This window comes from Spirochaetota bacterium (genome assembly GCA_034190085.1).
Taxonomy (GTDB): domain Bacteria; phylum Spirochaetota; class UBA4802; order UBA4802; family JAFGDQ01; genus JAXHTS01.
Map to the genome: position 1 here is coordinate 1 of JAXHTS010000015.1, position 57,671 is coordinate 57,671.

A 57,671-nucleotide genomic window follows, 5' to 3' on the forward strand; every position below is an offset into this window, starting at 1 on the left:
CTACTCAACGGGCAAAAAAGCTCCAATTTACATTCGGTTTTAACTGCATTGATTTATCTTAATCATCAATTACATAACAAAAATAAGTGTCTATAAAAAAGTTTCTCTTATATTTATTCCCTGCCAGCGGGGTGAGAGACTACTCAGCTATAGTCATTCCCCTGTATTCACAGGGGCAGGCTCTGCGAATGCAGGAATCTTATATGGTTACAAAACCCTACTAATAATTGCTTTAGATTTTGACATTCTACAACGCTATAGCCGGAATGACATAATTTAGACAATTCCAACTCATCTCCTTTATACATTTTTTATCTAATAGTGTATATGAAAAAATATTTGAGTAGTTATGATATTGTTTATTATAAAAAAGTAATGAAAATATAAAAAAAATAATAAATGGAGGTAGCATAATGAAACGGGGGAGATTTGTTTTACATTATCTTGCGTTAGGTGCTATTTGGATGTGCGCAGGCAATTATTTAGGATGCTCCTGCTCGGATTCATCTAGCGATCCTGCCTTTTTCCCGCCGTCCGTAGTCGATACCATCGCTCCTACGCCAGGTAGTGCGGTGTCATTCAGCGCCTTTGGCGCCGCAATCAGGGTAAGCTGGGGAGAAGTGAGTGATGATTCCGGAAGCGATGGCCTAACCAATAAGCTCGTCAGGTCATCATCAGAGATCAGCATCATTGAAGAGGGGGAATGTGTGGATACGGTGCAGGACTATGCTTCATACAGTGGCGTTCCGGTAGAGGAGACAATATTTATCGCAGGGACATATTTTTACAATGTATTAGTGAAGGATGCTGCCGGCAACAGGGCTATATATACGGGCGATTCCTGCGCAATAGTAGATTTGATATATGTTAACATTGACAATGTCAGCGGAATAGAGGATGGTACAAGGGATCATCCTTTTAACACAATTCAGGAGGGTGTTGACGCGGCCACTGAGGGCATGGTGGTTATTCGAGTGATTTTTTCGAGAGGAATAGATATGAGCATGAGACTATCATTGTTGATACGAGCAGCCTTGGCGGTGATTTTGGAGCCCCGAATCGGGACGTGTATGGGAATAATAGCGTTATTGCTATAACAAATGTTACTGTTGTCGATGGTTTTATTATTAGGGGAGGAGGAGAAGCTTCCTCCGCTATCTTTAATCTATACGATTCCTCCCCAACTATAAAAAATAACATAATTGATGGGGGAGAATGTACCGGTTTGTCAGTTTGTGTATACAACGATGGTTCATCTCCAAGTATTTCTGGCAACTAAATAAATAGCGGAAGTGGAGGCAAATCTTCTGCCGGCATCTTCAATGCTGATTCATCCCCAGGTATTGCTGATAACGAAATAAATGGCGGAATTGGTGGTTTCTTATCTGCTGGTATTGTCAACGATGATTCTTCGCCAAGTATTGATAGTAATGAGATTAATGGTGGAAGAGGCGTAGGATCTACGGGCATCTACAATACTAATGGTTCATCCCCAAGTATCGCTGGCAACGAAATAGATGGCGGAAGCGGAGGTGAAGCTTCTATTGGTATTGGTAACGAAAGATCGAATTCAACAATACAGAACAATACTATTTTCGGTGGTAATGGAGGTGGGGAATCATGTGGTATTGCAAATTACGATAATCTCTCATTAACGATACGGAACAATACAATTGATGGAGGCAATGGGGGTAATGAATGCCGAGCTATTCAAATCACTGATTCAGCTTCCATTGTAGAAAACAATATCATATTCACATCCGGCGGCGATTCAAGAATTGGCATACATGAAGACACTGATGGTGGCGTTTTTCCAGATTCCGACCCATCGTCCCTGCGGAACAACAATATCTTCAATTGCCCAACAGCGCTTTATTGTGACGAAGATGCGACATTCATTATCGGTATTGATGAAGTCAATGTCTTAGTCGATATTCCATCGAGCGGAAACATCAGCATTGATCCTGTTTTTGCGGATCGTCCGGGCGGTGATTGGCATCTAACCGGGAGTTCGCCTGTGGAAGCGCGTCAGGGCGGTCTTGATGGAGCGGCTGAGGGCTGGGGCTTCAGCGTTGATATGGATGGAAATACGCGGACTAACCTTACTGAAGGGCCGGATGACTCACCTGTCAACGACGGGGCGGCGGGTTGGTCAATGGGCGCGTATGAGTTTGATTGATGGCGCGCTGAGATTTCTATAAATCCACAGCAGCTTAGTTACATGAATTACAGAGCAAAGCTAAAGAGGGGCGCTTGGCCCCTCTTTTTTCATTAGTTGGATGGTCATTGATGACAATTTCGTTTAAGTGTGACAAAGGCTTGGTTGTCAATTCTTAACAGAAGCAGATTCCTGCATCCGTAGGAATGACATAGGGATTGCTTCTTTTCATTATCTTTCACTGATTTTAGCCATGCTTATTTCGTGTAAAAGAAGCGGTTTAATATTTTTATGGAAATGACTCTGTTCCTGGATTGATTGTTATTTCTGCTACAATTTGAAGGGATATGGATGAAATATCCGATCATTAGGGAGATTAACAACATAAAACGAGAGGACCTAAGATCGTGTAAATAATTATCTATTTTTTCACCTCTATTACTTTAATCTCGACTCTTCTGTTTAATTTCCTTCCCTCTTCGGTCAGGTTTGAGGCTGCCTGATTAGCATAACCAAATCCCTTGACATGAGTCCTTTCTCTGGATATGCCTTTTCCCTTTAGATAATTTGCGATTGCATTAGCCCTCTGTTCAGATAGCCTTAGGTTAAATTCATAAGATCCTGTGCTATCAGTATAACCGGAAATTTGAATTACAACCTTTGGATTTCTCTTGAGAAAGTTGTAGATATTATGAATCTCATCATAGGAATTCTCTTTCAGTTTTGCTGATCCAATGTCAAAATATATATTATTCGCAACAAACGAAAAGCCCTTTGTGACCCTCCCCTTTTTAAGATAGAAGTTTCTTTTCAGGTATTTCTGACCTGCTTTTACATTTACATTTTTCCTGTAATAGAGATAATCCATAACGCTTATGGATACTATATACCTTGAGTTCTGCCTCAATGTCGCTCCAAGAAAGCCGTCCGCATAGGTACGCGTCCTTATTGTCCCCCTCAATTCCTGACCGCCAATCCTCATTATCCTGATTTCGGCCCCCTTTACAGGCTCCTTTGTCTCCTTATCATAGACATGACCTTCCAATAAGGAAACTGGTCTTGGTTTTACAATAAGATTTTTCACCCTGTATATATAGTTCTTATTGGCAACAGAAAGATTGTGAAATCCCATTTTCCCATTCCTCGCTATAAGAAGAGGGATATGCTCATTGCGGTATGTGTTTAAGGATTTTATGCTTATGGATTTAGTAGTAAGATATTCATTTTCCTTCCTGATTAGTCTGGTGCCGTAAATATCAAAGCCGCCCATCCCCTTCATACCATTTGATGAATAATATAGAGTTTCGCCGTCAGGATGTAGAAATAGTGAATACTCATCAATAGGCGTGTTAATATTAGCAAGCTTCCTCGGTCTGCTCCACTGGCCGTCATCGCCTCTTGTAGTGGAGTAAATATCCAGACCGTTGTTCTTGTCCGCATCGGATGAAAAAATTACAGAACTCGCGTCGGAGGTAAAATTGCCATAGCTATTCCAGTCTCCGGGATTCATAGAGCTTATGAAGAGCCACTGAGACCACGTCTTTTTATGAACACTATATTGTCTCATAAGTACTTTAGCGTGATTCTCCCCTCTTTTTATGCTTGCAAGAGCCTCTCTTCCGTCTATTGAAATTGAAAAGAAGAGCAGTTCCTTCGCGTTTATTCCTGTCAAAAAGTCGGGTTCTTTATCCATAAGTTTGATTTTGCCCCTTGAAAATGAGTAGGAAAAATACCTCCCCATTTTCCTGTCATACCCGAGGATTTCCTTCCCATTATGATAAAAAGAGATTAGGATTTTTTCTTCGCTTAGGTTTATCATTTTTGCGTTAATTGGAAGCGGTTTTGTCTCTTTTAGCTTATCATATAACGCCATTTTGAGCATTATGAGTCTTTGCTCCCTGTTGCTGATTTTGTAGTTGTTAAGAAATTCATCGATCTCCTTTAACGCTTTTTTGTACATCTTGTTGTTGGCAAGGGATATTATTCTAATATAGGCAACCTCCTTATCCTTTTTTATGGATAGGTATTTTGATGCAATTCTTCTACTCGAACGGAAGTCCTCTTCCACAAAGTGGATCTTCAATAGCCTTTTCAGTGAGACCAGATCCTTTGGATCCTCCTTTAGCATTCGTTTTAAAATCTTCACATCATCAGTAAAATCCTCTGACTTGTGATATTCCGTTTCATTTACAGCAGCCTCTGCTGTAATGGAGAATATAATTATTAGCGATAATAGTCTTAAAAGCATAACTCTATTCCCAACCAGACGAATACAGGCGGATAATCGGATTGAGATTCAGGATTATCCGGTCCATAAGGTTTATCCTCGTCAAACTTCTGGAATAGACGATTCCCCTGATTATAGTAAAAGTTCCACACCTCAATATAGAACCTGCTGTTATTTTTATTTGTATATGTTAATTTCAGATCAAGCCTGTGATGCGCTGGAAATCTTTTGGCGTTATACACTCCATAGACTGCCTCATGCTCTCCGTTATCCTCTGTTGAACCGATAATGGGCGTGTAGGGAAGGGCGGAATAATAATGAAAGATCATTGAGGGAGTCCAGTGGCCGAATGTTGATGCCAGCGTTAGTGTAAGGAGATGAGTCTGGTCGAAGTCGGAAAAATAATCATACTTATTGTATCTTTCACTGCTTCTCTTGGAAATGGAATAAGCATAGCTGATCCATCCATAGTAATGTTTATGGCTCCCCTTTATTAGGAACTCAACTCCCTGTGATTTTCCTTCCCCCTCAATAGAAAAGGGATTTATCTGTGTTATCTTCTTATATTCGCTGTCATTGATTATATCTGTATTTGCTGAAGATAGATTCTTGTAATCATAATGGTACAACTCAACCTGCCCCGTTATTCCTGAGAATAGTCTCGATTTTATCCCCACAATTCCATTAAATGCCTGAGAGTCTGTAAATTTCGGTTCCGATTCTCCTATATAGTAGTACATATCCGGATGAGCGTGATAGACGCCTCCTCCAGTGTATACCGTGTTCCTTTTATTAATATCCAGTCCACACATACCCCTATATGAAAAGGATTTATTTGACAGGGGTCCATAGCGCTTATATTTAACTCCCAGGTTTATCCATAGAGGTTTATATTCCGCATAAAACTCAGAGAAAAGAGAATAGGATGCCCCCTCTATAGGGTATTCTTCTGTGATATTCATGCTGGTATTATCAAATATATCCAGATCTGGAATATCATTTAGGCTGACATTCCCCTCAATGCCGTCTTTATGAGCAATAATCTCAAAACCCGTTTTAATGTGATAATTCTTCAATTTCGCGTGAAGCGTATGAAATATTCTATATTGAGTTGGATTGAACCTCAAAAGTACACCAACCATATCACGATAAACGTCCTCATTTTCAATATAATGTTCCATCTGGTGTATTGAAAGTAGGGTCTTTAAAAATATTTTTTTGTTTATTAGGTATTCCCATTTTAGGGCCTCAATATTATATCGACTCCTGGTAGTGTAGTCATCGATTGACAGATAATCATCAACGCCAAAGGCAATGAAAAATAATCTATGCCTTGAAAAGAGGTTGTATGTTAACTTCAGATAATGATCCTGGAAATAGAGGTCAGTCTCTTCATAATCCGTTATCATATCAACATAAGACCTCCTCCCGGAGAACATGACACTGAGGTTGCTTGTTGGGACAATTGTTACGGATAGAGTGGGGAAAACCGGAATAGCAGGATCAAATATCGCCCTGCCATGAATGTTCATTTGTTGAGGATCTTTTGTCTTTATTTGAATGATGTTGCCAAGGTTGTCATCATAGAACATGGGGGAGAGCCCCTTAATAACAGATGCCCTATCAATGATCTCTTCGTTGACTGATGATATCAGAGGAACGATTGAAGCTAAATAGTGATATGGAAAATCGACGGGCAGATCGTCTATATATAACCTATCATGGAGCGGGTTGCCGCCCCTTATTATGGGCACTGTTGCAAGAGCAAATCCTCCACCAATGCCTGGGAGTGTCTGCAGAAGATGAAGGCTGTCACCCGCTCCTCTCATGGGAAGGTCCTTTATGTTCTTCCCCATAATATGCTGCTCTCCGAATCTGTCTTCACGCCTGCTATAGTAGTTTTCTATTTTGTTCAATGCATACGATGCCCCTTTTAGTTCAATATTGATATGGAAATTCCTCTTCAATCTTATAGGAATTATCTCTTCTTCATAAGTCGGATGTGAAAAACGCAGATGGTATTTCCCCGGTCTAATGCTCTTGAAGACAAATCTGCCCTTTTTGTCTGAATAAGCGATTATCTTCAGTTCTTCTATGCCTACAGTTATCCCCTGCAGGGCCTTGCCAGATGCTTTATTAACTATGATGCCGGATATATTATAGGTGATATTCTCAGACATGCCTTTATTCCTATTCTCGCTTTCCTGGGATGCATAAAGCTGAATCGAAAAGAGTAGACCTATCATGAGTACAATGATCTGCCTCATAATCTTTTTTTTCCGACAAAGGTGATTCGCACGTAGACTTCAGTCTTATGGCTATATCCGGCGATATATCCGGGCTTCAATTTAATGCCTTTAAAAATCCTTTCTGCTATTTCGTCTAAACCCAATCCGGCCCTCTTAACTATTTTATGTGAGTTGATCCTCCCTCTTTTGTCTAATTGAGCATGGATGATTGTCGTGCCCTCAATATTCGAGATAATATAGATATCGTCAATGTCATGAGTAACGGATTCGATAATATGCGGTTTTTCAATCTCAATATGCAATCTGTAATGGGCATTTATGTTATCAATGGTATATTTTTTTGATGCATCCTCATAATTAAACATTGTGTTAACTGAGGTTCTATATGGGCGTTCTATTATTTCATCCTCTAATATAATGCTTTGCAGGGCGCAATTTCCGATAAATAATAATACCAATAGAATTCTCATCTACGCTATTCCTCCCATTCAATTATCCCTTAGGTTGTATTTAAAATTTGGCGGGTTATAAATAAACTCCAGTCCAATATAGGCGGCCCTGGTGGATGCGCTGAGGTCTACATTGGCCCCTGCATAGTCGCCCTTATAGGTAATCTGATTAACTTCAGGGGCGAATTTTAAGAGACAGGATGCATTATATGGCTCATACTGAATCCCGATCCCTACAGAAAAACCTGCGCTTATGGAATTATCCCTTTCCTTGTCAATTATTATGTCAGATGATAGATCGGTTATCTTATACATTCCCAGGAATAGGTCGTAATTAAAGGCAAATTCGAAATCGCTCCTTAAACGATAGCTATGAAATCCGTAATATCCAATAAGATAGCCTATTCCCCTTGCTTCCGTGCCGCTTATATCAAAATTGAGGCTCATCATCTTTCCGCCAATATAGAGCCAGCTAAAGGATGTGTCTCCTGATGAGCTAAATCTTTTGCCAATTTTTAGATCAAGGAATGTTGAATCACCGGATATTATAGTCCTTGAATATTGATTTGGCTCTTCAATCGTCTGATTTTTGATTGATGCTTTAAAGTAGCTGAATTCACTTTGAATGGACTTGTAAAAGTATCCAAGGGTGACTCTGTTTCCAGAATATGATTTCAGTGAATTATTATCCCCCTCATTGCTAGAGATGGATCCTATCGCTCTTGAGCTATATGGAGCCTTTAGGTTTCCGAAGCCAAAGGGCGCATAGAAAAGTTTTAAAATTGGTCCGTGTTGACAAACAGGGCGTGCTGATAAATCCAGCGTAGCTGCATGATAAATAATTATTATTGAATAGAATAATTTGTATTTTGAAATATGAATAGTCATAGGTTGGTAGTATGAGGGGCGAGCATTGTGTTAAATAAATTGAGGGGTATTATGCTAAATAGGTATCTGTTATTTGCCACCACAGTTGATGTTTATCAAATATATTTGATTGCGACTAAAATATCTATATTCCTTGTAAGAAGATAAGCAGGGTGGAAATTATCAAAGTAAGAAAATATAGGGATTATACTATGATAATAATATTTGAGAAACTCCTTTTTGAGCGTGTAGCCATTGAACACAAAAGCCTGTTATTTCCGTCCTATAATGAGTTGCCATGTGGAATCTGATAGGTTCTCGACCCTTAAATCTCTAAATCCCGTCCCTTTAAGCCATTCATAATACTCTTCCCTTGAATATACATCTCCCTTAGGACTCTGTGTTATCATATGAAGAGCCAGGGTTGCTCCCCTATAACTCTCTCCCCTGAGATTGTCAAATATTACGATCAATCCTTTATCGTGAAGATGCTTATAACACATTTCAATTATTCTAACATTATCCTCAGGAGATTGACCATGGCATAGGTTGCCCAAAAAGGCAATATCATAGGGCCCTTTAGGTAATTCCTTAGTGGCATCACCGGTTTGCACTTCAATATTTGTGATCCGGGAAAGTTCATCGGCCATTACCTGCATGGATTCCGGTAGATCATAAACTATTGTATTAATTCCTCTTTGAGCAAAGACCTTTGCGATCGTTCCAGGAGCCCCGCCAATATCCGCAACTATTTTTGCTTCAGGCAGATTCTCAAGACAAATGTTCACCACTTCAGGAGCAATTCTCTTCTTCCAGGGTGAATCCATTCCTTTAATGAAGTCGCTTATTGAAAAGTTTTTATAGCTGGACTTATCAGGCTCCCCATGCTTTAAGACATATGGAAGAGTCTTCCATGGATTTATGAGATAAAGCAAAAAAAGCCAGAAATCCCCCTCATAATCCTGGCCCCCTTCATCAACTAATCGTTCATATATCTCATGTGGTACTGAATATACTCCATTATCTATTGTCAGATAACTCATCTCAGCAAGGGCCTCTAATAATACCCAGGTAGATCTTGCATCAAAATTCATCCTTTTTGCAATGCCCTCATAAGTGTCGGGTCTCTGGTGTAACTCTTTTATTATGCCGATCCTATGCGCTTGGCCTACAAATATGAGTTCTTCAAGATGTTTTTGGAGTTCTCTTATTCTCACGATTCTCCTTTTATGCTCTTTTGGTAGGATTTAACAGACTACTTTTTATAGGCATACACAACCATGCTCTTTGGGAAAAAAAAATCAAAAAAACTCTCTATTTTTTTCATTAAATTTGATTGCATGGTTAGGACTAAAAAATTTTTATATGTCTTGGTAATAACATGATCTTCTAAATGAAGCCCCACAACACATCTGATCAGCCAATATATGGCATGAAAGGAATGTTTAAATCTGATGTTGTATATCTCCAGATTATTATTCTTCATTATTTTTATAAGCTTTCCAGGAAGATACTTTCGTATATGCCCTCCTGGAGAGGTAAAATATTCATCAGTTATTAGGCCATATAAGTATTCACTAAAGGTAGTAGGAACAGTTATGACAATTTTACCCCCATTCTTGAGGGTTCTAACGAGTTCCTTGCAAGCCAGATCGTCGTCAGTTACATGCTCCATTACCTCAGAACATATTATTCTATCAAATGTTTTTTCTTTAAATGGTAGATCTAATGCATTTCCAATATGGACCTGAAATCTACCACCATCTGATTTTCGATCTTTTTCATTTATATGGGTTAATGTATAGCGGGCTTTTCTCAAAGAGGCTAAATCTAGATCCATGCTGTAAACATTTGCTCCCTGTAACACGCATTCAATGGAGTGACGACCTTCACCACATCCGGCATCAAGGATAACATCGCCTACATTGACATCGAATATGTCAAAATCCACCGTTAGCACCTATTACCTCCTCATAGACGTTAACCATCTCCTTTGCCGCATTCTCCCATGTAAATTTTTTTAACACTCTCTTGCGGGCTATTTTGCCCATCTTTTTTCTAAATTGTGGATTCTCAATTAAGAAATCGATTGCCTTTGCTATTGCTCCAGCATCCCGTGGGGGAACAAGATATGCTGTCTCAAGGTGTTCTCCTATTACCTCTGGAAGGGCTCCTCCAGTTGTCGCTATTACTGGCAACTCACATGCCATTGCCTCAACAGCAGGAAAACCAAATCCCTCATAAAGGGATGGACATACCGCAATTTCTGTCTGAGAATACAGCTCTACAAGTTTATCTATAGGGATCTTCCCAGTAAATTTCACTCTATCCTCAATGCCAAACTTTTTTATCCAACGGGGCACGCTACTCCTGCTTGGTGTTCCGCCGTCAACTATTGTAAGATTCATCTTATGCTTTGTAAGGGTGAGCGCCTTTAAGAGATATATTATTCCCTTTTTCCTATCTTCAACATTCCCGACAAAAATGAGGCTATTCTTCTTCTTCTTAATTCCCTTTATGGGGTAAAAGATGCTTGCGTCCATTCCATTATAGATAATGCTCTGCTTGCTTAAAGGCACGCCAAATGCCTTGTTTATTTCAATCGAGGAGTCATGAGATACGGTTATTATTTTATTCATCCTATTAGATACTATCTTCTGCATAAGAAGCGGGTAGTATAGTATCCTTTTTACTTTCAAACCAAAATTTGATGGATACTCAAACCAAATGCTCCTGTCTATTGATAGAGGATGGTGAAGTGTGGAAATAAAGGGGATGCCAAATCTTTTCATTAGTAATAAGCCATACCCTAAACACTGATTGTCGTGTATTATATCAAAACTATTTTCTTTTAATAATTCCCGCAATTTAAGGTATGCCCTTAAGGAAAAAGTCTCCATCTCGGGAAATACGCCAAATTTGGAAGAAATAAATTCATAAAAGTTGAATGGCTGAAATGTAGAGAATGGTTTATGATTCTTAATGTAATTCTTCTTAACATTGAAATAATTATGATTACTCACCCTATGCAGGGTTACTCCCTCCATCTCAAAGGGATATGGAGGTCCAACTATTGCATGAACCTCATGTCCAAGCTTAACCAACTCACGAGCTACATACATTAAGTAAATTCCCTGCCCGCCACAATATGGATTCCCTCTATAACTCAATAAACATATCTTCATTTTCTCTTCCCTATTTTCTTTGCTTTTGTAAAGCTTTGTGCTTTTATATAAAATAATCTATCCTTGGATTATTTTATGTTGATATATGTATATTTAAAAGATTATTAATTTATAATTATTATATGAAATTTTGTAGTGAGTACATTCTCTTTATGGATATATAATAATCACTTACCACTCGCTCCCCTAACATCGAATAGAATAATCCTTGATTCCCTTTATTGCTTATTATCAGGTAATGTAGATCTGGTTAATATTATTGCAGTCCCTACCCAAAAGACCATGCCAAGGATAACCAGGGTCACTGTTGCGGCTGGTATAGCTAAGGACCAATAACTCTTTATATAAACCCCATATAGAAATAAAATTGCAAGCAATAGAGTAAAAAGACATAGGAAAAAGGCCTTTATTCTAGCGTAATCTTTCTTCTCTCCTAACTCTGGCATTGGCGGCACCACCTTGATCGATAAGATTGTCCATCCTATCCAAAAACCGAGACCCAATATAGAGAGTGTCACTAAAACAATTGGGACAGAGATGGAATAATATGAATAATTGTTTAAATTCTCAATTTCTTTGACTGAAGAGTTTAATACACAAAAGAATGCATAATAAAAAAACAACAAACCAATAACTATTGATATTATACATGCAAGAAAGCCATATATTTTCGCTCTCGACATACTATTTTCCTTGTTAAAACGTTAAAACCACCTTAATGACATTATCTAATCTATTTGTAGCTATTTCAAAGCCCTTCTGTATCTCTTCAAATGGCAGTTCATGAGTTATTAAGGGGGTAACATCTATTGAATTTTTGAGGATCATATTAAGAGCATAGGGATAATCAACCATCACTTCAGGACCTACAGAGGCGATCATCCTTAATTCCTTTCTGAAAAATATGTTGAAGTTTAATCTTGGAGATTCCTCAAGACAAATACCAAAAAATGCAATCTGTCCATTATGACAGGATATGTCAAAGCATTGATTTATTGCTTCAACATCCTGCCCATATGCATCAATTACAATGTCAGCCATCTCTCCATTCGTAATTTCTGATATTGAGTCTACAGCATTTCCCTCTTTTGGATTGATTATAAAATCCGCTCCCATCCTTTTAGCAACCTCAAGCCTATATTCAAGTGGGTCAATTACTATAATGGCATTTGCCCCAAGATTTTTCATCAGTGAGGTAAATAGCAATCCAACAGGCCCCTGACCCATTATAGCAACGCATTTCTTATAAGGTCGGTCGATTCTAAAGGCGCTATGCGCTACTGATCCGAGAATCTGGGTCATGGATAGTTTATTTAAATCACCTTCCTTTGGCAACATCTGTAGTCTTGAGGCATCTGTCAGATGATATTCCTTAAATCCCTCTAAAGAGGTAGGGTAATACATTACTCTATCGCCAATCTTAAATTCATTATTTCGCGTCTCTTCTACTATTCCAAGGCATTCATGACCAGGATAGCCAAGTGGGAAGGGATACGATTCCTTTTTGTAACTTACGCTGAAATATGGAATATCTGATCCGCAAATAACAGTCCTTAAAAGTCTTACAAGGACTTTATCATCTTCCAAAGCCGGAATATCATCATCAACGATCTCATATCTTTTTGGAGAAATTATTCTCGCTGCTTTCAAGGTAGGTAATCCTTATCAATTAAGATAATCAAAAGTATTTCCACTATGTTAATTGTCAATATTTTTTTTCCAAAATCATAACAGTTGATATAACTTCTTTCCATAGAGCAAGCATAATTTAATTCCCACCTCTGTTAGTATGATAATGAAACATATTAATCCTGAAGATATCAGCATTTATGGAATTCACGCCCGTAATTAAAGGGATGGTGATGATGAGATAGAGGGGATTGAACAAATCATCGAGTCTCGTAAAAACACTCTTGACTTACGAGAAGAATATTATTAATCATAATATAAATAGTAAGGAAAGCGTGCATATAAAAGAATGGTTATTGTCGCATGTTTAGGGAATCCAGGTAGCAGATATATAAAGAACAGGCATAATGCTGGCTTTATAATTGGAGATTATATCGCACGTAAATATAATATCCCCATAACATTGAAGACATTCTCCTCCCTATGTGGTAAGGGAAGAATTGAAGATAGAAATGTTCTTTTACTTCTACCACAAACCTATATGAATAAGAGCGGCATTGCCGTTCAGGCTGCTATTCAATATTATAGGGAGGATCCGATGAATCTTATCGTGATACATGATGAGATTGAGATCCCCTTTGGGGAATTTGGAACCAAGTTTGGTGGAGGTCATAAGGGTCACAATGGATTAAGATCCATTATCCAGCATATTCAAACACCCGACTTCCATCGGATACGCTTTGGAGTTGGTAGACCAGCAGATCCTGGAGTATCAGTAGCCGATTATCTGCTCTCCGACTTCAACAATAATGAGCTAACAAGGATTGAGGAGATTGCTCCAACAATACTAAAAGAAGCGTATCATATTATTACATCAGGGGAGATGCCTTTTCAATAAGAGAGGCGTATTATGACTTATAATATAGATATTACAAAATGAGGTATTAATGAGATATAAAAGGATGATCTGTTTTATTCTATTGCTCTCTATAATAGACGTTAGGGATGCGATGTCAATTAATGGAGATGAAGCCCTTGAATTATTTAAGACAAGGCTCTCCAGCATAAAAACAATAAAAGGGAAAGTAACATTATCATATAATATCGGAGAGGTATATATTGGGAGTTTAAAGTATATGTCTCCAGATAAGATACATGTAGAATTCCAGAAACCAAAGGGCAAGATTATTGTATGCAATGGAAAGAAACTTTGGGTATATGATTATTCAAGCAATGTCTGTGGCGTGCAGGATCTCGATAGAGAGAAATATAGCAATATAACCGAACTTCTTAGTTCATATATTGCAATTTTACTCTCCAAGGATAAATCAGGATATAGGATTAGATTGACAAATTATATGCAGGAGTATTACGAGATAACACTCAGCATGGACACAACATTCTTCTTAAGGGAGGCTGTTTTTAAGAGCAGTCAGGTTGATGGTTTTACCCTTTCCCTAGCTGATGTAATAATCGATGAAAAAATGACACCTGGCATATTCGATTATGATGTTCCAGCTACAGCACTGGTGGGGAAAAACCCCCTTGATGTGAGATAGGGATGCATCAATATCTTTTACACATATTCTGGAAGTAAGAATGCGAAAGAAATTACTGTTATTATCATTTCTTCTGATCACTCCTTCTGCCTCGAATTATGCTGATGAGCCTTTCTTCACCTATATTGGACCCACAATTGGAGGGGGTTTCAATAAAATTGAATACACCGATTGGTTGATTGACCGAAGATCGACCAAGGATGTAACAGGTAATTATTTATGTGGGGGATTTATCATTGATATTATTATTAAAAGGGTGATAGGAGAATTCTCGATCCAGTATATTTATAACAATAATAGCAGCACTCCGGATATATCAGTTCAGCATTTCATCTATACAGCATTAGGGAAGTATTCATATTCGCTAAGGGATGACCTTTCCCTTACCTCAGGATTGGGCCTGTATTTAGAGACTCCTCCAGCAAACAGAGGCTATGATGGGGGGGGTGGTTATATAATATCTATTGGCACAATATACCGCATGAGTTGGGACTGGAACATTATCATCGATCTCATTGGAACATATGGACACTTTGGGATCGGTGAGGTGGGTACAAATACCAAGTTATCATCTGGAATCAGGTTTGGACTGGTATACAAAATTGGACGAATATAGAAAAATTGGTCAGAATATCTTTATCCCATCTTTTTTAATACTACTCCTCTCTTCATCAGCAATAATACTAACCTATGCCATAATTCAAGAGTCTACCCCTGAAATTATCACAGGAATAATCCTCTATTTATTTTCATTTTTTATTATAATTCCAATAATAAGATGTTCAGACTATAGAGAAGAGAATCTTGAGAGCGACTCACATGTTGTCAAAGGTTTGATAAATAAGAAACAAGGTTATTCATACATTAAAAAGATAATACTCCCTTCTATGCTCATTTCACTCTTCATACCAATAAGGATTATCTCAATAATGAAATCATATCCGGTCAATGACGAGTCCACGGTATTCTACGGCCAGGTTGAGAGTGTAAAATTGCTAAGATACACCAGGGAGGCTGTAATAATATTTTCAGATGGTTCAGGCAATGGTTCTTCTCATAGTAAAGAATATAATAGGGCTGTCAGTTATATTCCAGAAAGATTTCCCATTGATCGCGGCGATATAATAGAGATACATACAAGACCGAAAGAGATTGATATAAATAAATCCAATAATTCCTCCTTTTTGAAGAAACAGTTGAGAAGGGGTTTTAGCTTTATATTCTATCTTAATGAGAATAACTTCACTATTGTAAAGGAGGTTCCCATCTCTTTTAAAGAGAGTATTCGAAGGGGAATAGATGAGAATGTATCCACTCTCTTTAACGGAAAGACTGCTTCAATAATAAAGGCTCTATACTTTGGCAATAAAAAATATATTGATAAGGCAACTATCCTTGATTTTAAGAGGGCCGGCGTGCTGCATATCCTTGCCGCAAGCGGACTGCATGTTGGAATACTATCCACAATACCGATCTTTATCCTTGGCACTCTCAGGATCAATCGAAAGATAATATTGCTAGCCACTGTCGCTGTTGTCTATTTTTATCTTTATATAACCGATATTCCTGTCTCTCTATTGCGAGCATTTATTATGTTATCCCTCTATTCTGTTCAGTATATCTTTGATCTGGAAAGGAACATATTGAATACGCTCTTTCTTACAGCTATTATAATACTAATGATTTATCCTAATGATCTCTACAGTTTAGGTTTCCAATTATCCTTTGGCGCAACCCTTGGAATAATCCTATTCCTCAATTTTTACAGCAATGCTCTCTCAACCCTTCCATCTCCTATAGCGAAATCATTATCCCTAACACTTTCAGCCCAAATCCTGGTGATTCCCGTCATCTTTCTTCACCTAAGGGAGATTAACCTTATAGGCGTAATCTCAAATATAATGATTGTTCCGGGAATGGCCTTAACCCTAATCTTCTCCTTAATAGCAAATGTTGTCTTCCCAATATCAAATCATATAGGAATGTTCTTTGCTCTCATTACAGAATTCATATTCAGCCTTAATCTCCAGATTGTAGAGTTGTTTTCTGGAATAGATGGACACTTCATTGTTGAGGAAATAAGCTATATTCTGGTGATATCTACTATTCTCCTATTTTTACCTGTACTCCTTTGCAATAAAAATCAGAAGGTATTGGCAATATCAATCCTTTTAGCCCTTGTTTCAGCTTGGTTTTATCTCTCCGATAATCGGGTTTTTAATGAGAATCAAATAGCTGTACTAAATCATGACAATACAGATGTTATTATCCTTACAAGGGGAAGGGAAACGATTGTATTTGGCAAAATAGGAAACATTGTGCATGCTAGGACTATTGCTCGATATATGGATGTGAATGGAATCAAGAATATAACACTCTGTATCCCTGTTGCGGATTATAGAAACATTAAGAACTATACACATATAGTCAAGAATTCAATTGTATCGAGGTGTTATCTGTCATCCAATTTTTCATTTTCACCCGTTCTTAAAAGATTATGTGAAATCCTTGATGCCGATAGAGTTGAGTTGAAGATAAGAGAATTCAGAGGATCATCAGAGAACATTGACATGGCATTAAGAAAGCCCTTTGCGAATATATCCTATATCCATAATTATATATTGAACAATCCAAAACCGGATATCGCTGTAATTCATAATAAATACTCGATTATAGACTTATAGTAGTCTCAGTACAATTTTATTCAAATTATCGTAAAATTTGAATATTGAAAAACGCTTTACATTTTTAATAATCTTAGACGATAATTAAAGACATAGATTATGACACCATTGACAAACTAAAGGAAACCTTATGCCCAGACAGATTAATACAAAAGAACTCTACTCTCAGATTGAAAAAGAGAATAAGCTTAATATTTCATTCCATTTCCATACTGATACAGTAATTAAACTGTTGAACGCAATTTACGCCAAGCTGTTGTCAAGTATGGACAACCTCTACCTGCTAGATGCTGTAGTCACCATTATTAAGGAGCTTATTGCGAATGCGGTTAAAGCCAATGCCAAAAGGTTATATTTCCAAAAGTTGAATCTCGATATCAATGATCTCGATAGCTACCAAAAGGGGATGGATCGCTTTAAAGAGGAGCTGACAGGCAACATCTTCAGCCTTGAGCAGGAATTGAAGGAGAGTGAATACAGGATAAGTGTAATAATGACAAAGACTAAAGATGGGCTTAAGACTGTTATTACTAATAATGCACCAATACTACCAGAAGAATTAAATAGAATAAATACCAGAATAGAGAAGGCAAAGACATATAATGATTTTTCAGATGCCTATGAAGATATATATGATGATACAGAAGGCGCGGGGCTAGGTATAGTTCTAACGACTCTTCTTTTAAGGAATTCCGGTATAGGAGAAAATTCATATACAATAGATTCTGATGGGAAGGTTACTACATCTCAATTTTGCATCCCCTATAAAACGAAACCCTCCAGCCTGACAACAGATCTAAAGCAACAGATTGTTAATGAGGTCAGCGGTCTTCCCTCATTTCCAGATCACATTATAGAACTGCAAAGGCTATGCAAGGAGCCCGATGTCACTATAGATGAGATTGTCAAAAAAATAATGTTAGATCCGGCCCTTACTTCAGATATTCTTAAGCTTTCCAATTCAGCAGGTTTTATTAGAGCAAAGCGCGTGGAGAATATAAGTGATGCGGTTATGGTTATTGGTTTTAAAAACCTCAATGATATACTCACAGTTAATGCCACTAGAATGATACTGGATAAGAGATATAAAAAATTTCAAGAGATATGGGATCACTGTAAAAAGGTCGCCTTCTATGCTACAAATATTGCATCTAAATATGGGCTAAAGAAATATATTGAAAAGGCGTATTTAGCCGGATTATTGCACGATATCGGGAAGATTGTTCTCCTCTCTGCTGATGTAAAGCTCGTTAATCGGATTTCCGAAATTATTAAGAACAGGAAAATGAGAACATCAACAATAATGGAAGAGATATCAATTGGAATAAGTCACTCAAGCATAGGAGAGTTGATGGCAAACAAATGGCATTTCCCTGAATATCTAATCGATACAATTAAATATCACCATTCTCCTCTCTCTTTAAACAATGATTCAAAAGAACTCTGCTATATCACTTATCTGGCAAACATGCTCTGTGGAATTGAGAATAGAAAATATCAATTCTACTATATTGAAGAGGACGTTCTTGAGAGATTTAAAATTTTTAATGAATCACAATTTGAACAACTTCACAACGAATTGAAAGAGATGTACAATTAATTCATCTACCTGCCCCTTACAGGAATGGCTTTTGCCAATCGCGTCACTGAAAAATGATAATGGGTAAATATAAACTAAAGGATACGCCATCTGGGTTGAAGACCCTTATCTATACTAATTCAAGAGAGATTAAACTCCATTCCGCATACAATCCAATGGGGGAAGCTCAAAGATCAGTCGATTCCTTTCAAATTGGAAGGGCCAATTTGATACTGGTCTGCGGTCTTGGGCTGGGATTTCATATTCAACAATTGAGACAGCGATTCTCTGATTGCACAATAGTCGTTGTAGAGAGAGATAAGAGGGTAATTGATATTGTCCTTTCAACCTATCCTGAATTTATTGAAAATCTGTTAATTATAAACACAAACCTCGACATGGAAGTTGTTTTTGAAGTAATTGATGTTACATCAATCAGGGGCGTCACTACATATTATCATAGACCATCATATATGATTCATAAGGATTATTATGATACATTTTTAGTTGATATAAATAAGTATATATCGTCAAAGCTTAGCGATCTTTTAACCAGATTCGAATTTGAAGAGAAATGGATACATAACATTCTGGAAAATATTACAAAGATATTGAACTCAATCCCAGTCAAAAGCCTCTTTAATAAATTCAGGAACTATCCCGGAGTTATAGTGTCAGGTGGTCCAACCCTAAGAAAGAACCTTCATGTGCTCAGATGCATGAGAGATAGAGCCCTCATCGTCTGTGTGGATACAGCCTTTAAGGTTTTACAAAAGAATCAGATCAGCCCTCATCTTGTGATGACTATTGACTCTCAGAAGCATAGTCTTAAGCACTTCCTTGGAATAAGGGATGAGAGTGCCATACTCATTGCTGATGTTGTAAGTTTCCCAAGGGTAATTGATTATTATGGTGGTAATAAAATCTTTAGCTCCACATCAAAATACTATAGCGATGAAGAAGGAAACATAAAGAGGGAGACTACGCCTCTAATGGATTGGGTTGAGGATTTTATTCCTCCAATTGGTGATATTCAATCAGGTGGTTCTGTTGCTACCAGCGCCTTTGATCTTCTCCTAAATCTCGGCTGCAATCCCATTATTCTGGTTGGACAGGATTTAGCATATACTGGAAGAGAGATCCATTGTAGCGGGACCTGTCATAATGACGAATGGCTTCCTAAAACAACGAGATTCATGAATCTTGAAACATTCAATCAGAATATCATTAGAAAAAGAAAGATAAAATATGTAGAAGCATATGGAGGGGAAGGGGAGGTCATCTCTGATTTTGTGTTTGATCTATACAGGCGCTGGTTTGAAGACTCTTCAAATAAGGTAGGAATCCCTGTAATTAATGCCACTGAGGGTGGAGCTAGAATTATAAACACTGATGAGTGCTCCCTTGAGTCGCTTTTAGATAGGATTCCAATACGAGAGAGAAGGCCAGATGAAATACTGAAAGGTTTAATATCCCAGAATGTAGTCAATAATCCTGAGTCCCTCTACAAGGGGGTGTTATCTGCCATTAAAGGGATCAGCGAGATTAAACATCTATCGGAGGATTTCATAAATGAAAAGGCGAAGTTGAATGATAAAATATTTCAGATAATCAATGAGGAGAACATCTCTAAGGTTATTACGCCTTTTCTAAAAAAGACCTATGTTTATCTATCAAGACATCCTGAGATATGTGAAAAAAGGGCAACGAAAATGTTTATTACAGATATCGCTGCCGCTTCTAATAAGGTATTAAAATTACTCAATGAGAGTAAAAGAAGGCTTGAAATAATCCGATAATCAATTGAGGGTATAAGAATAAAGACTGTTACAGCTTAACTTAATAATAGAGCAATTGAGTATCACTCAATTTATGTGGCAATCCACAATCATCAGGACCCCAGAGTGTGTTTTGGTCTCATAACAGATAGTTAGAAGAAGCATGGAGCACAGATTAAAGGAAATATGAGAGATAAGATATCTTTACCAATTTTAGCATTATTGTTTCTGATTATACTTCTCCAACCGCTTTTTGCAGACTATATAACCCGAACAAGGAAGGTCTCTATAAACTGGTCAAAGGGGCGTATCATCTCTAGGGGAAGCTCTTCGATAAAAATTGAACCCCATGGTTCTCCAATTGATTATCACAATAATAGCTCAACATCCATTAACAGAGCGAGAGCGGATGCTTATACCCTGGCCAGAGAGGAAGCAATTGTGAATATCTATGAGGCAATTAAAGAGATTAGAATTGATGTTGGGAATACTGTTCGTGATCTTATTAAGGATAATAAGTATATTCAAACAAGACTATCTGCTCTAATAGAATACTCAATCTCAGAGAATGAATATCCAGTCGATTTCTTCACTACTCAATGTGAGATTAAATTAAGAATGTCCGACATCATTGCCTCAATACCCTTTGATTTTCCTTTCCAAAATTTTCCCTTGAGGGATGATACGCCTATTTCGACCTATTATAGCGGATTGATTGTTGATGGAAGGGGCCTGAATATAAAACCCATGCTCTTCCCATCGATATATAATGACAATGGACTTGAAATTTATGGAAGATACTACATCAAAAGTCAATTTGCCTGTAATTTCGGTATGGTTTCCTATTGCTATTCAGAGGAGGAGGCTTTTAACGATAAAAGGGCGGGAAAGAATCCCTACTTTACTGTAGCATTAAAGGAGATAAAGGGATGCCCTGTCCTCTCTGATAAGGATGCTAGAAGGATATTTAGCGATAAAGAAACAATCAATAATCTGGCTGAATGCAGGGTAATATTTATCCTTGATCGAGGATGATCGTTTATACAATTAATTAACTTTTGGGGATTAATAACTATAAGAATGCGATATGAATCCGATTGTTAATATTCTTACAAAGATCATAATTCAAATTAATAAGATTATCGATAGCATAAATATTAAGACTATTGAGACTATAAAGCAGGTATTCTATTTATCTGTCTTTATCTTTGTGATCCTTGGAATAATTATCGGTTATTATTATGGGAAAGACTCTGCTGAAATTCATGGTACTCCTATTGCCGGTTCCACAAATGAGGTTTTTCAGATTGATATAAAAAGAGAACGTAAGGATGGGAATTTTCGTACTATGCTTGAAACTGAGATACTAGGCAAAAACAAACTATCGAAGCAGGATAAGATCAGATTTCCATCAAATGAGAAGCTTGAACTATATCTCAACAATAGAATCGCTGAACCTGATGATATGATTAATAAGATAAAACCGCCACCCTTAATTGATTCGAGGGATCGATTATCCAAGGTACAGAGAATAGATGAGGTAGGTACTAGGGCTGAGATTGAAGAGTTGAAGAGGCGAGGACATTATACTGATGAGAGGAATAGGGGTGAGATCCTTCGAGAGAAAAGGGAAGGGATGATATTGGAGGGTGATAAACCTGAGGTTAAACCGAGTTTAAACTCGGATTCAGGAATTGTTATTAGAAAAAAAACCAGACAAAAGGGAATAAATGATAAAATGAAAGAGGGGAGTGTTCCACAATTAATAAAGAGGGGTAGAGGTATCATCGATAGATGAAAAGGATTTCGGCCATATTATTATTTTGTATAATATTCAGCACGCCCTCTTACTCCCGAGATATGAGGGGTCTTGAAGATATCATTAAGAGTATCTTGGATAGCGAAATAGAGGGGAGTATAGAAGAAAAAGAAGAGGAAACCAAGAAGCCTTTAGGAGAAGAATCTTCTTCTCAATATATGACAAACAGGGCTGATAATGAAAAGATGGAAGAGAAGAAGGAGCAGATATCTATCCCATCACTTGATAGGACTCTTCTAGAGACAGGATTGGAACTCTTTAATGCCCATAATTATGATCATGCCTTGAGCAAATTCAAGGAATTGAAAATGAAATATCCACAAAGTCCATTGATGGATAGCTCAACAATCTGGATTGCTAAGATATACATTGATACAAATAAATGGGATGATGCTAGGGATGAACTCCTTTCCATTAGTGAGAATTCAGGGGAGTATCCGACAGCAGTTTTCCAGATGGGAGAGATAGAAATGAAGAGGGGTTATCCTTCAGCAGCTATTGAATTCTACTATCGAGTATCATCTCAATTCCCTAATCATCATCTTGCAGATGATGCTCTACTAGTTCTTGGGAATATTTATATAAATGAAAAGAAGGGCAATAAGGCGCTGCAAACTCTAATGAGATTGATCAAATACTACAGAGATCGTGAAACGATTGATGATGCCTACTTTTATCTTGGAAAGTTATTTGAAAGGGATTTAATGTTAAGGGATTTTGAGATTGCTATAAAACTTTATAAACTCTTTCTCAAGAAATCAAATGAGGAAAGGGCCTTACATTTTCGATATTCCCCTTTAAAAGAGAGGGTTGAAGGGAATTTGAAACAATTAGAGGCTATTTTAATGCCACATTCATCTCAAGCGAGCCAACAGTACTATAGAGATTGATAGCAAGGGTTGTCTGTTGAATTGCTGTAATAGTGAAATCCTTGCCGTGAATCACTGTAGGGGTTGTAACTTCAACGCCTTTGTCGATATTTGAAAAGAGGTTCATTGCGTTTCCAGTTATCATATTAGCAAGCTCCCCAATAATATCTTTATATTCCACATCAATTTGCTCTTTGCTCAAACCAGGGGCAAGTATATCAGCAATCTTATAGACCATACTGTATCCCAAACTATAAATAACTACTCCATGAATGTCTCCAGTTATACCGATCATTATAGCCACATCATGAGATGGTTCAGGATATTGTTTAATTGTTAGCTTTCCTCTTTTTAAATCGATACCAACTACAGTTTTAAATATTGAACTTGCAGATTCCAAAAAGGGATTAACGTACTCAGCATTGATATGCATATTGTATCCTCTATTGAATTATTAGATAATAATCAACTATTAAAATATTGAGTCAGGGTTGTTTATTAATTGATAAAAAAAGTATAACATAGTTATGTTATATATCAATCAAATTTCATGTTTTTTGTTATTTTTGATTTTTCTTTGTAAGAGGAGATCATTGATATTAACATAGCCCGCTCTCTCTCCCTTATTAATTTTTGATGAATGGAAGTAAATTTAGATGAGGAGGGTTTTGTGAAGCCTATATCCTTTTTTACAGGTGTAAAGACATAAAGACCTTCAAAGGAACTAATTACTCTGGATGTTTTACCTACACCTAAAGCTAAACAATCATTCCTGAAGATTGTTGAATTATTGATTGAATGAATTGTCTTTCCCTTCTTGCCACTTCCCTTAATTGGACTGCCAATTTTAAACTGATTCGAATAAAATATTTTTCCGCCAAGTTTTTTCGCCGCCATATTAAAGGACTTGTCATTTTTTGCTAACTCATTTATTTCTCTTGTTAGCTCTCGCTTAACGCTCTCAAATTTTTTATTCACAAGTTTATTCTTTAATCTGTTACGATCAGTCTTGGGGTCTTTCACCTCTTTTCGATTCTTTTTTAATTCTTCATCGATTTCATTTTCGCTAACTTTAATTTTATTGCCAAATCTCTTCTTCAGTTCCTTATTGGATGCGAAGCAATATTTGATCTGAATTTTAGAGTTATCAATTATATGTTGAGTATTAACCTCATCTTCTGTGATCCCTATTCCCATATTTATCATATTCATCATTTTTATGTTTATCAAATCCTCTTTTACCATCAGCATGAAATCAGATAAACTATAGTGAAAATAATTAAGATAATTTTGAAAATATTCATTATTAAAATTCCCGGATTTATCCTTAAATATCTGCATTTTCTTTATGGAACTCTTAACATTTTCCTCTGAGACCTTTATTCCCATCTCATCGGCCATTTGAAGTTGCAGTCTATATCTAATTAATGCATCCAGAATATATTTCTGCATATCCTTATCGTTTGCATTCTTCATGTAACGAGCAAAATTGTCCCTATAGTGCAAAAAATCTAAATAACTTATCTCCTCGCCATTTACAGTTGCAACAACGTTCTGGTTCATTCCAAGCCTGGATAAAAAATCAGGCATTCCAAAGGATATAATAATGATTATTGTAAAAAAACCAATTATAATATATCCTATAACCTTTACTGCTTTTGACCTCGAATCGAACATATTACATCCTTTATTATAAAAAGATATCGAACTGCCTATCTAAAACGGAACTGAGGATAAAAAGGGTTTCACATTGCCTCAGCTGCATCCACTTGTTGCTTCGTACTCTGAGAAAAAAGGCAAATGGCTATTCCAAATAGAATATCATGTATTGAACCTACGATAATATGTTGATAAATTACTGATATTGAAATTCACTCAATCTATTTCAGCTTCATCAACAAGCATAATCGGAATGCCATCATTTATCGGATATTTCCTTCTGCACTCAGTGCAAATGAGTTTTTCGTTTTTTGTATCATATTTCACATCTCCCTTACAAGCGGGACATGCGAGTATATCCAATAACTTAGTATCAATCATAGATCTTCCTTCAACATTAATATATATGATAGTGCAAAAAGCGCTATTTATTTTCTGGTTTGTTTAATTGCATGATCTTTAATTAAGATAGGTGTTCTCTCGAATATAAATTATTTACATTCTCCTATAATCCGAGATAGATAAGCGATCATTATTCCTTTTGTATCGAAACCTTGATTTTATAGACTGTTATGAAACTTAATTATCTATCAAGCTGAACTGTGTCAATTACATTTCCTGATATTAGTACCTTAACAATAAGGTCCTTATTCTTAAGGCAAGACTTTTTAAAGGATTAGAAGTGATTACAGGATAAACCGGGTAAAGAATTTTGTAAATCCAAATTCCTCATTTCTTAAGAAAAAGCTTGAATAATATAGAATTTCTTTAATTTTAGACCTGCAGGAATAATTTCAATGCCATATTTTGTTGAACAAAATTTATAACTGTTATACACTTTATTAATAAGTCCCTGCACATTGAATTTAATTCAGCAAGCTTACAATTTAAATCTCAAAAAATCCATAACATTGAATTACAATAACACAATCGTTGGTGAATTATCTCCTATGCATAGGAAAACCTGTTGGATTGATAGAAAAATTTTGAGAACTAATTGTTGATGCAGAAAGGAAATCAAAGGCTTTAGAAATATGGATTTATAGAAAAAAATAATCTAACCCTGTATAATTCTTTTCTTTACTTCATCAGGCCTAGTATATATTTGGTTTCTACTTTGCCGAGTTAGGGATTTAGTGTATAATTTGTTTTAAAGCTTCATTTACATCAGTAACTGGAAATCTGCAAACCCTGTTTTGGCATATATAAATGGTGGTTTGTCCTTCTATAAGTCTATTGTCAAGCAGCGGCAATGTCCCTTCACCAATTCCGCCAGAGAGAAATGTATTAGGTAAATAATGCTTGTCAAAGTCTTTTCGCATAGCATCACACTCTACGCCTAAAATAGACACTTCATAAGGATCATCAGCAAACCAAGTCATTAATATGTCCCAATTTGCATAGTAAGCTCCGCCATTAAACGCATTTTTCTTTACATTGTTTATCATTCTCTTTGAGTGATGGATATAATCATCGTTATAAAAATATTGTCCAAGTATAAATAAATTTTTCCCCATCTGTGAATTTGCCGATGGAATAACATTATCAGTCACATCGATTTTTCGGGCTATTAATGCTGGATCAATATCAGAAGTATAGAAAAACATTCCGCTGTTATTATCATAAAAATGAGCAATCGAATAATCAGTTAATTGCAGCGCCTTTAGTAACCATTTTTCATCAAAAGTGGCTTGATATAAGGAGATAAATGCATCAATAGTAAAGGAATAATCATCTATAAATGCGTTAATTGAAGCCCTTCCATTATTATAGCATCTATATAATCTATTTTCAGGTGTAATAATATTTGTATTCAAAAATTCAGCATTTTTCAGGGCAGCATCTAAATATTCTTTGTAGTCAAAAATCCTATAGGCATCAACATATGCCTTTAGCATAAGCGCATTCCATGATGTAATAATTTTATTATCAAGTCCCGGTTGAACTCGTTTGACTCTTTCTCTCAATAAAATCTGTTTTGCCTCTAATACTCGTTTTGTCAATTCATCCTCAGTGATTTTATATTTATCCGCTATTTGTTTATCGCTTAACGTCTTGAATAAAATATTCTGCTCCCTTAGCCAGTTTCCATTTTCAGTTACACTGTAATAATCAATAATTACATCTGCTTCATTGCCTAATGTTTTAAGTAATTCGCTTTTTGTCCATAGGTAATACTTTCCCTCTTCTCCTTCACTATCAGCATCTAGTGAAGAATAGAAGCCACCCTCTTGTGATGTTAATTCTCTTTGTATAAAATTTAGGGTTTCGCTCACAATTAGTTTATATTTTGAATCTTTGGTTAGTTGGTAGCCAGCAGAGTACAAACTAACAAGTTGTGCATTATCATACAGCATTTTTTCAAAATGGGGCACTTTCCAATAGGAATCTGTGGAATATCGAGCAAAACCACCGCCGATTTGGTCGTAAATGCCTCCATCAGCCATTTTATTTAAAGTTGTTGTAACGCTTTGCAATGCATCTGCATTTCCAGTTAAATAATAATAGTGCAGTAAAAATTGATAACCTATGGGCAATGGAAATTTAGGAGCTCCCTTTTGCCCGCCATTAGTGTAATCTATATTGTTTTCCCAAATAGTAAAAATACGATTCAATTCGTTTAATGTAAATTCTGGCTTTTCAGTATTCTCATAAATCATTTCACTGGATTGCACACCCTGCGTGAGTAATTGTGCTTGATGTTCTGCCCTATTTGGATTTTCCATAACAAAATTAGACACATGTTTAAGCATTTCAATCCATTGTGATTTTGGGAAATAGGTGCCGCCATATATGGGTCGGCCATCGGGTAAGGCTATACAGTTTAATGGCCAACCTCCTGATCCTGTAATCAATAGCACAGCATTCATATACACTTGGTCAATGTCTGGCCTTTCCTCTCTATCAACTTTAATGGCCACGAAATTATCGTTCATCAATTGCGCGACCTTTTCGTCTTCAAAGCTCTCCTGTTCCATAACATGACACCAATGACAAGCCGCATAACCAATGCTCACAATGATAAGTTTGTTTTCATTCTGGGCTTTATCCAAAGCCTCTTCTCCCCAGGGATACCAATCTACTGGATTGTGAGCATGCTGCAACAGATAAGGACTGGTCTCATGAATAAGGTTGTTTGTATATTTGTGTTCCGGATGACTCATAGCTCCCCCTTATAATACATTATCATAACATTTCATATTCTAATCTCTCGGTAGTATCTGAATAATCCATTATGTCACTACTCAAGTTGTCGATTTCCCACCGTATAACATACTCTCCTAACACAGCGGATAAAGCTATCTAAAAATTACTACTAATTATTTTTTGGAGTATTCATCAACACAACTTGACTATGTTTTATTTATAATGCTGGAAAAAGACAAATAAAAAAAGCAAAACTCCTCATGAAATAGGTGATCAAATCTTCCTTAGGGTAATTTTTACATGTATGTTTAGAATCATGTGCTTCCCTCTGCAATAGATAGCATTTTGTTCTTTGATATTGGATTAAGCTAACCTAAATCCAACAAAGATAACTGAATTCCATAGAAATCCTGATGATAATGATAAGCTTATCGGCCAATATTGGTATGATGATCAAGGGTTCCGGGTACGCAAGCTTGCTAACAGGCAGATTGTGGGTGAAACCCGTCAGGTTGAGATTCTTTATCCTTCTATGTACTTTGGCATCGAAAAACATAGGGACGAACAGGGTATGCTTATTGATGATACTACCTATGCTGTTAACAATATCTACCTGAACGGCGTGCGTGTTGCTGCTGTTATTCCATCCGGCGATGCCAGATATTATTTGACTGATCAGGTTGACTCCGTTAAGGTTATTGTTGATGACAACGGTTTGCCTGTAACACGCATGGAGTACCTGCCTTACGGCGAGACTTGGTTCCAGGAAGGGGATGAGAATAATGCGCCAAAGTACAATTCGCAGGAGCTGGATAAAGAAACCGGGTATTATTTCTACAATGCAAGGCACTATGATCCGGAGATCGTGCGGTTTGTTACGTCGGATACGGCGATTGATGGAGTGTTTGATACGCAGGGGTGGAATAGATTTTCTTACACTAAAGGCAATCCTATCCTATACAAAGATCCTACCGGACATTTTTCAATACTTGCAGTGCTTGTGATAGGTGATTCGATTTCTAAAGGAGTCTCAAAAGACATTTATGCTGCTAATGCAGGCAGTGACAGCGGAGATCCTGCAAAAGCAAATGTTGAGAATGATTTACAAAAAGCAAAGGGCAGTGGTGATAGAACAACTGGAAATTCTGCGGGGAAGGAACCTGATGTAACTGTAACAAGTACGATTGAAGGGAATTTGTATGATGATAGCGGTAATGTGGTTGGAATGTATGGGAAGCAGGAAATATTTTATCGCAACAGAGCGGGTGAAATTGAAACTGATGTAGTTGATTATGTTGAATGGAGAGAGGACAATCCTAATGCAATTGAAGAAGAAAAACAGCAAAAACCTTATGAGCATCCGGCAGCACCCGGAATATATAAAATGAAAGAAGCAAAATATGGAAATAAAATTGAAATTGAACATCCAGAGGATCCTGGAGATGATCCAAAACTAAAAGTAAAATGGCATAGATATGGTAGATCAGAAGGTTGCATAATAAGTTCTGATACAGACGCGGGAGATCAAATACGAGAAGATGTTAAAAATAGGGTTAAAGAAGGTGAAAATTTGACAATTCAATTAGAGGTTATTGATAAAAGAAATGAATTTATTGAAAAGTTGGAGGCTCCGTTGCCTTATTAAAATTAATCGAACTAAGTGGAGAGGTAGATAGATGAGAAAATTATTAATTGTATTATCACTATTTATAACATATATGATATATATTGACTGTCAAATATTAAGTTCGGTGGAAAAAATAATTTGGAAACATGGCATAGCTATAATTAATGATAAAGCAAAATATATTGATGCAATAAGATTAGACCAACGAACTATGGTATTAACAAAAGACTATATCAATAAAGGTAATAAGACTTTCACAAAAAATATATTAAAGTTTGGTCAACTTTGTTGGCGTTCAAGTAATAAGCTTATAGTATATGATACAGAAAAAGATAATCCTTTTGATTCAATAACAGGTGATAAATATAGCTATAAAATTAAAAACAATACAATGTATATAACAAAAAATAATAAGGAATGGGATAAATTAGAGATTAAAATTATTAATGAAAAACCTCAACAAGTACCGAAATGGGGAGTTCCTATATATATGACAATACATCTAAAATGTAAATGGTTTGAAGGTGAATATGCAATAATAGGAACTACTGGATAAATATAATTTACTCCCACATCTCCGTTGAAGCTGAAGTACTTTTAGGCATTTGCGTGTAGCAGTTAACGTAGGTTGGTTTTTAGCGTCTCAACAGCACAAACAATCATAATTCGTCTAGCATTGATAAACATGCAGATAATGAAGCGTAACCCAACAATCATTGAAACATCGAGCCAGCCAAAACACCCTCTGCTCCCTGACCCCCGAAGGGGGGACAAGAGGCTGTCTGGTGTTTGTTTATAGGGGTTGGGGATAAATTTTAAGAAGAAGATAAGAAATGGTTAATATTGAATTGTTAATTTTTTGTAGTAAACATAGGTTGGGTTATAGCGTCTTAACATCACATACAATCATTATTCATTTACCATTGATGGAGGCATAGATTATTTGAGAAATAAAATCAAGCATAATCCAACATATATTGTAATATCATAACCATGCGATACATACGCGCACAAATAAAAGGAGGAACTTTTTACTTTCATTGGGAGTCATGCAGAGTAGAACAAAGTCGGAATCGCATAATCAAGGGAAGAATCTATAGATTTTTTTACGATGCAGGAATCTTACAATAAAGGAAACTACTCAGATATTTTTTTCATATACACTATAAAATAAAAAATGTATTAAGGAGATGAGTTGGGATTCTCTAAAGTATGTCATTCCGGCTGTAGCGTAGCGGAATGCCGGAATCTAATGTAAATATTAAGAGGGTTTTGTAAACATTAAAGATTCCTGCATTCGCAGGAATGACATTTTCACCAACCTTAACTCTTTCTACCTGTATTTTTAGTAAAATAAATATTATTGTATCCATTAAGTAGTTACCAATAAAGACTGTATTATTGTTGAAAAACAAACCCAATCGATAGTTTCCAATTATTATACGATAGTGTTTCTTGGTCCTTTCCATTTTATGAATATGTATTATTTCTCTAGTAAACTTAGCTCGTTGAATGTTTTCGATAGTATCATAAACAGATTTAAGGATTTATTATTATATATTTTTTCAATATCGTTACTGAAATTTTTCTTAATATCAATATTCATGGGGTTATTGAATTCGGTATCTGAGTTTTTTAAAAAGCCATTTTCATTGATCGAGTCTCTCTATGGTCTAAAAATATTCCTTCAATTTCATTGATTCCCAGAAATCATGCCATCTATCTTCAAAATATTTACATCTCAGCCATGTCATTGAATTTGCATGAGACAGTGTCCATCTCATTCCAGCCTCTTTTCATCTATTGGCAACAATATATGTATTTGCACTTTCAATAGTTCCACTTCCAATATAATAATCATTTTCTCTAAACTTATCATATCGCATAGAATTTTTATTGTTAAAAAAAATATCCCCTCAATTCCCATATTGCTGTCTGATTACGTTTTCTTGACATCCCTTCTTTATCCAGAAATTTTATCACTTCAACTACTTTGCCATCCCATAATTGTTCTTTATAGGGAACCTCTATTAATTAAAAATATTTTGTTGCCAGCCTGTGCAAACACCTGATTCCACAGGGTTTGTGAATAAGGGTATTGTTAGAAATTTAATTAATAGAGGTTCCCTATAGTTATTTACCTACTTCTTCGCATTTCAAGGTATTCTTTTCTCTGAAAAGAGCATTCGTCGTTTTACAGAGGTAATCAACCATCATGTACCAATCAAGTATATGAATCGCCTTTGAGAAATATTCTTCTTTAATTTTACTGATCCAGGTTGCTCTATCTGTTAAAAGAATAACCTTTTTGGCTGAATGATATTCCTTCTTTTTAGCCTGGGCATAAAACATCTTTTTAAAATTTTCCACTCCTTCTCCTATTGAAGCAGTAAATCGTTTATTCTTTAATTCTATTTTTTCTTTTCCATTTTTCGATATTTTCTGTACAATATCATCCCTTGTGTGCACTAAACTAGACTTCATCTCTTTGAAATCACGCTCGCCATCCCCCTTTATTGGAACCATTGAGCTAACAACATGCAGATATAATCTTTCTATATCTCTTTTTTCTTTCTCAACTGATTCAGATCTCCTTTCTTTTTTTGCTGCTTTTTATACTATTTTGTCCCAATTCGATGAGTCATATCATTTAAACAGGTCTCAGTTATTTCGACAGATAATGTATTATGTAAAAATTCCCGCGCATGTTCAAAGGGCATAAATATGCCAAATTGATTTGCTACCATATATTATATTGAGTTATGTTAAATTAATGTTGATTTTTACTATGTTTCAATTAAATTTGGACGGATTCATTTATAAATAATTATATTGGGAGGTATATGATGATTAGACGATTCTTTATCGTGTTGCTGATATCTGTCATTGGATGTAGTGCAACGCAAACATCACACAAGTCTCAAGCAGTAAGCCAATCTAAACAGACAGAAAACCCAAAGCTCGGATTACCGGTTTTAGATATTCCATCGGATAACCCTATCACAAAAGAAAAGGTTAAACTTGGGGAGAGATTGTTCAACGATACTAGATTTAGCTCAACAGGGAAGATTTCATGCGCGACCTGTCACAGTGCAGACAAGGCCTTTACGGATAGTCCGTTACCAGTTTCAAAAGGCATCAATGATTTAACTGGCACTCGAAATGCTCCAACCATCATCAATTCTGCCTATAATCAAACACAGTTCTGGGATGGACGCTCGCCCGATTTAGAAGATCAGTCATTGCATCCCTTTGTTAATCCTGTTGAGATGGGACTAAAGAATCACGAACCCATCTTAAAGATTATACGAACAGATCAAGAGTATATTGAAGCCTTTAAAAGGGTATTCAAAAAATCAAAGGAAAAGATTACAATGAGGGAGGTTACCAAAGCCATTGCGGCTTTTGAACGAACCCAAATCTCCGCAAATAGTCGCTTTGATCGTTGGTATTTTATAGGGGAACCAACATTAACCAAGAAGGAAATAAAGGGATTTGAGGTCTATATTGGGAATGGTCGATGCGTTTCATGTCATGTGATTGAACATACAACAGCACTGTTTACTGATAATAAGTTTCACAATGTTGGCGTTGGTATTAACATGCTTGCTCAGAAGGATATTGATCGATTGGCTAGTGAATTCATGTCAGCAAAATATAATAAGGAAGAGGTAGATGTAAAGGTATTAGCGGATACAAAAACCTCAGAGTTGGGACGGTTTGCAATAACGCGAAATCTTACTGAGCTTGGCGCCTTCAAAACACCAACTCTGCGCAACATTGCTTTAACAGCGCCCTATATGCATGATGGTAGTCTTGCAACCTTGGAGGAGGTGGTTGATCATTATAACAGAGGCGGCGCTAGTTCAGATGAGGAAAAGATAAATGACTTTGTGAGTGGGGGTATGCGGCAGCTTGATTTGAGTGATGAAGAGAAGAGTAACTTAGTTGCATTTATGGAAACCTTAACGAGCAAAGAATTTGAGTGATAAGTGAGGAGGTGACTTATGAAGAATATAACAAGACGGGATTTTATAAAAAGATCATCGGCCATTGCCATTGGATCGACTTTGCCTGTAGGTGTTATTCAGCTTGGATTTGGGAGCACAAAGGAGGATTTTACATTTGCATATATATCGGACTCTCATATTCAGCATATCAAGGGCAACAAATTTGTTCGAAATTGGGATCATGGTTTGAAACGCGCAGTGGCTGAAACAAATCTGCTTATCCCTAAACCAGACTTTGTAATGTTTGGTGGTGATCTTGCTCAACTGGGGACTAAAGAAGAGCTTGATCACGGAGCGGAAATTATGTCCGCCCTGCGTCACAAAACTCGTTATGTGATGGGAGAACACGATTATTATCTCGATCTTGGGGAATATTGGGAAAAGCTGTTTGGACCTCAATATTACAGTTTTGACCATAAGGGTGTGCATTTTGTCGTTTTGAACAGCATTCTAACTTTCGATGAGTGGACGCATAATCGTTGGCCAAGCGCGGAGCAGAGAATGCTGGAGATGGCTGGATTGGACAATCCCAATGGCTCTCCTTTTATGGTTGGGGCAAAACAGAGGGGGTGGCTTAAAAAAGATTTATCTACAGTCAATAAAAATACCCCTGTAGTTGTTTTTTCTCATTCACCTCTTCAGAAGATCTACAAAGGATGGAACTTCTGGACTGATGATGCAGAACAGGTGTTGGCATTACTTAAACCATTCAAAAAAGTGAATATTATCTATGGCCATGTTCATCAAATCCAGTACAATCAGATTGGGAATATCTCCTTTAACTCGGTAATGGCAACCGCATGGCCTTGGCCATATCCACAATCCTATTCGCAGGCCAAAAGCTATTTGCCGGCCATGACAGTGCCCATGAATCGAGCGGATCCCTTCTTTGAGCGGGATGCAACAGGCTGGCAATTCATTTCAATGAATAAAGGCAGGGTGACAATGGATTATTTATTGCCAAATAATACCAACAGAACCATTGCTTTCAATAGGAAAAAGGGCAGGCCAGAGGACACCAAGTATCAGAATAAACGTAAGCGATTGCCAGCTCAAATCCACTATTAATAATTGAGACTATGTTTAACAGGAGGAAAAGGTTTATGAGGTTATTCACTACTATTATTACTATTGTTATTGCTCTAATATCCCTAGCTGTTTTAGCTGATGAGTTTACAAAAAAGGACTTAGATCGGTATCAGAAGGAATTTGAAGCCGCTGCCAAGTATGGACGTGAATTATGGGTTGGCACAGAATTGAGTACAAATGGTGTTTCCTGTGCTCAGTGTCACCCCAATGCAGCAAACACCCATCCGGAAACCTATCCCAAATTTCAAAAACAGATTGGTCGTGTGATTACCCTTGGGGAGATGATAAATTGGTGCATCCGTAATCCATTGGAGGGTAAACCGCTAAAGTTGGATTCAAAGGAAATGATCGCCATGTTGGCCTACATCGTTTCGGAGAGACGAGGAGTGAAACTAAATCCCGGAAAGCATTAGTATTTAAACTATAAGGTCTTAATTCTTTTCTTTACTTCGGCAGCTTCAGCATATATTTGGTTCTTGCCTTGTCGGGTTAGACTTATATGAGTCAATCCACCAAGCAAGATATAACAGAATGCAAATAAAAGCAGAAGATTGCCAATGTTTTTTTATTTCGGTATCCTTATTATTAAGGATGGCCTGTTTCAATTAATTTAGTTCTGGATTCATTTCTTCTTAATCAGTTAGAGTAGATGGAGAAGGGGATACAAGAGATGGAAGATAAAATAACCCCTCCATGTATTATTTTGGCGCAATTTATGTAAAATTCAATAAATTACATCCGTGTAATTTATTGAATTTCCGATGCGCTAAGATTTGCATAATAGCTTCAGAATATATATAAAATAGATAGATTTATTAACAAGCATGAAAGGTATCAGTGTGATGATAGCCATTCCGATAATAAGCGCTCCTGGAATTGATAGTACAAGGAGACTGTGAAGGCAACAAGGACGACCAAATTTGGAAGAAAGCTTTCAGTGACATTACTTTCACAATCGTTGAATCATTTTCAAAATTCCAATCCCAAGCTTAACCATTAGTATGATAAAACAATATTATCACATAGTAAAGGGAAAATAAGAATGGCGCTGTACCAAAAAGGGGCGCAGAAATATATCAGATGCTTAAAAAGAGGAATATCAATATTCAGAGATTCAAGGTTTCATAATAAACAGATGGGTGAGTATTACAGCTTTCTAATGAAAAATGGGATTCTTTTATAGAAAAGTGCTCGAAATCTTTTCTCATAGACGAGATAAGTGTATCTTACTATTATCAAATAACCGAATTGTATTTTAGCCCATCGGAATTTTGAAAAATTACAAGGATGTGATTCTTCAAAATTAACATCATTACGCGCCAAAATGATTCACGGATGGGTTATTTTATAAAGGGAACCTCTATTAATTAAAAATATTTTGTTGCCAGCCTGTGCAAACACCTGATTCCACAGGGTTTGTGAATAAGGGTATTGTTAGAAATTTAATTAATAGAGGTTCCCTAAATATTTAAAAAAGTATTGCTTCTTATAAGTACATCTTCTATCGTTAACCTCCTCAAGAGAAAAATGAATTTAACTTTTAATATCCAATCTTTTTAAAATGATAAATTCTTTAATTCATAATCGGAGTAGAATATGCCAACACATGAACAAAAAATAGATAGGCTTGTCAAACAATTAAAAAACCGTAAAAGCACTAAACCATTGTCAATAAAGAAGAAGGCTGTTTCTCATGAAGTCCCGAAACTAAATGATCAAAGATATTCGGATGAGAAGATTGACCTCACTGATTTAAACGAAATTATCCATATCGATCCAGAGAAGGGAATCTGTATAGCTGAGCCTGGCATCACCTTTGTTGATTTGGTAACAGCAACGATGAAATACAACCTTGTTCCCATTATTGTGCCGGAACTCAAAACCATTACAATCGGAGGAGCTGTTGCAGGCTGTTCCATAGAATCAATGTCATACAAGCACGGCGGATTTCATGATACTTGCCTTGAATATGAAATAATCACTGCAAAAGGTGACGTTCTAATTTGTACACCTGATAATGAGAATAATCTATTATTCCAGATGATACACGGCACATTCGGAACCCTTGGCATTATCTCGCAACTAACTTTTAAATTGATACCAGCCAGGCCATTCGTGAAAGTGACTTATGAGAAATATAATAATATTGAAGATTATAAATCAGCCATATGGGCACACTACGAGGATCAAGATGTCGATTTTATGGATGGAATCATTCATTCCCCAAGGGAATTAGTGCTGAGCTTAGCAAATTTTGTTGATGAAGCGCCCTATACGCATAATTATGACTGGATGAGGGTCTACTATCTAAGCACAAAAAAACGAAAAGAAGATTATCTCAAAACACCTGACTACTTCTTCAGGTATGACAAAGGTGTAACTAATGTAACTCCTAAATTCTTCTTAACCAGGCTAATCTTCGGAAAGTTCATAAACTCTTCAAGCACACTAAAATTAGTTGAAAAGTTTCGCAGGTTAATTCCAGATAAAAAAATTCCTATCACAGTTGATGTATTCATACCATTTTCGAAAGTCAGCAATTTTATAGAATGGTATACAAAAGAAGTAAATCATTTCCCATTATGGTGTGTGCCATACAAAATCGTCAGGGACTATGAATGGATAACAACTGATTTACTGCGTAAGACTAAGGATAAACTTTTCATTGATCTGGCCATCTATGGAATGAATAAGAAGGATGATAAGAATTATTACAAGATCATAGAAGATGAACTAATGAATATCGGGGGGCTTAAAACCCTCATCTCTAACAACTACTACACTGAATTAGACTTCTGGAAGACATGGAATAAGGAAAATTACTACAAGGTAAAGCGCCAAACTGATCCAACCAATATTTTTCGCGACCTTTACACAAAGACATGTAAAACAATGATGGGATTAGAGAATTGATGTAACATCCAAAAAATCCGAATTACAGTTATAGAAATTCATTGTTAATACTAATATGTACAGGAGCCATAAGATGTATAGCTTAGGAATTAATATCGGTTCATCAAGCATTAAAGCGGTTTTAATCAACGAAAATAATATTATATGGAGTGAGATGCTCTCACATGATGGGGATCTTATCAGCTCATTAAGGAAAGTGTTTGAGACAAACCAGATCCCAAATAATTTCCAGGCTCTTGTAACTGGAAATGAAGGGAGATACCTTCTAAATATCAATAATGCAATTGAACCAATTTGTATTGAAGAAGCAATAAAAAATTATAGTATTGATTTTGATGCTGTTGTTTCTCTGGGCGGGGAGAATCTAATTGTATACAGGCTAAATGATAATAAGATCATATCAAATCTATCCGGGAACAAATGCGCATCAGGAACAGGCGAATTCTTTAAACAACAACTTGGAAGAATGGACATGCAGCTTGAAGATATACATTCAATCTCTCCAAATAGTAAAGTTATGAAGCTGTCTTCACGATGTTCAGTTTTTATGAAAAGCGATTGTACTCATAAACTAAATAAAGGCGAAGCAACTAGAGATGATATAGTTGTTTCATTGAGCGATGTTATGGCTACTAAAGTTGTTGACTTTTTAAAAAGGGCAAAAATTACAAAAGGAAATGTACTGCTTACCGGAGGGGTTACCAATAATCCATATATTTTGAACTTTATCAAAGAGAAACTCCCTGAAATTAACTTTATCTGCCCTGATGAGGCTTCATATTTTGAGGCATACGGCGCTGCCCTTTTAGCCAGAGATATCGGGACTCAAATTAAAAATCCTAAAACCATCTTTAAGGAAAACAGAGTAAAGTTCGATAGATTTCAATGTTTAAAAGAATCTGAGGGAAGGGTTGTCTATATTGACTCAAAGAAGGGGAAAGTAAAACATGACAGAGAATATATACTTGGTGTCGACGGCGGCTCCACAACAACAAAGGCCTGTCTGATTGATATAGAGACAGATGAAGTCGTTGCCTCTTTTTATGGAAGAACCCATGGCGATCCAGTAAGCGCCTTGAAGAAATGTCTAATCGAAATAAAAAAGCAATTAGAAGAGGAGCTCGGGAATAAAGAGATAAAAATATCACTTGCATCAACAACAGGGTCGTCAAGGGAAATTCTAGGAGTTTTTTTAGAAACACCAGCCGTTTATAATGAAATTATCGCACACTCTGTTGGGACAACCTTTTATAAAAATGATATTGATACAATCTTTGAAATTGGTGGTCAGGATGCAAAATATGTATTTTTAAAAAATGGCGTTCCTATCGATTATGCCATGAATGAGGCATGCTCTGCAGGAACAGGATCATTTCTTGAGGAGTCATCTCAGGGAGATCTCAACATCAAGCATGCTTGGGAAATTGGCGATATTGCTATAGCTGCGAAAAGGCCATTAAAATTTGGTGAGCACTGTTCAGCCTTTATCAACTCGGATATACGTAAGGCGATTCAACAGAATGCATCGAGAGAAGATATTACAGCAGGTCTTGTAACCTCCATTGTATCAAATTATCTTAACAGGGTTGTCTGTAATAGAACGATTGGGAACAGTATAGTTCTGCAGGGGGGAGTTGCCAAGAATAAGGCTATCCCGCTTGCCTTTGCCATGCTACTAAATAAAGATATTATTGTTCCCCCTGATCCAGAATTAATGGGCTGTTTCGGAGTTGGAATTCTTGCAAAACAAAAACTGACAGAAGGCCTCATCGAAAAATCATCCTATAATATTGATGATATAATAGCATCAGATATTATCTATGAAAGAGAATTCAAATGTAAGGCCTGTGATAATCAATGCCCAATACGTGTGCTGAAAGTTAATGAGCATAAGTATATGTTTGGAGGTAGATGCAATAAATACACTAATATACGGAAGAAAAAAACTAGCGATGAATCAGAAGTCTTTGATTATATTGCAATCAAGAATAAACTTATGTTTGAAGAATTCGCTCCATCAATTGAAAGCTTTATACAAAAAAGTGATTATCTTGTTGGAATCCCGAATTGTCTTTCTGTTTATACATTATGGCCTCTCTACTCATGGTTTTTCCACTCACTTGGAGTAAGGGCTATACTCTCAAATGAAATTGCAAAAGAAGGCGTGGCGCGAGTAGAAAGCAGCTATTGCTTCCCTGCTGAGATAGCTCATGGGGCTGTTCAAAATATCTGGGAACAGAATATAGATTATATTTTCCTTCCTCACCTGAAAAATATGGATACTCTTGAAAAAGGCACAGATGCAAATTTATGTCCAATTACACAAAGTCTGCCATATTATATAAACAAAGCTTTTCCAGAGATCCCGAAGGAGAAATACCTTGCGCCAATTATAGGATTTTCAGACGGGGAAAACACAGTACGCGACTCATTTATTGAAATCGGTTATAAACTCGGTTTCTCAAAACAGGAAGCCATAAAGGCATTTAATATAGCGCTTGAAAAACAGCAGGAATATTTTCAAAGCGCAATTAAACTTGGGGAGAAGGCGATTGAGGATTCCAGAAAATCCAAAAAGCCTGTAATCGCTTTACTGGGCAGACCCTACAATGCTTTTACTCCTGATGCAAATATGGGGATTCCAAAAAAATTTACAAGTAGAGGATATTCTATTATCCCATTTGATATCCTTCCTTTTGATGATAAAAAAATCTTCCCAAATATGTACTGGTATTACGGCCAGCAGGATATGAAATCAAGCGTTCTCCTAAAAGACGAGGACAATATATTTATTACTTTTATATCAAATTTTTCCTGTGCTCCTGACTCATTTATGCTTCACTATGTAAAATGGATCATGGGAACAAAACCATTTCTTATTCTTGAGTTGGATTCCCATACAGCAGATGCGGGTATAGATACAAGGGTTGAGGCATTTCTTGATATAATCGACGGTTACAGACTTAAACTCAGAAATATTAAAGAAACTCGATATGACAATAATCTACGATTTATTAATAATGGGAGTGATGACTTTTATATCAAGAATATTCACACAGGAGAAAAGATACAGATTCGCAATAATCCCAAGGTAAAGCTGCTTCTTTCGAATATGGGGAGACTTACTGCAGAGCTTATGTCTGCAGCCATACGCTCATTCGGTATTAATTGTGAAGCAATGCCTCTGCCTGATATGCAAACTCTACAGCTTGCGAGGAATCATGTTTCCGGGAAAGAATGTCTTCCATCACATCTTGTTCTGGGAAGCATTCTTCAGTATCTAAACTCTGATAAGTATCGGAAGGACGAACTATACCTGCTTTTTGTTCCAACAACAACGGGCCCCTGCAGAACCGGACAATACTTTGTGTTCTACGAAAATCTTTTTAAAGATCTTAGAATTGAAAACCTTCTGGTTTTAACCCTTGATTCAGATAATTCCTATTCTGAACTTGGTCCTGGCTTTTCAAAATGCGGGTGGTGGGGCCTTATGATTGCTGATTACATGAAAGATATTGAAACCTCTTTAAGAACATGTGCTGAAAATCCTATTGAAGCAATGCAGATTTATGATAAACTCTGGCATCAGATGATAGCAGTTGCTGAGAAGGATATACGGAACATCCCGCCGATGCTAAAATCAATTGCTAAAAGCATATCAGAAATCCCATTAAAACGAAAAATTGATGAATGCCCCCGCGTACTTATTGTAGGCGAAATTTACGTTAGGCGGGATGACTTTGCAGTTGATGAATTGATACAGAATTTCAGTGAAAAGGGGATAATAGGCAAGGTATCCACTGTTACGGAATGGATTTACTATTGCGATTTTATTCGCTATTATATTATTAAAAAAAATCTTCAGAATATGCCATTTTATAAAAGATATTTTTCAAAAACATTTAGAGAATTATTAACATGGAAAATCGAGCAGTGGTATAAGAGAAGAGTTGATAAAAAAATCAAAGATATTCTGAAGACAACAAAACTTATACCAGATACTCCCCACAATATGAAAAGAATTACGGATAACGCTGAAGAAATCTTTGTAAGCAATGAACTCTATTCTGAAATTACTGTATCATGCGGCGCTACAGCAACTGCAATGATGGACGGCTATTCCGGTATTGTAAATATATCACCCTTTGCATGCCTTATCGGGCGCGTGATTGAAGGTCTCATTACACCATGGTCACGAAAACAGGGTTATCCCGTAATGTCTATAGAGATTGATGGAAATCTCTTGCCTCCAAATATAATCAGTAATCTGGAGATTTTTATGCTGAATGTGAAAAGATACAGGGACAATCCGGATATCAGTATGCTTATCCATAATAATGATGAAGAGAGTATCTCCATTGAGCGTAAAATAATAAGAGATAAATAGAAGTACATTTGATAAATTTATCGCCTGAGCTGAGGGGTAGGGCAACGATGAGCGAGTGCTTTAGAAGAAGCCGTTAACTTTCGAAAAAAAACCTTTCAGAAACGGTATGGCTTTGCCCTGTTCCTCTTCAGCGATATGATAAGTGACTTGCCTGCTAACTTTCCTTTGTGAAAAAGTATGTCATCCTGGCCTTCATCGAAAGTTTGAACAAACCCATGTTCATTACCCGCGTGAGGATGTCTTGCTCTTTCATGTAGTGATCACTAAAGGATACAGTACCATCAGACTTTTGCACACTATACAGTTCTCGCAGCACATCATCGGGTTGAGAAAGATTATGAAAAGTGTCGTACAGCAAAAAACCACGTCTATACTGTTGTCTGGGAGTCCAGTGTCATAATCAGACTCAATTATTCTCACATTTGTTATTTCTTTTTGTGAAGCTATCTTCTGGACTTCCTTTATTGCGATCGAATGTATGTCTAGAGCTTAGATTTCCCCTGAGTAACCCACCAGTTGTGCAAGCAGTGGAATGTAATTGCCGGGACCACAATCGTAATATTGAACGCTGAATCCAGGTTTTATTCCAATTTCCTTCAATAAATTGACGTGCGGCCGCAAGAAATTACTGACTCGTAAACAGTGAGCATATAGATGATAATCCTTTCAATCCGTCAATGAAGGTACACTTCAGGAAGCCTTAATTATACGCTTCTATACTATATTGATTGAACAAAAGCTCAGGAATTAAAATTGTTCTGAGAAAAGCTTAATCCATTACAAGCAGGGAATCCTTTGAGAATTATTAAACTAATACACATCATGAAGAATAATAGAACCATAAAGAGCACTCACCCTAAAAATGAAACTTAATATGAAGTGTTAAATTGTTGCTGTGGTGTATCCAAAGAGATTTGTATGTAGATAACGCTGAATGATGACTCAATATCAATGCTAAATCTATTCAAGAATTCCTTTAGTCATAATTGTGGATTACAAAGTAAACTATGCCTAACTATGGTATTCTGATTTTGTAATCTTTTTATCATTGACATGTTGTAAATTGATTATTATCACAAATAATCAATATTCTTTAGTATCTCGCTTAGCACATCTAAATCTTGAATAATTTTTTCTGTGCCCGAATGTGACACTTTAATGTGATAACAGAGGATCGATGCTTTAGGCTTAATACAAACATAATTTAAAAGGGGAAGATAAACATGAATAAAAATATAGGAGAGACCCAAGGGAACATCGCTATAGAAGACGCAGTCTTCTATAGCAAGGGGATCAAGTGTTCAGGGAGGTTATATCGCCCTCGCAAAGCAAAAAAACCTCCGGTTGTTATCATGGCTCATGGCTTTGCAGCGGAAATGATATTTGGTCTCCCCCCATATGCAGACATATTTTCTGAGAAAGGGATGGCTGTATTTCTCTTTGATTATCGATGTTTCGGAAAAAGTGAAGGTAAACCAAGAAACCTTGTCAGCCCATCGCGTCATCTCCAGGACTGGCAGGCGGCTATTGAATATGTGCGCACCTTGAAGGACATCGATTCAGACAAAATCGCATTATGGGGCTCATCCTTCAGCGGGGGACATGTTATTGTTACAGCAGCAAAAAACCCAAGTGTGCGGGCAATTGTAGCACAGGTGCCCTTTGTTGGAGGCATCTCCTCTGCCGCTTCTTCAGCCCTAAATTTAAAAGTAATCATCAAGGCCCTGATCTCAGCGTTAAGTGACGTGTTGAGGGTCGTCACATTCAGAGAACCAAATTATGTGCCAGTAGTTGGAAAACCCGGCACACTCGCTGTAATGAATACACCTGACGCATTTTCGGGCTATATGGCCCTTGTGCCGAAGGACTATGCATTCGCAAATGAATGTCCGGCCAGGATTTTCCTGACTGCTCCTTTATATATGCCAATAAAGTATGCGAAAAGGGTTCAATGCCCCACACTGGTAGTAATGGCAGAAAATGATTCACTAATAAACCCGAAAGGCATCAAAAAAGCGGTATCTTTGATGGGTAATGCAACCCTTAAAGGTGTGCCACTTGGTCACTTTGATGTTTATGTGGGGGATGCTTTTAAAGAGGTGGTAAAGTTAGAATGTGACTTCTTAAAGAAACATTTAATGGAAAATTAAAGGTAACTTCCAAGTAAATCCTCAATTTTTGAGAACTTACTCATTCAATTATTCCCCGCCAGCGGGGTGAGAGACTACTCAGCTATGGATAAAATAATATTGAGTTTACTAAAAAACAAGTAGAATGAGTTGAGGTTAATAAAATATCATACCCCAGTATGCACCTGACATCTACCCACAAATTAGTGTAAAATAGGGGATAAGGGGATTATAGAGATAAGGTGATTGAATATAAAAAAGATAAACTAACTGAATTAATAATAAGGTCTATTATTAAGGTTCATAATACTCTTGGTCCAGGATTTTTGGAAAGTATTTATAGAAAGGCATTATTAATTGAGTTAAACAATTGAAATATTACAACAGAAAACAAAAAGGAAGTTATTATCTTTTATCAAGATGAACAAATTGGCTGTCATAGGCTTGATATTCTTGTAGAAAATAGAATTATTATTGAACTTAAGACTGTTGAAAATCTTAGTAAATCACATTATACTCAAATTCCTTCATATTTAAAAGCAACCTGACTAAAAGTTGGTATTCTTGTTAACTTTGCTAAGGAGAGGGCAGATTTTAGAAGAATAGAAATTGATTAAATATCACCATATCTCTTTAATCCCCACATCTCCTTGCTTTACACAAAAAAATGTGGGTAGAAGTTAGAGTATGCACAGGGTCAGGTTCTGTGAATACAGGGGTCTCAATCATGATTTTATTATAGAGAGGCTCCTGCATACGCAGTTGTGACCTTTGACAAGTAACTGTTGCCCTATGTCATTACTGCGAATGCCGGACTCTTCTGAATATATATTTTTCCGTGAGATTCCGGCACTCGCTTCGCTTCACTACGCACGGCCGGAATGACAGGTATAACATGTGGGAAACATGGAATAGGAGTAATCCCTATGTCATTACTGCGCCCACAGAGTATTCCCCTGTGAATACAAGGAAACCACAGCATCTGATTTTTAACTTTACACACAATTTACAACCACACTCAGATTATTAGGAGGGAGAACGAATGACAGACAAAAAAACTCACAAGCCTGTCTACATTATAAGCGACAGTCCGAAAATGAATTCCGACCAATTTGGTTTTAACGCCTATTCCAAAACTATTGCGGAGCTTATCGCAAATAAAGATAATAAGACACCGCTTGTTATCGGCATTTACGGACCCTGGGGATCAGGCAAAACAACATTGATGCAGACCACCAGATACCGACTTGATCCAAGGAATGAAAAGAATAAAAGATTAGAAAAAAATAATGAATTCAAAGATAAAAAAATTTATCGAAAATGCAGAACTGTCTGGTTTCAGGCATGGAAATATAAAAATGAAGATGAAATACTGGCTGCATTGATTGAAGAGATATTCAAAACCATGGAGCAGGATAATTTCTTTCAATTATGCAAAGCAAAAATTCAAGAACTTACTGACAGGATTAAAACATCTAAAATTACAGGAGATTTGTCAAAACTTGTTGCAGGAGTTAATATATCGGAATTTTTTTCGGAAATGAAATATAAAGAAAAACTCGGTTTTTATGATATATTTCAGGAGTTCTTTGACGACCTCCTTTGGACATATCTGAATTGGAGACCGAAAGGAAAAGAATCAGAAAAGCCGGATGATACCAAAGCTGCGCTGATTATTTTCATTGATGACCTTGACCGCTGCCCTGAACCGAGAATTCTGAACGTGCTTGAGACCATCAAGTTATTCATGGATAAAAAGGGATGCGTGTTTGTAATTGGCGCTGATAACGATATTATTGAAAAAGCTCTCAAAAAAACTTATGATAGCGATGCGGTAAAATTTATGGATAAGATCGTTCAGGTAACCTTCAACCTGCCGAAGTTTACAAATATTGATTTTGAGTTATTCTTGGAAAAACTTGTTCTTGCTAATATGGATGATGTAACGCCGCATCTTCCGCTCATTCTGCCTGCAATGCAGGATAACCCGCGACGACTTAAGCGTTTCTTGAATAATCTGAATCTGGTTGCTGGTCTCTTAAGAAACAGAAATATCGATGATATTGAGTTTAGACATGTGCTGTTCTGGAATATTATTGATTACCGCTACCCACGTCTTAGGGATGATATTAGAGGTAATCCTGATAATTTAGATGAACTCAAAAAAGAGATTAAGAGGGTTCAAGAAGCGCTCGGAGACGATACAGAGCGCTGGATTATTCCATCAGAGATTCCTGAAAAGGCTCCCTCCTCACTTCAGCAGTATATTAATCAGAAGGTTCTGGTTGATATTATACTCAAATTTGACATTGAAAGGGATAAGCTTGTACAATTGATAACCATGAGCGGAGTTGTCGAGAGCGCAAAATATAATGAGGATAAGAAAGACACTGAAGACCAGTTTGATTTCGGCATAATGGCAAAAATAGATGCTGCTACTTTCAAATATGGAGATGATAAGAGAGAAAAAAAGATTGATCAACCTTACGAGATTGATATCTATTCTGTTACCAATGCGCAATATGAAGAATTTATTAAGGCTGGAGGATATAGAAATGACAAATACTGGAGTGAAGAAGGATTTAATTGGAGGAATCGCGGTAATGTTATCCAACCAAAATATTGGAATGATCCAAAATGGAGCCAAGCGGACTGCCCTGTTGTAGGGGTAAACTTTTACGAGGCTGAGGCATATGCAAAATGGGCGCATAAAAGGCTGCCAACGGAGATAGAGTGGGAGCGCGCTGCCAGAGGGACCGACGGCCGGGAATATCCATGGGGAGACGAATTTGATCGTGAGCTTTGCAATACACGAGAGTCTGGTCATGGGAAGACAACGAGAGTGACACTTTATCCAAAAGGCAGAAGCCCGGCAGGCTGTTATGACATGGCCGGTAATGTCTGGGAGTGGACGTCAAGCTGGTCTGACAAGGATAAAGATAGCTATGCCTTGCGCGGTGGCTCGTGGAGCGGTGGGCAGGGCGACTGTCGCTGTGCAGCTCGCCTCGACGGCGTCCCGCTCGATAGGTACATCGTTGTTGGATTTCGTTGCGCCAGGGCTCAATTGTAACACTTTATACTTTTACTTTTTTACACTTTTTTACCGCCGAAGGCGGTCGAAAAAATTTTTAAATCACAATATAATCTAAATATGGCAAAAGAGATTAAAAAAATCAACGCGCTAACAAAAGTTTACTATCTGCTGTTATGGATAATCCCTGTTCTTGAGTGCTTCCCCAGAAGCCAGCGTTTTCTGCTCGGCAACAGAATTGAGGAGTCGTTGCTCGATATTATAGATTTAATTATTCAGACAGTTTACACAAGCGAGAAGAAGGAATTCCTTGCTGTATGCTCATGGTCGAACAAATTATTAAACACGCTGCCCCGGGGTGGGTAGCAACCTGGATGTGAAAACTCCGGGGAGGCGATTAACTTAAATAGTTCTTAATGAATAGTAAATGCTCATAAAGTGAGGGGTGGAGAAATGGACTATTATCTGCATGTCATTCCTGTATCAGTATGTCATTCCTGCGAATGCAGGAATCTCGTCATGTTTCAATATAATATAGACTCCTGCATTTGCAGGAGTGACAGTTGGCAGTCGTTATTCCTGTGAATACAGGAATCTCATTTTGCCCCTCAATTTATATGGCAGTGAACTAAGCCCACTAGCGAGAAGTAATAATCAGAGTAAGCCCTTAAAGATTAAGGGCTTACTCTGAAGTTACAAATACCGATGCTTGAGAATATCTTTTTATATTGACAAACTTCTGAATGCATTTTTCTATGATTCAATCATATTAAATAAGTGGAGTTGATTGATAATTAATAATCAATCTATATATCTCATAGGTTAAAAATTTCTACCATTTTTGATAGTATTTATTATAATCGCTAAGATCAGGCATAATTTCAATAGGGGGCAAGGGGATGAGAAAAATTATAGCGCTTTCTGTTTTAATTTTTATTGGATTAGGAATGTCTTTTACGGTAATTGAAGCAGAAGATGGGGTAAAGTATAAGAAAAGAAAACCAGCAAAAATCAGAATAAAACTGGCTACCATAGCCCCGCAGGGGTCTATGGCGATGAATTATATGGAGAAGATCAGGACAGAGATTAGAACCAAGACGAATAATGAGGTTGATTTTATTGTATATTGGGGCGGCGTTCAGGGAGATGAAAGAAATGTTTTACGCAAAATACGTTTGCGGCAACTGCATGGCGGCGCATTTTCCGGATCAGGTCTTGGGCAGATCGTTCCTGAGGTGAGGATCACAGAAATCCCCTACATGTTTAGAAATTCTGATGAGGTCGCATACGTTCGGAATAAACTGACGGATAACCTGAACAAGTATTTTGAAAAGAAGGGCTTTATTATGTTGGGGTACAATGAGGTTGGATTTTTATATAACTTCTCCAAGGAACCCCTTACCTCGATTGAAATACTAAAGAAACAGAAGCATTGGATGCCTACTGACGATCCCTTGGTTGTTGAAGTTTATAAGGCCTTTGATATTACACCTATTCCGCTATCAGTTACGGACGTTATGACCTCAGTTTCCACAAATCTCATAAATTCTGCCAGTATGACTACCTTTTTTGCGATGGGATTTCGATGGTATACAAGGTTTCCATATGTGTCCGATTTTCCTTCAATGAATCTATTGGGAGCACTGCTCGTAACAAAGAGTATCTGGAACAAAATATCGCCAACCAGCAGAAAGATAGTTCAAGAGATCGCAAAATATCATAATGATAAGCTATCCAATGCCATGAGAGATGTGAATAATCGAAGCGCGCAGCTTTTGAAGGACGCTGGCGTAAAGATTGTGCATGTTGATCCTGACGGAGAATTTGGAAAGTATCTTATAAAGGCCGGGATTACTGCGAGAGAAAACCTTGTGGGAAAGCTCTACTCTAAAGAACTCCTGAACCAGGCTTTATCTCTGCTTGATGAATATAGAAGACTTCATCCGGAAAGCGCCTGGGAATTAATCAAATAGGAGCAATAATATGCGCTGTCAAAGATGTGGTGTGGGGCTTGAGGAAAGCGCAAAGGCATGTCCTGAATGCGGCGCTTGTGAAGAGGTTTCAAATACAATTCTTGATAGGCTGGTGAAAATTGAGGAGGCGCTTCTTTCAACCCTTTTGGGATTAATGGTTATTCTGGTTTTAATTCAGCTTGTATTGAGAAATGTCTTTCACACCGGCATTATTGGCGGAGATTCAATTGTGAAGCACCTGCTTCTCTGGATAGTATTTGTTGGGGCAGGGCTTGCAGCTAAAGAGGGTTCTCATATTAGAATTGATGTGGCCTTAAAGATTTTACCTGAAAAGTGGAGACAGCTTGTTGAAACTACAGTAACTATATTTTCTGTTCTAATTTGTTGTGTCATTGTGTATGCATCCTGCTACTTCGTTTACATGGAGTATGAAGGTCAGGAGAGATTGCCCTTTTATGATATCCCCTTATGGATAATTGAAATGATCATCCCTATTGGTTATTCCGTTATAGCCCTGCGTTTTGCTGCCAGCGGCTTGTCTAATATAATTAAATTGTCAAAGGCAAAATAAATTGATTCTACTGGCAATAATATTTATAGTAATAATAGCCCTGTTGGGCGCTCCAATTTTTGTGGTTGTATCCTCTTTTGCCATACTCGGATTCCTTTCCGCTGATATCCATCTATCCGCAATAGTGGTTGATGTATACAATAATTTTGCCAATACACCCCTGCTTTACACAATCCCGCTCTTTGCCTTTACCGGATACATCCTTGCTGAAAGCAAGACCTCTACGAGGATTATCAACGTCTCAAAGGCATTAGTAGGCTGGATGCCGGGGGGCCTTGCCATTGTATCCCTGGTTACATGCGCATTCTTTACAGCCTTTACCGGCGCCTCAGGGGTTACAATCATTGCATTAGGGGGAATTCTTTATCCCTCGCTCATAAAGGAAAGATATCCTGAAAAGTTTTCATTGGGTTTGCTTACCTCTTCCGGAAGTTTAGGGCTACTCTTCGCGCCCAGTCTTCCCATAATTATGTATGGCGCTGTTTCTGAGACAAACATTATCCATCTTTTTGTGGCAGGCCTAATACCTGGAATTCTGCTTATAATTATTCTCTCAATCTACAGCACCTATACAGCCAAAATGAACAGGCTTCCTAAGGCGAAAGTCTCCTTTATGCAGGTTGTCAAAGCTGTAAATGAGGCCAAATGGGAGTTGGTAATTCCTGTTATCATAATCGTTGGAATCTTCGGCGGCTTTGTTACGCTTGGCGAGGTTGCTGCCATTACTATAGCATATTCGCTTATTATTGAGATCTATATTTATAAGGATATTAAACTCAAGAACATTCCCCTCATAATGAAACAGAGCATGATACTTGTTGGTGGAATACTCATAATCATGGGTTCTGCCTATGGCCTTACAAACTATATGGTCGATGCAGAGATACCAATGGTAATACTGAATTTTATGAGGACATATATTACCTCAAAGATTGTTTTTCTGATAATTCTGAATATTTTTCTTTTGATTGTGGGATGTCTGCTGGATATCTATTCCGCAATATTGGTCGTTGTTCCGCTGATTTTGCCCATTGCAAAGAGCTATGGGGTGGACCCAGTCCATCTGGGAATAATATTCTTAACAAACCTGGAGATCGGCTACTCCACGCCCCCGGTTGGGATGAATCTATTTATTTCCAGTTTCAGGTTTAAGAAGTCTATCATCTCGTTATATGGAGCCGCTATTCCCTTTTTGGGTTTATTGCTAATAGGACTTCTAATAATAACCTATGTCCCACAGTTAAGCTTAGGTCTTATCGACTTTTTGGGGATAAAGTAGACTGCTGGTGTTTTAATTTATCGAAAATATCATTTCTAATGTCATTCACCTGTATGCACAGGTGCAGGCTCTGCGAAAGCAGGAATCATCTGACAATGAGATTCCTGCATTCGCCTCGTTCCACTACACTCGGTTGGAATTATAAACGATAATTTAATAATTCGGTACATTCATACACTACCGGTAGACATTTTGTAATTCGAGTTTGGTCTTCCTGGTGAGTTATAATGATTTAAAGCAAATCCCTCACATCCAGGCTCTTCATTAAACTTTTATCCCTCCATACAATTGTTATTCACTATGAATTGTGGCATCAAAATTGTGATCTCATTTTATTGGAATGTTTTTCAAGTGAAGATTAAGATAAGCGATATTATTAGTAGCATTATTTTAAAATCTATTCTATACTATTAGTATCATAATTGAACGCATCTCTAACAGGCGCGAATGTGTATCGAGTATAGAATAATAGAATAAAGGATAGGGCTATCATGAGAAGGTTTCAGGTGATAATTCTAGCGTTTTGCATAATTTTTTCCTTCTGCTCTTCAGGGAAGAGGTATTATCATATACCGGCAAAAAACGAGAGGAGGGTATACTCAGGTTTAGAGTACTTTATTGAAAAATATGCACATGCCTATAAAAAGAGGAGCGCGGTTGTTGTTACAAATCATTCCGGTTTAGATTACTATCTTCAAAGGAATATTGATCTCTTTAGGGATAATGGAATTGAGATTGCATTCATCCTGGTGCCGGAACATGGACTGTATGGATATCAGAACGATTATGATAAAGAGATGTATAATGTTTCTGAAGAGCTTAACGCTATTGTGTACAACATGCACAAATTAAACAAGGCATCTCTTAAAAGCCTTTTGAGCATTGCGGACATTGTTATATTTGACATTCAGGATATGGGAATGAGGTGTTACACCTACATCTCAAACCTAAAGTTTGTCATGGATGTCTTAAATGGAGAAGATAAGGAGTTGATTGTGCTTGATAGGCCTAATCCCATTGGATTTCTGGGTGTTGATGGATCATACTTAGATGAAAAATTCTTTTCGCGGTACATCAGCGCCTTCCCTGTCCCCTTCATATATGGGATGACCATAGGCGAGTCAGCGCTATATTACAAGGGTGAATTTGTTAAGGATGTTATGCTAAATGTAATCCCCTTAGTTAACTATGATAGGGATATGCTCTATAATGAGACCATGCTTCCATGGGTGCCGCCTTCCCCGAATCTTCCAACATTTGAGTCCTCTGTTGTTTATTCGGCGGTTGTGCTGTTAGAGGGAATCAACATCTCTCTTGGCAGAGGCACTACAAAGCCCTTTGAATACCTAGGCGCGCCGTGGATTGAACCAATCTCATTCTGTGAAGGACTAAAGGGATTGGGTTTGTGTAATTTTAATTTTAGGCCCATCTGTTTCAAGCCTACATTTTCGAAGCATAAGGATGAAAAATGTGGCGGCGTTCACATACTATATATGGGGGGAAGGTTCAGCCCAACGGAGGTGTCATACAGACTGATCAGGTATATTATGGAAACCTATAAGGAGTGTAAATGGGAGAAATACAGAGATGGATTCGATATTGATTATCTTGCAGGAACAGATAAATTGAGGGAGGCTATAACTAGAGGCATGGATTACAGGGATTTTTATGATGAGATTAAAGATGAGATTGAAAATTATAGAAAGGTGAGGGCCAAATATCTCCTTTACTAATGATATTATTTGTCACGGCTTTGCCACATTTTTACATCCCCTCTGCTTCAGAAAAACGTTTTAAACCCATTAACCGACACATAAAAATGGAGAAATCCATTATGGTAGCAATTTTTAATTATAGGATTAGACTAATCCTATTTTTTTATTATTGATCACAATCTTGCAGAAATTCACATTATTCGCTTAATGAGCTAAAATTATTGTCCAAAGTTTGCCATCTTTTCACCAAAACTCCTATAAATCAGACGACTTTCAGAAGTGTAAATTTTAATAGAATTTTAATAATTTCACAAACTCAATTCAACTGAGTATAAATCATAATACTGGAATGAATTAAACACACGAAAATGTGAGGAAAATATAGTTTATTCCACATTTTCATATATACTGACCGGTCACTGAGGTGATTATGACCGTCCATTTCTGATAAAGATCGATCTAATATCGACAAAGATATTATATAGCAAAGGAGTTACAATCAGAGTGACCAGTGTTCCAAAGGCCAATCCCCAAGACATGGATATAGCCATTGGTTTTAGGAATGGATCATCACCACCAATACCATATGCTGTAGGCAAGAGCCCACAAAATGTGGTTATAGTAGTAAGGAAGATAGGGCGCAATCTATTTGCTCCGGCCTTCAGGGATGATTCTAATGATGATAGTCCTTGTTCTCGACCCTTATTAATAAAATCAATATAAATAATGGAATCGTTTACAACAACTCCGGTTAAACCAACAACGCCCATAATTGCTAAAAATGAGAGGGGAAGCCCATGAAAATAGAAGGCCCAGATGACTCCGGTTAGTGTAAGAGGAATAACTCCCATTATGACAATAGGGTGAATTAAGGATCTAAAAAGCGCAACCATTATGATGTAAATAATCATAGCTGCAATAATGAAGGATTTCGTGAGACTCTCAATTGATTCCTCTGTATCCTTAAATTCTCCCTCATAATTAACTGAATATCCCGGATATCGCTCCTCAATTTCAGAGAATTCCTTTTGTAATTGTCTATTAATAGAGACTGATGTGATATCTTTTGCTTCTTCATCAATATCCGCAGTAACGGTAATAGCCCTTCTCCAATCCTTTCTGTTGATTAACGAAATTCCACTATCCCTTTCAAATCTTGTTATCGAGATTAGGGGTATAAGATTACCCATTTTATTTGCTATCTTTATCTTTTTCATACTCTCAATGGTATTTCGAAGGCTTTTGGGAAAGATGACTCTTATATCAATCTCTTCATTAGTCTTCTTTATGCTTGTGGCAACAATCCCTTCATAACAAGACCTTATGGTTGATGCAACATCATACACGCTTATGCCTGCCAGTGCAGCGGTCTTCTCATTCACATATACCCTCAACTCCTCTTTATCCGTCTCAAAATTATCCTTAATATCTTTTATTCCCTCTATATTTGATAGATATTTTTTATATTCTTCTGCCATTTGAGAGAGTGTTGTAAAATTATTTCCCTTTAGTACTATTGATACTGGTTTTCCTACTGGTGGACCACCCTGAATATATTTGAATTCAAGCTTTTCAAATTCTTTGATCCCTTTACATCTCTCCCTTATTGAATTCATGATTTCATCTGCCTTTCTCTCCCTATCCTGAGTAGGGGTGAGATATACAATTATTACACCATATCTTGATCCTATTTTAGTAAAGGGATCATTCGTCTCCTCCTGAACAATGCCTGCTCTGGATGTAAAGCTATCAAGTTCTTCTGTCGGTAGTTCGGAGATGATCTTCTCAATTGATGAGAGTCTTTTACTCATTGATTCTATCCCTGTACCTGATGGCGCTTCTGCCTTTACTACAAATATTTCTATTCCACCAGCAGGAAAGAGGATAAATTTTACTTTAAAAGCTGCAAAAACAAGGGATCCTATAAATATGAATATTACAGCCACTAAAAAGATATATTTGTGTGTTATTACAATTTTTAGAGTACTCATATATTTGTTTTTAATCAAATGAAGGAGGTTGTTGCCTTTTCCATTAGTCTCTGATTTGATTTCCTTCCTCCCCCTCTCAATATCCATTATGTGAGAGGGGAGAATAAACATGGACTCAACCCAGGATGATACCAGAGCAACTGAAACAACTGCTGGCAGAGTCCACATAAATTTTCCCATGATTCCAGACATAAACATCAATGGAGCGAAAGCAGCAATTGTTGTAAGGATAGTCCCTGCTACAGGAATAATCACCTCGGATACTCCATAAATAACCGCATCTTTGATTCCCTCTCCCTCTTCAATATGTCTATAGACGTTCTCTGCTACTATAATAGCATCATCAACAAGCATACCAAGAACCATAATCAACCCAAACATGGACATCAGGTTTATGCTGACATCATAATAAGCCATCCAGATGAATGTTCCTGCAAAGGCGAGGGGAAGCCCTAAGGCAGTGACCACTGATATTCTCCATCCCAGGGCAATAAATAATGAGATAACAACGAGAATTATCCCAATCATTCCATTGTTCGTTAACACATCCAACCTTCTTTGAACATAGAAAGAGAGGTCATTTGTTATCACCAGTTGGTAGTTTTCAGGGATTATTTTTTTTATTATATCAAGATCTCGGTTAATCCTTTCAACGAGGTCAATAATATCTGCTGAATCCTTTTTTATGATTGTAAGGGTAATTGACCTCTTCCCAACTGTTTTATTGATGATCTTCTCCTCTTCAAAGGAATCCTTTACCCTTGCTACATCGCCAATCTTAACCCAGTTGCCCATATCATTTGCTCTAATAAGAACATTGGTTATATCTTTGACTGTCTCTACTTCTCCGATTGTTCTAAGTAAGACTTCAGTGTTTTTATCGTTGATTAGGCCACCAGGGAAGTTTAGATTTTTTTTAGAAAGAGCCATAATGATATCGTTCATTGCAATATGGTATTCATCAAGAAGGGTAGGATTTACCTCAACGATCATCTCCCTGTCTCTATATCCTTTTTTATCGATTTTTGCTACACCTTGAATATTGAGGATTTTATCCTTGATGATTTCTGCATATTTACGCAGCTCAAATTCCTCTTGGTCGTTATGGATATCATTTTTGTTTATTATTGCGATATCCAGCACTGGTTGTTGTCGGGTATTGAGTTCGACAATCATCGGATCTTCTGCGTCTTCTGGGAGTTCGTCTATTCTGTCAATGGCATTGGTGATATCGGTTACAGTCTTATCCTTATTCTCTATATTCGGATCGAGTTTTATTACAACAACTGATCTGTTTTCCAGTGAATCTGAAATCAACTCATCAATACCATCTACCTCACGCAGTTCATCCTCAATGGATAATGTAATATGCTTTTCAACATCCTCCGCAGTAGCTCCGGGATAAATTGTTGTCACTATTATATAGTAGAAATCTATATTAGGGAATGCTTCCCTTTTGGCAGTATAGCTCAAAACGATTCCAGTAAGCAAAATGCCGATAGAAATGAGATTAACGATTAGGGATTGATTTGCGAAGTATGTTACGATCCTTTTCATAATTAGCTCCTCTCCAGATTTAGACGTAAACTATTCTGCCTTTACTATCTTTCGAATGACGTGAGTTCGAATGTTTAATTTTATCAATGCATTGAAAAAAAGTTAATTTAAGAATGAATCGATATTGATATTAAAATTTTTAAATATAACACTTCTAGCAAGATCCCTTCTTAACAAACTAATGTTATAATCCACTAAACTCTTCAGTTCCTGTTGACGTAAATTTATATAATTATCAAGGGAAAGTTTAAGCTTCACTGCATCGTATCTGCCCTGTTTGAATTTTTTAAATACCTGATTATAGTAACTTTTGGAATATTCAGATGATTTTTTGGTCTTTTGGTATACAGAAAACATTACCTCACACTCTTTTACAAGAGAATCAATCTGATCCTTAATCTCCTTTTCAAGTTGTTTTAATTCAATGTAACCCCTTTTATAATTCAACATAGCCTTTGTCATTGTTGCCTCTGACTCATTATTGCCCAATGGATAGGTTAATTCAAAGCCTAGTGACCATTGTCTGTTTATATCATTATAAGTAGAACTGTAGCTATTTTCACTATAATCAACACTCCCTGCGCTTAACTTCATCTTTAGCGCAGGTTCCATATTGCATGAGGCTATCTTACACTCAAGTTCAAAATTTTTCAGATTTGATCTCAGATTTGCAAGATCAGCTCTATTTAAGAGGGCATCCTTTAATGCAACTTGAACTTTTACTTCCGGAGCGGTGGTGCTAAATGTTTGAACAATATCGAAATCTGTGCTTTCTTCAAGATTAAGGGTCCTTAATACAGCTTGTCGTGCATCAAAAAGATTCTTCTGGGCTATTTCTAAACGATTTGTACTCTGTAATACCTTGCTATTCCAATCAAGAAGCTCCTCTTTTTCAGAGAGGCCCAAAGTCTGTTTCCTTATAACAAGATCTCTAATGTCTATTGTGCTTTTAAGGCTAATTTTTACAGTTTCGAGGTTATCCTCGGCAATTAGCACATTCCAATATCCAACAAGCGCTTCAACAAGCAGATTAGCAAGATAATGCTTAACAAGCCTTTTATTCGATTCATTATTGTTGGCTAATATCTTTTCATTTAATCGATCTGAAACTCCAAACATATTCTTTAAAAGTTCCTGGCTAATTGAAACCATAAATCCAGATTGATAACCCTTGCCACCAAGATCATAGCTTCCCATAGATGAATCAATCTCAGCTCCCATAACATTTTGGTAGATACCATTGATGCCTATTTGTACTCTTGTTCCTGTTCTAAATTTTCTGAATATACCAGCATCAACATTAAATCTCTCTGTTTTGGTTCCCTGAAATATTGAAGCAGGATTATCCGGAGAGTTTTCGACTGACGAATAGTCGGGGTTTATAAAAAGGGAATAATCAAACTTGCTTCGGTATTTTTTTAACGCAATTTCCGATTCTTTATAATTAAGCAATGCTTTTTTCACATCCAGATTGTTTCTTAAAACAAGGTATAATAACCTTTCGAGATCTAATTCTAATTTTTCATTTTTTTTTAGTCTTT

43 protein-coding genes (1 of these 43 running past the window's edge) are annotated in these 57,671 nt (G+C 37.0%); 24 read left to right on the plus strand and 19 right to left on the minus strand.

Annotated elements, in window-relative coordinates:
* Positions 1–413 precede the first annotated feature (413 nt).
* On the plus strand, positions 414–1,097 hold the full coding sequence (locus SVZ03_02805) for a hypothetical protein (GenBank protein ID MDY6933135.1): 684 nt from the start codon (positions 414–416) through the stop codon (positions 1,095–1,097).
* Positions 1,098–1,275: 178 nt separating this feature from the next.
* Here SVZ03_02805 and SVZ03_02810 read toward each other — a convergent pair whose 3' ends face one another.
* The 10 genes from SVZ03_02810 to SVZ03_02855 all read right to left on the minus strand — a co-directional run bounded on the left by SVZ03_02810 (position 1,276) and on the right by SVZ03_02855 (position 12,785).
* The gene (locus tag SVZ03_02810; protein MDY6933136.1) at positions 1,276–1,470 is read right to left on the minus strand and encodes a hypothetical protein; all 195 of its coding nucleotides are present in this window, start codon (positions 1,468–1,470) and stop codon (positions 1,276–1,278) included.
* A 1,109-nt stretch (positions 1,471–2,579) separates the two neighbouring features.
* Complete coding sequence (locus tag SVZ03_02815; protein MDY6933137.1) at positions 2,580–4,406, minus strand: OmpA family protein; 1,827 nt, start codon at positions 4,404–4,406, stop codon at positions 2,580–2,582.
* Entirely contained in the window at positions 4,397–6,652 is a 2,256-nt protein-coding gene (locus SVZ03_02820) for a TonB-dependent receptor (GenBank protein MDY6933138.1), read from the minus strand. Before SVZ03_02820 ends, SVZ03_02815 begins: the two co-directional genes overlap by 10 nt.
* Positions 6,649–7,104, minus strand: a complete 456-nt coding sequence (locus tag SVZ03_02825; protein MDY6933139.1) for an energy transducer TonB — start codon at positions 7,102–7,104, stop codon at positions 6,649–6,651. Before SVZ03_02825 ends, SVZ03_02820 begins: the two co-directional genes overlap by 4 nt.
* An 18-nt stretch (positions 7,105–7,122) precedes the next feature.
* A complete protein-coding gene (locus tag SVZ03_02830) occupies positions 7,123–7,971 on the minus strand; it encodes a hypothetical protein (GenBank protein MDY6933140.1) in 849 nt (282 codons plus the stop codon).
* A 251-nt stretch (positions 7,972–8,222) separates the two neighbouring features.
* The gene (locus SVZ03_02835; protein ID MDY6933141.1) at positions 8,223–9,167 is read right to left on the minus strand and encodes a methyltransferase; all 945 of its coding nucleotides are present in this window, start codon (positions 9,165–9,167) and stop codon (positions 8,223–8,225) included.
* Positions 9,168–9,205: 38 nt separating this feature from the next.
* Positions 9,206–9,910: a class I SAM-dependent methyltransferase gene (locus SVZ03_02840; protein ID MDY6933142.1), complete on the minus strand. Its 705-nt coding sequence runs from the start codon at positions 9,908–9,910 to the stop codon at positions 9,206–9,208.
* Positions 9,891–11,135, minus strand: coding sequence for a glycosyltransferase family 4 protein (locus SVZ03_02845; protein ID MDY6933143.1), 1,245 nt, complete (start codon positions 11,133–11,135; stop codon positions 9,891–9,893). Before SVZ03_02845 ends, SVZ03_02840 begins: the two co-directional genes overlap by 20 nt.
* A 218-nt stretch (positions 11,136–11,353) precedes the next feature.
* Complete coding sequence (locus tag SVZ03_02850) at positions 11,354–11,818, minus strand: hypothetical protein (GenBank protein ID MDY6933144.1); 465 nt, start codon at positions 11,816–11,818, stop codon at positions 11,354–11,356.
* A 13-nt stretch (positions 11,819–11,831) separates the two neighbouring features.
* Complete coding sequence (locus tag SVZ03_02855) at positions 11,832–12,785, minus strand: zinc-binding dehydrogenase (GenBank protein MDY6933145.1); 954 nt, start codon at positions 12,783–12,785, stop codon at positions 11,832–11,834.
* Between the two features lie 328 nt (positions 12,786–13,113).
* Here SVZ03_02855 and pth point away from each other — a divergent pair, with 328 nt between their 5' ends.
* The 9 genes from pth to SVZ03_02900 all read left to right on the plus strand — a co-directional run bounded on the left by pth (position 13,114) and on the right by SVZ03_02900 (position 23,073).
* Positions 13,114–13,662, plus strand: coding sequence for an aminoacyl-tRNA hydrolase (pth, locus tag SVZ03_02860; GenBank protein MDY6933146.1), 549 nt, complete (start codon positions 13,114–13,116; stop codon positions 13,660–13,662).
* Between the two features lie 49 nt (positions 13,663–13,711).
* Complete coding sequence (locus tag SVZ03_02865; GenBank protein ID MDY6933147.1) at positions 13,712–14,323, plus strand: outer-membrane lipoprotein carrier protein LolA; 612 nt, start codon at positions 13,712–13,714, stop codon at positions 14,321–14,323.
* A gap of 40 nt (positions 14,324–14,363) precedes the next feature.
* Complete coding sequence (locus tag SVZ03_02870; GenBank protein ID MDY6933148.1) at positions 14,364–14,939, plus strand: hypothetical protein; 576 nt, start codon at positions 14,364–14,366, stop codon at positions 14,937–14,939.
* Positions 14,908–17,007 carry a ComEC/Rec2 family competence protein gene (locus tag SVZ03_02875; protein MDY6933149.1) on the plus strand — a complete coding sequence of 700 codons (2,100 nt, stop codon included), beginning with the start codon at positions 14,908–14,910 and terminating at the stop codon, positions 17,005–17,007. Before SVZ03_02870 ends, SVZ03_02875 begins: the two co-directional genes overlap by 32 nt.
* Before the next feature lie 130 nt (positions 17,008–17,137).
* On the plus strand, positions 17,138–18,607 hold the full coding sequence (locus SVZ03_02880) for an HDOD domain-containing protein (protein MDY6933150.1): 1,470 nt from the start codon (positions 17,138–17,140) through the stop codon (positions 18,605–18,607).
* Between the two features lie 59 nt (positions 18,608–18,666).
* Positions 18,667–20,385, plus strand: coding sequence for a 6-hydroxymethylpterin diphosphokinase MptE-like protein (locus SVZ03_02885; protein MDY6933151.1), 1,719 nt, complete (start codon positions 18,667–18,669; stop codon positions 20,383–20,385).
* Between the two features lie 165 nt (positions 20,386–20,550).
* Entirely contained in the window at positions 20,551–21,399 is an 849-nt protein-coding gene (locus SVZ03_02890) for a hypothetical protein (GenBank protein ID MDY6933152.1), read from the plus strand.
* Between the two features lie 52 nt (positions 21,400–21,451).
* A complete protein-coding gene (locus SVZ03_02895; GenBank protein MDY6933153.1) occupies positions 21,452–22,162 on the plus strand; it encodes a hypothetical protein in 711 nt (236 codons plus the stop codon).
* Positions 22,159–23,073: a hypothetical protein gene (locus SVZ03_02900; GenBank protein ID MDY6933154.1), complete on the plus strand. Its 915-nt coding sequence runs from the start codon at positions 22,159–22,161 to the stop codon at positions 23,071–23,073. The genes SVZ03_02895 and SVZ03_02900 overlap by 4 nt, the downstream gene beginning before the upstream one ends.
* On the opposite strand, the gene SVZ03_02905 is transcribed toward SVZ03_02900, so the two are convergent.
* From SVZ03_02905 to SVZ03_02920, 4 genes are all read right to left on the minus strand, one after another.
* On the minus strand, positions 23,021–23,485 hold the full coding sequence (locus tag SVZ03_02905) for a chemotaxis protein CheX (GenBank protein ID MDY6933155.1): 465 nt from the start codon (positions 23,483–23,485) through the stop codon (positions 23,021–23,023). The genes SVZ03_02900 and SVZ03_02905 overlap by 53 nt on opposite strands.
* A gap of 104 nt (positions 23,486–23,589) precedes the next feature.
* Positions 23,590–24,729 carry a SurA N-terminal domain-containing protein gene (locus SVZ03_02910; GenBank protein MDY6933156.1) on the minus strand — a complete coding sequence of 380 codons (1,140 nt, stop codon included), beginning with the start codon at positions 24,727–24,729 and terminating at the stop codon, positions 23,590–23,592.
* A gap of 198 nt (positions 24,730–24,927) precedes the next feature.
* Positions 24,928–25,092, minus strand: coding sequence for a Trm112 family protein (locus tag SVZ03_02915; GenBank protein MDY6933157.1), 165 nt, complete (start codon positions 25,090–25,092; stop codon positions 24,928–24,930).
* A 752-nt stretch (positions 25,093–25,844) separates the two neighbouring features.
* Positions 25,845–27,875: a thioredoxin domain-containing protein gene (locus tag SVZ03_02920; protein MDY6933158.1), complete on the minus strand. Its 2,031-nt coding sequence runs from the start codon at positions 27,873–27,875 to the stop codon at positions 25,845–25,847.
* A 476-nt stretch (positions 27,876–28,351) separates the two neighbouring features.
* On the opposite strand from SVZ03_02920, the gene SVZ03_02925 reads away from it, so the two are divergent.
* The gene (locus SVZ03_02925) at positions 28,352–29,503 is read left to right on the plus strand and encodes an RHS repeat-associated core domain-containing protein (protein ID MDY6933159.1); all 1,152 of its coding nucleotides are present in this window, start codon (positions 28,352–28,354) and stop codon (positions 29,501–29,503) included.
* A 31-nt stretch (positions 29,504–29,534) separates the two neighbouring features.
* Positions 29,535–30,041, plus strand: a complete 507-nt coding sequence (locus SVZ03_02930) for a hypothetical protein (protein ID MDY6933160.1) — start codon at positions 29,535–29,537, stop codon at positions 30,039–30,041.
* Positions 30,042–30,690: 649 nt separating this feature from the next.
* On the opposite strand, the gene SVZ03_02935 is transcribed toward SVZ03_02930, so the two are convergent.
* Complete coding sequence (locus SVZ03_02935; GenBank protein MDY6933161.1) at positions 30,691–30,954, minus strand: hypothetical protein; 264 nt, start codon at positions 30,952–30,954, stop codon at positions 30,691–30,693.
* A gap of 664 nt (positions 30,955–31,618) precedes the next feature.
* Positions 31,619–32,011, minus strand: coding sequence for a hypothetical protein (locus SVZ03_02940; GenBank protein ID MDY6933162.1), 393 nt, complete (start codon positions 32,009–32,011; stop codon positions 31,619–31,621).
* A gap of 317 nt (positions 32,012–32,328) precedes the next feature.
* Here SVZ03_02940 and SVZ03_02945 point away from each other — a divergent pair, with 317 nt between their 5' ends.
* The 6 genes from SVZ03_02945 (at position 32,329) to SVZ03_02970 (ending at position 44,034) form a co-directional block, all read left to right on the plus strand.
* The gene (locus SVZ03_02945; protein MDY6933163.1) at positions 32,329–33,474 is read left to right on the plus strand and encodes a cytochrome c peroxidase; all 1,146 of its coding nucleotides are present in this window, start codon (positions 32,329–32,331) and stop codon (positions 33,472–33,474) included.
* A gap of 18 nt (positions 33,475–33,492) precedes the next feature.
* Entirely contained in the window at positions 33,493–34,563 is a 1,071-nt protein-coding gene (locus SVZ03_02950; protein ID MDY6933164.1) for a metallophosphoesterase, read from the plus strand.
* 35 nt (positions 34,564–34,598) lie between these two features.
* Positions 34,599–34,997 (plus strand): cytochrome C, encoded by a 399-nt coding sequence (locus SVZ03_02955; GenBank protein MDY6933165.1) that lies wholly within the window; start codon positions 34,599–34,601, stop codon positions 34,995–34,997.
* A gap of 1,183 nt (positions 34,998–36,180) precedes the next feature.
* On the plus strand, positions 36,181–37,497 hold the full coding sequence (locus tag SVZ03_02960) for an FAD-binding oxidoreductase (protein MDY6933166.1): 1,317 nt from the start codon (positions 36,181–36,183) through the stop codon (positions 37,495–37,497).
* Between the two features lie 73 nt (positions 37,498–37,570).
* Positions 37,571–41,884: an acyl-CoA dehydratase activase gene (locus SVZ03_02965; GenBank protein ID MDY6933167.1), complete on the plus strand. Its 4,314-nt coding sequence runs from the start codon at positions 37,571–37,573 to the stop codon at positions 41,882–41,884.
* Positions 41,885–43,107: 1,223 nt separating this feature from the next.
* Positions 43,108–44,034: an alpha/beta fold hydrolase gene (locus tag SVZ03_02970; protein MDY6933168.1), complete on the plus strand. Its 927-nt coding sequence runs from the start codon at positions 43,108–43,110 to the stop codon at positions 44,032–44,034.
* Positions 44,035–44,803: 769 nt separating this feature from the next.
* Here SVZ03_02970 and SVZ03_02975 read toward each other — a convergent pair.
* Positions 44,804–45,016, minus strand: coding sequence for a hypothetical protein (locus tag SVZ03_02975; GenBank protein MDY6933169.1), 213 nt, complete (start codon positions 45,014–45,016; stop codon positions 44,804–44,806).
* A gap of 39 nt (positions 45,017–45,055) precedes the next feature.
* On the opposite strand from SVZ03_02975, the gene SVZ03_02980 reads away from it, so the two are divergent.
* The 6 genes from SVZ03_02980 to SVZ03_03005 all read left to right on the plus strand — a co-directional run bounded on the left by SVZ03_02980 (position 45,056) and on the right by SVZ03_03005 (position 52,600).
* Positions 45,056–47,083 (plus strand): SUMF1/EgtB/PvdO family nonheme iron enzyme, encoded by a 2,028-nt coding sequence (locus tag SVZ03_02980; protein MDY6933170.1) that lies wholly within the window; start codon positions 45,056–45,058, stop codon positions 47,081–47,083.
* Positions 47,084–47,164: 81 nt separating this feature from the next.
* A complete protein-coding gene (locus SVZ03_02985) occupies positions 47,165–47,410 on the plus strand; it encodes a four helix bundle protein (protein MDY6933171.1) in 246 nt (81 codons plus the stop codon).
* Between the two features lie 533 nt (positions 47,411–47,943).
* Entirely contained in the window at positions 47,944–49,017 is a 1,074-nt protein-coding gene (gene dctP / locus SVZ03_02990) for a TRAP transporter substrate-binding protein DctP (protein ID MDY6933172.1), read from the plus strand.
* 10 nt (positions 49,018–49,027) lie between these two features.
* On the plus strand, positions 49,028–49,588 hold the full coding sequence (locus tag SVZ03_02995; protein ID MDY6933173.1) for a TRAP transporter small permease subunit: 561 nt from the start codon (positions 49,028–49,030) through the stop codon (positions 49,586–49,588).
* 1 nt (position 49,589) lies between these two features.
* Positions 49,590–50,867, plus strand: a complete 1,278-nt coding sequence (locus SVZ03_03000; GenBank protein MDY6933174.1) for a TRAP transporter large permease subunit — start codon at positions 49,590–49,592, stop codon at positions 50,865–50,867.
* A 491-nt stretch (positions 50,868–51,358) separates the two neighbouring features.
* Positions 51,359–52,600, plus strand: a complete 1,242-nt coding sequence (locus SVZ03_03005) for a DUF1343 domain-containing protein (GenBank protein ID MDY6933175.1) — start codon at positions 51,359–51,361, stop codon at positions 52,598–52,600.
* A 410-nt stretch (positions 52,601–53,010) separates the two neighbouring features.
* Here SVZ03_03005 and SVZ03_03010 read toward each other — a convergent pair whose 3' ends face one another.
* Both SVZ03_03010 and SVZ03_03015 read right to left on the minus strand, forming a co-directional pair.
* Entirely contained in the window at positions 53,011–56,130 is a 3,120-nt protein-coding gene (locus SVZ03_03010) for an efflux RND transporter permease subunit (GenBank protein ID MDY6933176.1), read from the minus strand.
* 102 nt (positions 56,131–56,232) lie between these two features.
* Positions 56,233–57,671, minus strand: partial view of a TolC family protein gene (locus SVZ03_03015; protein MDY6933177.1) — the 3' portion only. It continues 133 nt past the right edge of the window; the window shows 1,439 of its 1,572 coding nt (coding positions 134–1,572); the start codon falls outside the window, past its right edge; its stop codon occupies positions 56,233–56,235.

Bases quoted from the DNA above. Each gene is read 5' to 3' on its own strand.
- SVZ03_02895 (MDY6933153.1), top strand. From the start codon at position 21,452: ATGAATCCGATTGTTAATATTCTTACAAAGATCATAATTCAAATTAAT.
- SVZ03_02995 (MDY6933173.1), top strand. From the start codon at position 49,028: ATGCGCTGTCAAAGATGTGGTGTGGGGCTTGAGGAAAGCGCAAAGGCA.
- SVZ03_02905 (MDY6933155.1), bottom strand. From the start codon at position 23,485: ATGCATATCAATGCTGAGTACGTTAATCCCTTTTTGGAATCTGCAAGT.
- SVZ03_02985 (MDY6933171.1), top strand. From the start codon at position 47,165: ATGGCAAAAGAGATTAAAAAAATCAACGCGCTAACAAAAGTTTACTAT.
- SVZ03_02915 (MDY6933157.1), bottom strand. From the start codon at position 25,092: ATGATTGATACTAAGTTATTGGATATACTCGCATGTCCCGCTTGTAAG.
- SVZ03_02850 (MDY6933144.1), bottom strand. From the start codon at position 11,818: ATGTCGAGAGCGAAAATATATGGCTTTCTTGCATGTATAATATCAATA.
- SVZ03_02870 (MDY6933148.1), top strand. From the start codon at position 14,364: ATGCGAAAGAAATTACTGTTATTATCATTTCTTCTGATCACTCCTTCT.
- SVZ03_02865 (MDY6933147.1), top strand. From the start codon at position 13,712: ATGAGATATAAAAGGATGATCTGTTTTATTCTATTGCTCTCTATAATA.
- SVZ03_02885 (MDY6933151.1), top strand. From the start codon at position 18,667: ATGGGTAAATATAAACTAAAGGATACGCCATCTGGGTTGAAGACCCTT.
- SVZ03_02955 (MDY6933165.1), top strand. From the start codon at position 34,599: ATGAGGTTATTCACTACTATTATTACTATTGTTATTGCTCTAATATCC.
- SVZ03_02845 (MDY6933143.1), bottom strand. From the start codon at position 11,135: ATGAAGATATGTTTATTGAGTTATAGAGGGAATCCATATTGTGGCGGG.
- SVZ03_02960 (MDY6933166.1), top strand. From the start codon at position 36,181: ATGCCAACACATGAACAAAAAATAGATAGGCTTGTCAAACAATTAAAA.
- SVZ03_02920 (MDY6933158.1), bottom strand. From the start codon at position 27,875: ATGAGTCATCCGGAACACAAATATACAAACAACCTTATTCATGAGACC.
- SVZ03_02880 (MDY6933150.1), top strand. From the start codon at position 17,138: ATGCCCAGACAGATTAATACAAAAGAACTCTACTCTCAGATTGAAAAA.
- SVZ03_02935 (MDY6933161.1), bottom strand. From the start codon at position 30,954: ATGGAAAGGACCAAGAAACACTATCGTATAATAATTGGAAACTATCGA.
- SVZ03_03010 (MDY6933176.1), bottom strand. From the start codon at position 56,130: ATGAAAAGGATCGTAACATACTTCGCAAATCAATCCCTAATCGTTAAT.
- SVZ03_02910 (MDY6933156.1), bottom strand. From the start codon at position 24,729: ATGTTCGATTCGAGGTCAAAAGCAGTAAAGGTTATAGGATATATTATA.
- SVZ03_02820 (MDY6933138.1), bottom strand. From the start codon at position 6,652: ATGAGGCAGATCATTGTACTCATGATAGGTCTACTCTTTTCGATTCAG.
- SVZ03_02805 (MDY6933135.1), top strand. From the start codon at position 414: ATGAAACGGGGGAGATTTGTTTTACATTATCTTGCGTTAGGTGCTATT.
- SVZ03_02825 (MDY6933139.1), bottom strand. From the start codon at position 7,104: ATGAGAATTCTATTGGTATTATTATTTATCGGAAATTGCGCCCTGCAA.
- SVZ03_02900 (MDY6933154.1), top strand. From the start codon at position 22,159: ATGAAAAGGATTTCGGCCATATTATTATTTTGTATAATATTCAGCACG.
- SVZ03_02945 (MDY6933163.1), top strand. From the start codon at position 32,329: ATGATGATTAGACGATTCTTTATCGTGTTGCTGATATCTGTCATTGGA.
- SVZ03_02810 (MDY6933136.1), bottom strand. From the start codon at position 1,470: ATGCCCGTAGATCCTACGCCTCTTCCACCATTAATCTCATTACTATCA.
- SVZ03_02965 (MDY6933167.1), top strand. From the start codon at position 37,571: ATGTATAGCTTAGGAATTAATATCGGTTCATCAAGCATTAAAGCGGTT.
- pth (MDY6933146.1), top strand. From the start codon at position 13,114: ATGGTTATTGTCGCATGTTTAGGGAATCCAGGTAGCAGATATATAAAG.
- SVZ03_02940 (MDY6933162.1), bottom strand. From the start codon at position 32,011: ATGGTTCCAATAAAGGGGGATGGCGAGCGTGATTTCAAAGAGATGAAG.
- SVZ03_02950 (MDY6933164.1), top strand. From the start codon at position 33,493: ATGAAGAATATAACAAGACGGGATTTTATAAAAAGATCATCGGCCATT.
- dctP (MDY6933172.1), top strand. From the start codon at position 47,944: ATGAGAAAAATTATAGCGCTTTCTGTTTTAATTTTTATTGGATTAGGA.
- SVZ03_02980 (MDY6933170.1), top strand. From the start codon at position 45,056: ATGACAGACAAAAAAACTCACAAGCCTGTCTACATTATAAGCGACAGT.
- SVZ03_02830 (MDY6933140.1), bottom strand. From the start codon at position 7,971: ATGACTATTCATATTTCAAAATACAAATTATTCTATTCAATAATAATT.
- SVZ03_02890 (MDY6933152.1), top strand. From the start codon at position 20,551: ATGAGAGATAAGATATCTTTACCAATTTTAGCATTATTGTTTCTGATT.
- SVZ03_02930 (MDY6933160.1), top strand. From the start codon at position 29,535: ATGAGAAAATTATTAATTGTATTATCACTATTTATAACATATATGATA.
- SVZ03_02970 (MDY6933168.1), top strand. From the start codon at position 43,108: ATGAATAAAAATATAGGAGAGACCCAAGGGAACATCGCTATAGAAGAC.
- SVZ03_02815 (MDY6933137.1), bottom strand. From the start codon at position 4,406: ATGCTTTTAAGACTATTATCGCTAATAATTATATTCTCCATTACAGCA.
- SVZ03_03005 (MDY6933175.1), top strand. From the start codon at position 51,359: ATGAGAAGGTTTCAGGTGATAATTCTAGCGTTTTGCATAATTTTTTCC.